General features: G+C 65.2%; 52 protein-coding genes, 1 tRNA gene and 1 pseudogene (1 of these 54 running past the window's edge). 37 read left to right on the top strand and 17 right to left on the bottom strand.

What is annotated here, in order from left to right; translation table 11 throughout:
- Both DNK34_RS11950 and yjeH read right to left on the bottom strand, forming a co-directional pair.
- Positions 1-918 (bottom strand): annotated as a pseudogene (locus DNK34_RS11950) (TAXI family TRAP transporter solute-binding subunit); it reaches 419 nt to the left of the window's first position.
- 55 nt (positions 919-973) lie between these two features.
- Positions 974-2,236, bottom strand: a complete 1,263-nt coding sequence (gene yjeH / locus DNK34_RS11945) for an L-methionine/branched-chain amino acid transporter (RefSeq protein ID WP_131175116.1) — start codon at positions 2,234-2,236, stop codon at positions 974-976.
- A 183-nt stretch (positions 2,237-2,419) separates the two neighbouring features.
- Between yjeH and DNK34_RS11940 the strand changes: the two genes are divergently transcribed.
- The gene (locus DNK34_RS11940; RefSeq protein WP_131175115.1) at positions 2,420-2,839 is read left to right on the top strand and encodes an Lrp/AsnC family transcriptional regulator; all 420 of its coding nucleotides are present in this window, start codon (positions 2,420-2,422) and stop codon (positions 2,837-2,839) included.
- A gap of 1 nt (position 2,840) precedes the next feature.
- Here the strand turns inward: DNK34_RS11940 and DNK34_RS11935 are convergent, their stop codons facing one another.
- From DNK34_RS11935 to DNK34_RS11925, 3 genes are read right to left on the bottom strand one after another with little or no spacing between them, the layout of a single operon-like run.
- Complete coding sequence (locus DNK34_RS11935; RefSeq protein ID WP_131175114.1) at positions 2,841-3,545, bottom strand: HAD family hydrolase; 705 nt, start codon at positions 3,543-3,545, stop codon at positions 2,841-2,843.
- Between the two features lie 50 nt (positions 3,546-3,595).
- A complete protein-coding gene (locus DNK34_RS11930) occupies positions 3,596-4,948 on the bottom strand; it encodes an APC family permease (RefSeq protein WP_131175113.1) in 1,353 nt (450 codons plus the stop codon).
- Between the two features lie 2 nt (positions 4,949-4,950).
- Positions 4,951-5,745: a methyltransferase domain-containing protein gene (locus DNK34_RS11925; RefSeq protein WP_131175112.1), complete on the bottom strand. Its 795-nt coding sequence runs from the start codon at positions 5,743-5,745 to the stop codon at positions 4,951-4,953.
- A 525-nt stretch (positions 5,746-6,270) separates the two neighbouring features.
- Between DNK34_RS11925 and sbcD the strand changes: the two genes are divergently transcribed.
- A complete protein-coding gene (sbcD, locus tag DNK34_RS11920) occupies positions 6,271-7,491 on the top strand; it encodes an exonuclease subunit SbcD (protein WP_131175111.1) in 1,221 nt (406 codons plus the stop codon).
- A 372-nt stretch (positions 7,492-7,863) separates the two neighbouring features.
- The gene (locus tag DNK34_RS11915; protein ID WP_207390766.1) at positions 7,864-8,316 is read left to right on the top strand and encodes a YybH family protein; all 453 of its coding nucleotides are present in this window, start codon (positions 7,864-7,866) and stop codon (positions 8,314-8,316) included.
- Between the two features lie 47 nt (positions 8,317-8,363).
- On the opposite strand, the gene DNK34_RS11910 is transcribed toward DNK34_RS11915, so the two are convergent.
- Entirely contained in the window at positions 8,364-9,500 is a 1,137-nt protein-coding gene (locus DNK34_RS11910) for a PQQ-dependent sugar dehydrogenase (RefSeq protein ID WP_131175110.1), read from the bottom strand.
- 230 nt (positions 9,501-9,730) lie between these two features.
- Here DNK34_RS11910 and DNK34_RS11905 point away from each other — a divergent pair, with 230 nt between their 5' ends.
- The 5 genes from DNK34_RS11905 (at position 9,731) to DNK34_RS11885 (ending at position 17,215) form a co-directional block, all read left to right on the top strand.
- The gene (locus tag DNK34_RS11905; RefSeq protein WP_131175109.1) at positions 9,731-13,144 is read left to right on the top strand and encodes an AAA family ATPase; all 3,414 of its coding nucleotides are present in this window, start codon (positions 9,731-9,733) and stop codon (positions 13,142-13,144) included.
- Positions 13,134-13,595: an ankyrin repeat domain-containing protein gene (locus tag DNK34_RS11900; RefSeq protein ID WP_131175108.1), complete on the top strand. Its 462-nt coding sequence runs from the start codon at positions 13,134-13,136 to the stop codon at positions 13,593-13,595. Before DNK34_RS11905 ends, DNK34_RS11900 begins: the two co-directional genes overlap by 11 nt.
- 212 nt (positions 13,596-13,807) lie before the next feature.
- Positions 13,808-15,445 (top strand): OpgD/OpgG family glucan biosynthesis protein, encoded by a 1,638-nt coding sequence (locus DNK34_RS11895; RefSeq protein ID WP_131175107.1) that lies wholly within the window; start codon positions 13,808-13,810, stop codon positions 15,443-15,445.
- Between the two features lie 138 nt (positions 15,446-15,583).
- The gene (locus DNK34_RS11890; protein WP_131175106.1) at positions 15,584-16,213 is read left to right on the top strand and encodes a DUF998 domain-containing protein; all 630 of its coding nucleotides are present in this window, start codon (positions 15,584-15,586) and stop codon (positions 16,211-16,213) included.
- Between the two features lie 111 nt (positions 16,214-16,324).
- Positions 16,325-17,215, top strand: a complete 891-nt coding sequence (locus tag DNK34_RS11885; RefSeq protein ID WP_131175105.1) for a universal stress protein — start codon at positions 16,325-16,327, stop codon at positions 17,213-17,215.
- A 267-nt stretch (positions 17,216-17,482) separates the two neighbouring features.
- Here the strand turns inward: DNK34_RS11885 and rlmF are convergent, their stop codons facing one another.
- Positions 17,483-18,481, bottom strand: a complete 999-nt coding sequence (gene rlmF, locus DNK34_RS11880; RefSeq protein ID WP_131175104.1) for a 23S rRNA (adenine(1618)-N(6))-methyltransferase RlmF — start codon at positions 18,479-18,481, stop codon at positions 17,483-17,485.
- A gap of 286 nt (positions 18,482-18,767) precedes the next feature.
- Between rlmF and DNK34_RS11875 the strand changes: the two genes are divergently transcribed.
- Positions 18,768-19,235: a bacteriohemerythrin gene (locus DNK34_RS11875; protein ID WP_131175103.1), complete on the top strand. Its 468-nt coding sequence runs from the start codon at positions 18,768-18,770 to the stop codon at positions 19,233-19,235.
- Between the two features lie 204 nt (positions 19,236-19,439).
- Here the strand turns inward: DNK34_RS11875 and DNK34_RS11870 are convergent, their stop codons facing one another.
- The 6 genes from DNK34_RS11870 to DNK34_RS11845 all read right to left on the bottom strand — a co-directional run bounded on the left by DNK34_RS11870 (position 19,440) and on the right by DNK34_RS11845 (position 27,452).
- Positions 19,440-21,269: an SLC13 family permease gene (locus DNK34_RS11870; RefSeq protein ID WP_131175102.1), complete on the bottom strand. Its 1,830-nt coding sequence runs from the start codon at positions 21,267-21,269 to the stop codon at positions 19,440-19,442.
- Between the two features lie 22 nt (positions 21,270-21,291).
- Positions 21,292-21,588 carry a winged helix-turn-helix domain-containing protein gene (locus DNK34_RS11865; RefSeq protein WP_131175101.1) on the bottom strand — a complete coding sequence of 99 codons (297 nt, stop codon included), beginning with the start codon at positions 21,586-21,588 and terminating at the stop codon, positions 21,292-21,294.
- A gap of 230 nt (positions 21,589-21,818) precedes the next feature.
- The gene (locus tag DNK34_RS11860; protein ID WP_131175100.1) at positions 21,819-24,650 is read right to left on the bottom strand and encodes a valine--tRNA ligase; all 2,832 of its coding nucleotides are present in this window, start codon (positions 24,648-24,650) and stop codon (positions 21,819-21,821) included.
- A gap of 382 nt (positions 24,651-25,032) precedes the next feature.
- Positions 25,033-25,449, bottom strand: coding sequence for a DNA polymerase III subunit chi (locus tag DNK34_RS11855; RefSeq protein ID WP_131175099.1), 417 nt, complete (start codon positions 25,447-25,449; stop codon positions 25,033-25,035).
- A gap of 8 nt (positions 25,450-25,457) precedes the next feature.
- A complete protein-coding gene (locus DNK34_RS11850) occupies positions 25,458-25,877 on the bottom strand; it encodes a DNA polymerase III subunit chi (protein WP_131175098.1) in 420 nt (139 codons plus the stop codon).
- Positions 25,878-25,952: 75 nt separating this feature from the next.
- Positions 25,953-27,452: a leucyl aminopeptidase gene (locus tag DNK34_RS11845; RefSeq protein WP_131175097.1), complete on the bottom strand. Its 1,500-nt coding sequence runs from the start codon at positions 27,450-27,452 to the stop codon at positions 25,953-25,955.
- A 144-nt stretch (positions 27,453-27,596) separates the two neighbouring features.
- On the opposite strand from DNK34_RS11845, the gene lptF reads away from it, so the two are divergent.
- Both lptF and lptG read left to right on the top strand, forming a co-directional pair.
- Complete coding sequence (gene lptF / locus DNK34_RS11840) at positions 27,597-28,718, top strand: LPS export ABC transporter permease LptF (protein ID WP_131175096.1); 1,122 nt, start codon at positions 27,597-27,599, stop codon at positions 28,716-28,718.
- Positions 28,711-29,772: an LPS export ABC transporter permease LptG gene (gene lptG / locus DNK34_RS11835; protein ID WP_131175095.1), complete on the top strand. Its 1,062-nt coding sequence runs from the start codon at positions 28,711-28,713 to the stop codon at positions 29,770-29,772. The genes lptF and lptG overlap by 8 nt, the downstream gene beginning before the upstream one ends.
- Before the next feature lie 34 nt (positions 29,773-29,806).
- Here the strand turns inward: lptG and DNK34_RS11830 are convergent, their stop codons facing one another.
- The 3 genes from DNK34_RS11830 to DNK34_RS11820 all read right to left on the bottom strand — a co-directional run bounded on the left by DNK34_RS11830 (position 29,807) and on the right by DNK34_RS11820 (position 31,040).
- The gene (locus tag DNK34_RS11830; RefSeq protein WP_131175094.1) at positions 29,807-30,301 is read right to left on the bottom strand and encodes an RDD family protein; all 495 of its coding nucleotides are present in this window, start codon (positions 30,299-30,301) and stop codon (positions 29,807-29,809) included.
- Positions 30,302-30,395: 94 nt separating this feature from the next.
- On the bottom strand, positions 30,396-30,608 hold the full coding sequence (locus tag DNK34_RS11825; protein WP_003284681.1) for a cold-shock protein: 213 nt from the start codon (positions 30,606-30,608) through the stop codon (positions 30,396-30,398).
- A 347-nt stretch (positions 30,609-30,955) separates the two neighbouring features.
- Positions 30,956-31,040: transfer RNA gene (locus DNK34_RS11820), tRNA-Leu, on the bottom strand.
- 112 nt (positions 31,041-31,152) lie between these two features.
- Here DNK34_RS11820 and queA point away from each other — a divergent pair.
- The 6 genes from queA to DNK34_RS11790 all read left to right on the top strand — a co-directional run bounded on the left by queA (position 31,153) and on the right by DNK34_RS11790 (position 37,238).
- Complete coding sequence (queA, locus tag DNK34_RS11815) at positions 31,153-32,202, top strand: tRNA preQ1(34) S-adenosylmethionine ribosyltransferase-isomerase QueA (RefSeq protein ID WP_131175093.1); 1,050 nt, start codon at positions 31,153-31,155, stop codon at positions 32,200-32,202.
- 14 nt (positions 32,203-32,216) lie between these two features.
- Positions 32,217-33,332 (top strand): tRNA guanosine(34) transglycosylase Tgt, encoded by a 1,116-nt coding sequence (gene tgt / locus DNK34_RS11810; protein ID WP_207390764.1) that lies wholly within the window; start codon positions 32,217-32,219, stop codon positions 33,330-33,332.
- Between the two features lie 39 nt (positions 33,333-33,371).
- Complete coding sequence (gene yajC / locus DNK34_RS11805; RefSeq protein ID WP_131175091.1) at positions 33,372-33,704, top strand: preprotein translocase subunit YajC; 333 nt, start codon at positions 33,372-33,374, stop codon at positions 33,702-33,704.
- Between the two features lie 73 nt (positions 33,705-33,777).
- Positions 33,778-35,646, top strand: a complete 1,869-nt coding sequence (gene secD, locus DNK34_RS11800; protein ID WP_131175090.1) for a protein translocase subunit SecD — start codon at positions 33,778-33,780, stop codon at positions 35,644-35,646.
- Between the two features lie 9 nt (positions 35,647-35,655).
- A complete protein-coding gene (gene secF, locus DNK34_RS11795; RefSeq protein ID WP_131175089.1) occupies positions 35,656-36,576 on the top strand; it encodes a protein translocase subunit SecF in 921 nt (306 codons plus the stop codon).
- A gap of 122 nt (positions 36,577-36,698) precedes the next feature.
- Positions 36,699-37,238: a glycine zipper 2TM domain-containing protein gene (locus DNK34_RS11790; protein ID WP_131175088.1), complete on the top strand. Its 540-nt coding sequence runs from the start codon at positions 36,699-36,701 to the stop codon at positions 37,236-37,238.
- A 123-nt stretch (positions 37,239-37,361) separates the two neighbouring features.
- Here the strand turns inward: DNK34_RS11790 and suhB are convergent, their stop codons facing one another.
- Complete coding sequence (suhB, locus tag DNK34_RS11785) at positions 37,362-38,177, bottom strand: type III secretion system regulator SuhB (protein WP_131175087.1); 816 nt, start codon at positions 38,175-38,177, stop codon at positions 37,362-37,364.
- Between the two features lie 373 nt (positions 38,178-38,550).
- On the opposite strand from suhB, the gene trmJ reads away from it, so the two are divergent.
- From trmJ to DNK34_RS11685, 20 genes are all read left to right on the top strand, one after another.
- Entirely contained in the window at positions 38,551-39,324 is a 774-nt protein-coding gene (gene trmJ / locus DNK34_RS11780) for a tRNA (cytosine(32)/uridine(32)-2'-O)-methyltransferase TrmJ (RefSeq protein ID WP_131175086.1), read from the top strand.
- Positions 39,324-40,109, top strand: coding sequence for a serine O-acetyltransferase (gene cysE / locus DNK34_RS11775; RefSeq protein WP_131175085.1), 786 nt, complete (start codon positions 39,324-39,326; stop codon positions 40,107-40,109). Before trmJ ends, cysE begins: the two co-directional genes overlap by 1 nt.
- A 150-nt stretch (positions 40,110-40,259) precedes the next feature.
- Positions 40,260-40,751: a Fe-S cluster assembly transcriptional regulator IscR gene (gene iscR, locus DNK34_RS11770; RefSeq protein WP_131175084.1), complete on the top strand. Its 492-nt coding sequence runs from the start codon at positions 40,260-40,262 to the stop codon at positions 40,749-40,751.
- A gap of 42 nt (positions 40,752-40,793) precedes the next feature.
- Positions 40,794-42,008, top strand: coding sequence for an IscS subfamily cysteine desulfurase (locus DNK34_RS11765; RefSeq protein ID WP_131175083.1), 1,215 nt, complete (start codon positions 40,794-40,796; stop codon positions 42,006-42,008).
- Positions 42,009-42,050: 42 nt separating this feature from the next.
- Complete coding sequence (iscU, locus tag DNK34_RS11760; protein ID WP_131175082.1) at positions 42,051-42,437, top strand: Fe-S cluster assembly scaffold IscU; 387 nt, start codon at positions 42,051-42,053, stop codon at positions 42,435-42,437.
- 12 nt (positions 42,438-42,449) lie between these two features.
- A complete protein-coding gene (gene iscA, locus DNK34_RS11755) occupies positions 42,450-42,773 on the top strand; it encodes an iron-sulfur cluster assembly protein IscA (RefSeq protein WP_131175081.1) in 324 nt (107 codons plus the stop codon).
- Positions 42,773-43,300, top strand: coding sequence for a co-chaperone HscB (gene hscB, locus DNK34_RS11750; protein ID WP_131175080.1), 528 nt, complete (start codon positions 42,773-42,775; stop codon positions 43,298-43,300). Before iscA ends, hscB begins: the two co-directional genes overlap by 1 nt.
- Positions 43,301-43,354: 54 nt before the next feature.
- On the top strand, positions 43,355-45,220 hold the full coding sequence (gene hscA, locus DNK34_RS11745) for a Fe-S protein assembly chaperone HscA (protein WP_131175079.1): 1,866 nt from the start codon (positions 43,355-43,357) through the stop codon (positions 45,218-45,220).
- 3 nt (positions 45,221-45,223) lie between these two features.
- Complete coding sequence (gene fdx, locus DNK34_RS11740; protein ID WP_131175078.1) at positions 45,224-45,565, top strand: ISC system 2Fe-2S type ferredoxin; 342 nt, start codon at positions 45,224-45,226, stop codon at positions 45,563-45,565.
- A gap of 20 nt (positions 45,566-45,585) precedes the next feature.
- Entirely contained in the window at positions 45,586-45,786 is a 201-nt protein-coding gene (gene iscX, locus DNK34_RS11735; protein ID WP_131175077.1) for a Fe-S cluster assembly protein IscX, read from the top strand.
- 124 nt (positions 45,787-45,910) lie between these two features.
- Entirely contained in the window at positions 45,911-46,342 is a 432-nt protein-coding gene (gene ndk / locus DNK34_RS11730) for a nucleoside-diphosphate kinase (RefSeq protein ID WP_131175076.1), read from the top strand.
- 24 nt (positions 46,343-46,366) lie between these two features.
- Positions 46,367-47,518, top strand: a complete 1,152-nt coding sequence (rlmN, locus tag DNK34_RS11725) for a dual-specificity RNA methyltransferase RlmN (protein ID WP_131175075.1) — start codon at positions 46,367-46,369, stop codon at positions 47,516-47,518.
- A 13-nt stretch (positions 47,519-47,531) separates the two neighbouring features.
- Positions 47,532-48,290, top strand: a complete 759-nt coding sequence (gene pilW / locus DNK34_RS11720) for a type IV pilus biogenesis/stability protein PilW (protein WP_131175221.1) — start codon at positions 47,532-47,534, stop codon at positions 48,288-48,290.
- Positions 48,290-49,303: a RodZ domain-containing protein gene (locus DNK34_RS11715; protein ID WP_131175074.1), complete on the top strand. Its 1,014-nt coding sequence runs from the start codon at positions 48,290-48,292 to the stop codon at positions 49,301-49,303. Before pilW ends, DNK34_RS11715 begins: the two co-directional genes overlap by 1 nt.
- A 1-nt stretch (position 49,304) precedes the next feature.
- Positions 49,305-50,417, top strand: a complete 1,113-nt coding sequence (gene ispG / locus DNK34_RS11710; RefSeq protein ID WP_131175073.1) for a flavodoxin-dependent (E)-4-hydroxy-3-methylbut-2-enyl-diphosphate synthase — start codon at positions 49,305-49,307, stop codon at positions 50,415-50,417.
- Positions 50,418-50,437: 20 nt separating this feature from the next.
- Positions 50,438-51,736, top strand: coding sequence for a histidine--tRNA ligase (gene hisS, locus DNK34_RS11705; RefSeq protein WP_131175072.1), 1,299 nt, complete (start codon positions 50,438-50,440; stop codon positions 51,734-51,736).
- 18 nt (positions 51,737-51,754) lie between these two features.
- Positions 51,755-52,399: a tetratricopeptide repeat protein gene (locus DNK34_RS11700; RefSeq protein WP_131175071.1), complete on the top strand. Its 645-nt coding sequence runs from the start codon at positions 51,755-51,757 to the stop codon at positions 52,397-52,399.
- A complete protein-coding gene (gene bamB, locus DNK34_RS11695; protein ID WP_131175070.1) occupies positions 52,392-53,543 on the top strand; it encodes an outer membrane protein assembly factor BamB in 1,152 nt (383 codons plus the stop codon). Before DNK34_RS11700 ends, bamB begins: the two co-directional genes overlap by 8 nt.
- 116 nt (positions 53,544-53,659) lie before the next feature.
- A complete protein-coding gene (der, locus tag DNK34_RS11690; RefSeq protein WP_131175069.1) occupies positions 53,660-55,135 on the top strand; it encodes a ribosome biogenesis GTPase Der in 1,476 nt (491 codons plus the stop codon).
- Between the two features lie 126 nt (positions 55,136-55,261).
- Positions 55,262-56,410: a pyridoxal phosphate-dependent aminotransferase gene (locus DNK34_RS11685; RefSeq protein WP_131175068.1), complete on the top strand. Its 1,149-nt coding sequence runs from the start codon at positions 55,262-55,264 to the stop codon at positions 56,408-56,410.
- Positions 56,411-56,567 lie beyond the last annotated feature (157 nt).

Here is a 56,567-nt window from a genome sequence, read left to right as displayed (position 1 = left end):
GGTTTGCAGCGTGCGCGGTGGCGCAGCCGGGTAGTGGTCGGCCGCGTCGAGCAGGTTGCCGTCCTTCAGGACCTCGCGGGCGGCGGCGAGAATCAGTGGGGTCAGCGAGGGGTGGAAGGCCTCGTTGGCCATCAGGGTCGCGACCGGGCCGAGGGTGACGATATCCTGCGCCGGCGTGTTGTTGGCCAGGTCGAGCAGGCCTTCGCCGACGTCGAGGCGGCTCAGGTAGGGCAGGCGCGCCTGGTAGGCGCTGCTGCGACCGAGCCCGACCAGGCGCAGCTGCGGCTGGCTGGCCAGCTGCTGGATCAGGGCATTCTCTGCCGGGCCGAGGAAGAAGCCGGCATCCAGCTCGCCGGCGATCAGCGCCTCGGCGGCGCGTTTGCCACCGATGGCCTGCCAGGACGCCGGGTAATGCTGCGCGGTGATGCGATTGGCGTCGAGGAGCGCGCCGACCACGGCGCCGGAACCGCTGTTGCGGGTGCCGATGGCCACGCGCAGATCGAGCAGATCCTTGACCTGGGTGAACGGTCGCTCGGCACGGATGAACAGCCACAGGGGCTCCTGATACATCACCCCGAGGCCGAGCAGCTCGTCACGCTCGGCGGCGGACAGGGCCAGTTCCTGTCCGCTTTGCACCAGGGCCAGTTGCACCTCGTTGGCGCGCAGTTTGCCCAGGTTGTCCAGGGAACCGCCGCTGGGGACCAGCTCGAGGGTGAAGCCCTCCTTGGCCAGCTCGTCGCGCAGCTTTTCGCCGAAGGCGTGGTAACCGCCCCCGGCGGCGCCAGTGGCCAGGCTGGCGTGCATGGGCGGTGGTGGCGCCACGAAATAGAACAGGGCCGCGACCAGTACGGCGAGCACCGGCACGATCCACAGGTTGGCCAGCAGAATGATCCTCAGGTCTTTGAGTACGCGCGGCATGCGGGCTTCCTTTCAGCGAGTCCTGCCCAAGGATAGAGGCAGAGGGCGCCGGCGGTCACCCCACGGGCGCATTCTGCCTGCGCTGCTCACGTCGGTGCTCGAGCAGCATCAGCAGGCCGAGCAGCCCCAGAGCGTACAGCGCATCGACCCCCAGCATCAGCAGGATGGCGGCGCAGAGCAGGGCGCTCAGGCCGGCCAGCCAGCGCCACAGCCCTTCGAGCAGCACCCAGCCGGCCGCCATGCTGAGCAGGTAGATGAGGATGAAGTTGCCGTTGGCGTAGCGGATCAACTGATCCAGCGACAGCGACAGGCTCCAGGCCAGCAGCGCACACAGGGCGCAACTGGCGACCACCAGCAGCAGGGCGCGGCCGGGTACGCCCTGGGCATTGCGCACGGCCAGGCGCCGCGGCAGCTTGCCCTCGTCGGCCAGGCTCCAGATCAGTCGCGAGAACCCCTGGATGTAGACGTTCATCGAGGCGAAACAGGCCAGGTAGCCGATGCTCGCGCTGAGCCAGCGGGCCTTCTCGCCCAGCAACAGGTCGAGCATGCGCGGCAACGACGCGGCATCGCTGCGCGCATCGCCATAGGCGTGGAAGCTCAGTACCGCGACCGAACAGGCCCAGTACACCAGCCCGGCCAGCAGCACGCCGAGCAGCAACGCCAGGGGGAAATCGCGGCGCGGATTGCGGAACTCCTCGCCCAGGTGGGTGAAGGCCTCGATCCCGACGAAGCACCAGAACATCACGCCCAGGGCAACCGGCAGCAGGTGCCAGGCGCCTTGCAGAGGTGGCAGCAGCGGTTGTCCGGCATGGGGCAGGTCGCCCAGCCACCAGATCAGCGCGATGGTGGCGATGATGACCAGGGCGATGGCGACCTGCACGCCGCCCGAGGTGCGTGCCGGACGCTGGCCGAGGAGCAGGATGGCGCCCAGGGTGAGCAACTGGATGGCCAGGGTGGCGGGGCCGCCGAGGTCGAACAGGGCCTGCCAGAAACCACTGGCGATGTTCAGCGCGGCCGGCAGGCCCACGGGCAGCACCGCCAGAAACAGGAAGGCGCTCAGCCGCTCCATGCGCTCGCCAAAGGCGCGGCCGATCAGGTGCGGGGCGCCGCCGGCATGGGGGTAGCGACGTCCCAGCTGGGCGAAGGTGAAGGCCACCGGCAGCACCAGCAGGATCAGGACCAGCCAGGCCCACAGCGACACGTCGCCGGCGGCGCTGGCGGCCAGGGCGGGGACCACGAAGATGCCGGTCCCCAGCAGCGAGGTGCACAGCAGGCCAATGCCTTGCAGTAGCCCCAATTCCTGATTCAGTCGACTCATGTTGTATGCTCTGGCTGCTCGGCCGCGCCCATTCACGGCGTGTTGACGACGCTGACCCGCTGGTCGGCCGCCAAGGGACTCATGGTAAATCCAGGTCCTGGCAAAGGCTGCTGGCGAAGCGTCGGCGATGACCGACGAAATGGCGGAACTGCCCGTCACCCTGTTTCCTGCACGAGAGCCCGAGTGGATAAGTTCGATCAACGCCTCATCGCCCTGCTGCGCAGCGACGCGCGCCTGACCGTCACCGCGATCGCCCAGCGGATCAATCTATCGCGCTCCGCGGTCAGCGAGCGCATCCGCCAGCTGGAAGCGTCTGGCGTCATCCAGGGCTATCACGCGCGTATCGCCGAGCCCTCCACGGTGGCGGTGCGCGCCTACCTGGAACTGTTCTATCAGGGTGGGCGTTGCGAGCAGTACGTCGAGCGCATGCGGGCATTCGCGGAAGTACGCCGCTGCTCGGGCATCAGCGGCGAAACCGACATGCTGATCTACCTCGAGGCAGGGTCCATGGAGCGCCTGGCCGAGGTGCGCGGCGAGATCGAGAATTTCCCCGGCGTGACCAAGGTGAAGACGCACATGGTGGTGAAGGACTGGGTGATGTGATTCAGGCTTTGGCGCCCGAACTCGCCGCCTCTGCCTGCAGTCGCGCGACCAGGTCCGGCAGTTCATCCATGCGCCCGATCAGGTGCTCGACGCCCAGTTGGCGCAATGTCTCGCCGTGCTCCGGGGGAATGTGGCTGGCGCCGAGAAAACCGACCACCTGCATGCCGGCCGTGAGCGCGGCGGTCGCCCCCGTGACGCTGTCTTCCACCACCAGACAGTGGCGCGGGTCGACGCCAGCGGTGCGTGCGGCCAGCAGGTAGAGGTCCGGCGCGGGCTTGGGACGCTCGACCTGGTCGGCACTGAAGACGCCGCGGTTGACGCGTTCGGTCAGATCGCAGCGTTGCAGGGCGAAGGTCACCGCGTCGAAGTGGCTGTTGGAGGCCACGGCCAGGGGCAGGTCGATCTTCAGGAGGGCGTCGTGCACGCCGGCGATCGGCTGTACTTCACTGCGGATCAGTGCCTTGATGATGGCGCGGTTTTCTTCGAGAAACCCCTCGGGCAGCAGTGTGCCGAAATGCGCTTCCGCCCGGGCCACGATGTCGCGGCTCTGCAACCCGAACGTGCCGGCAAGCACCACGTCCAGCTCATGAACGGGATAGTGCTCGGCCAGCGCCTTGTGCAAATGCCGTTCGGCGATGATCTCGCTGTCGATCAGGACGCCGTCGCAATCGCAGATCAGCAGGTCGATGGGGCGGGGAGGTTGCATGCGTGGGGATCTCCTGAAGGCTGGAGCCCCTGTGTAACACAGATTCCCGCTCAACTCGAAGAACCCGACACGGCCTGCTCGGCCGGGCGTTGCAGCAATAACAGCGGCAGGCCGGCGGCCAGCACCAGCAGGCCGAGCAGGGCGCCGACCCCGGCATACAGGGTGCTGGCCCAGAACAGGCCCAGGCAACTGCCGGCGAACAGCAGTGGCGTGAGCGGGTACAGGGGCACGCTGAACGGCCGTTCGCGGTTTCCCTGCAGGCGCCGCAGGCGCAGCAACGACAGGGCTGTCAGGCACATGAACAACCAGAATACCGGGGCCGTGTAGGCGACCATGGTCTGTACGCCGTTCTCGCTCAGGGCGCCGAACAGGATCAGCGGCAGGGTGATGGCGCACTGCACCAGCAGCGCCCGCACCGGGGTCGCCGCGCGGTCGTTCCAGGCGCCGAGCAGGGACAGCTGCGGCACATCGCGGCCGAGCGCGTAGTACACCCGCGAGCCGGTGAGGATGGTGGCATTGAGCGTGCTCAGGGCGCTGAGGCAGATCAGCAGGCTCAGCAGCACCGCGGCCCAGGGCCCGGCGACTATGGCCATCAGGTCGGCGCCCACGGCATTGGACTGGCGCAGGCCCTCGAGGCCGAAGATGTTGATGAACACCAGATTGGCCAGCAGGTAGACCGCGGTGACCACCAGGGTGCCGAGCAGCAGCACGCGGCTCATGTTGCGCCCCGGATTGCGCAGTTCGCCGGACAGGTAGGCGGCTTCGTTCCAGCCGCCGTAGGTGAGCAGCACGAAGACCATGCCCATGCCGAGCATGCCGGCCAGGTTGACGTCGCCGCTCTGCGCGGTCGGCGTGCTGGCCGCGGCGGGCTCGGCGAGCAGCAGGCCGGCGACGATCACCAGCAGCAGGGCGCCCACCGTGAGGCTGGTGAACAGCACCTGCAGGCGCTTGGATTCGTGGGTGCCGAGGATATTCAGGCCGGTCAGGGCCAGTACCACCAGCGTGGCGTGCCAGGCATTGCCGTGCTCGCCCAGTGGCAACAGACGTTGCGCATAGTCGCCGTAGATGAAGGCCACCGCGGCGATGGCGCCGGTCTGGATCACCGTGCCCCGGGCCCAGGCGAACAGCAGGCTGATCTGCCGCCCCCAGGCCAGGTTGAGGTAGTGGTATTCGCCACCGCGGTCCGGGTAGCCGGCACCGAGTTCGGCATAGCACAGCGCGCCGATCAGCATCACCAGGCCGCCGGCCAGCCACAGGCCGATATAGGCGCCAGGGCTGGCCGCGTGCTGGGCCACCAGGGGCGGGAAGCCGAAGATGCCGACGCCGATCACCACACCGACCAGCATGGCCACACCGTCGGTGACCGAGAGGCCGGGTTGTCGTGCCGCTGGGGAGGTATTCATGCTCAGCTCCGTTGTGCGCTCCAGCCGGCGACCGCGCCTTCCGCGGACACGGCGTTGATGCGGTCGCCTTCGATCTGGCCGACATACAGCTTGTCGTTGACCGTGAAGCGCAGTTCGTTGCCGTTCAGGCGTCCGCGCACGGCTTGCTGGCTTTCGGTACTGCCGGCCACTTCCTGGAAGCGCTGGGTCAGTTCGACATTGAAGGATTCGCCGTCCGCCTCGACCCGCCAGGAGCCGGCGACCTTGGCCGGTACTATCCACAGGTAGACGCGCGCACCCCCGACGATGTCGCTGCGGTCGGGTTCCCAGTCCTCCATGCTGAAGGCATGGGAGACCACCCGGGTACCGGGCTCGAGGGTGTCGAGAATGACCGGGCGCAGGCGCATGTTGACCGTCGACAACAGGTACATGGTCAGCACGTTGGCCTCGGAGATGTCTTTCTTGAACAGGTCGCCCTGCTCGAAACTGACCTTGTCGCTGACGCCCGCCTGCTCGGCATTGCGTTCGGCTTCCTCGATACGCTCGGGATTGAGGTCGATACCGTAGGCCGACTTGGCGCCGCGATCGCGTACCGCGGAGATGGCGATGCGGCCGTCGCCGGAGCCGAGGTCGATGACATAGTCATCCGGGCCGACATCGGCCATCTCCAGCATGCGCGCCACCACCGGTTCCGGCGTCGGTACGTAGGGGACGTCCAGGGCGGGTGTCTGGGCCAGAGCCCCGGGAAGCTGCAGCAGGCTCAGCATGCCGAGCGACAGGGCGAACAACGAGAAGGGGCGAGCGGAGGCGGGTTTCATCGGCGGATACTCCTCAGCAAGGGCGGTAGGGGGGTGAAATTTCCGACCGAAGGCCTTGGCCCAAGGTTCTCCTCAATAACGTCGGGGGCTCGGCGAATGGCGCCGAAATTGCTCCAAGCGCAGGTTTTACGGCGCCTGCGAGTATGTAACCTGATGTGAACCGGGTGCCGTGCGATTGCCTTGAACGGGGCGAAAGGGCATGGTTGGCAGGATTTTCCCGCCTGGCGACACGGCTTGCGCCGAAACGGCAACAGAACTAGTGTCGCGACACCGATCAAATGTCGGCCGCGCGGTATCTACACGGGCTTCAGCAATGAGCGTGCAACATTAGGAGCCGCGCCCTCGCGGCGAATCGTGGCCATCGCGCGTTTTTGCAGCATGGCCGCCAGCGCATCGCGCCGAGGTCGACGCGCCTACAGGCGAACCCTGATTGCGAACGGGCTCTTGCGGGCCAGGGCTCAAGACGCTATCCACGGAAGTCCGACATTTCATGGTTGACACGACACTAGGAACTCACCCTTCACGATGCGTCTTCTGCACACTTCCGACTGGCACCTGGGCCAGCATTTCATGGGCAAGACGCGCCAGGCCGAGCACCAGGCCTTCTGTGCCTGGCTGATCGAGCAGGTGCGCCAGCAGCAGGTCGACCTGGTGCTGATCGCCGGCGATGTGTTCGACACCGGGTCGCCGCCCAGCTATGCCCGTGAGCAGTACAACCACTTCGTCGTGGCGCTGCGTGACAGCGGCTGCCAGCTGGTGGTGCTGGGCGGCAACCATGACTCGGTGGCGATGCTCGGCGAGAGCCGCACCCTGCTGGCGCAGCTCGGCACCCGGGTGGTTCCGGGCGTCCGCGAGCGTCTGGACGAGCAGTTGCTGGTGCTCGCGGACGCCGCTGGCCAGCCCGCCGCGCTGCTCTGCGCCATTCCGTTCATCCGTCCGCGCGACGTGTTGCGCAGCGAGGCCGGGCAGAGCGCCGCGGACAAGCAGCTGTCGCTGCAGCAGGCGATCCACGGGCATTACCAGGCTCTCTTTGAGCTGGCCCTGGCGCGCCGTGACGAACTGGGCGGTGATTTGCCGGTCATCGCCAGCGGCCACCTGACCACCGTCGGCGCCAGTGCCAGCGAGTCGGTGCGGGAAATCTACGTCGGCGCGCTGGAAGCCTTCCCGACGTCGTCCTTTCCCGCCGCCGATTACATCGCTCTTGGGCATATACACCGGCCGCAGAAGGTCGGCGGCCTGGAGCATATCCGCTACAGCGGCTCGCCGATCCCGTTGAGTTTCGACGAGGCCCGCCAGCAGAAGGAAGTGCTGCTGGTGGACGTGGACGCCAGCGGCCTGCGCCAGGTGCGCGCCTTGCCGGTGCCGAATTTCCAGCCTCTGCAATCGCTGCGTGGCTCACTGCAGAGCCTGCCGCCGATACTCGCCGAAGCCGCCCGGGCAGGCACACCGCAGCGCCCTGTGTGGCTGGAGGTGCAGGTCGAAGGCGACGATTACCTCAGTGACCTGCAGGTGCGCATCGCCGCCTTGTGCGAGGACCTGCCGGTGGAGGTGCTGCGCATCCGCCGGGCGCGCGGCAATGCGCTCGCCAGCTGGCATGGCGAGCAGCGCGAAACCCTCGACGAACTCGATCCCGAACAGGTGTTCGACCAGCGCCTCGCCGCCGAGACGCTGGCGCCGGAGCAGGAGCAGCGTTTGCGTGGGTTGTACCGGCAGATAGCGAGCGAACTGCGGGAAGGCCAGGACTGAGGCCAGGCGGTGGCGCATGCGCAGCGGCGGGCTTGCCAGCAGAGCCTCCCGGGCCGCGCCTGGCAGGCTGGCTGAAACCTTGAAACAATTGAACGGTGAAACGCGCGTTGAAGGGTGCGCCAATCGGCACTAGGGTCTTCTGGTGACGTCTCAGCGCCCGCCCGAAGGGGGCGTGCTGAAACCTCGACAGACCCTCTTGTACGGACAACCAGCGGGCGCAAACGGGACTGGGGCGCGTGGCCAAGGCGCAAGCAGGCATTCGCTTGCGACGCGGCCTATCGACGCCTGGGACAGAAGGGAATCCGCGGGGGGCGCCACCGGTTCCCCTTCGACCGAGCGCCAGCAGTCTTCCACCTCCAAGGAAGTTCGACGATGAAAACACTCATCTGCTTCATGCTCCTGAGCGCCTTGCCCGGCATCGCCTTCAGCCAACCGGCGACCACTTCCACCGCCGATATCCAGGCCATCACCGCCTTGGTGGATCGCTACCAGCAGGCCCGTGTAGAGCAGGACGCCACGGCCATTCGCGCGCTGCTCACCGATGACATCGACCAACTGGTGTCTTCCGGCGAATGGCGCCATGGCATCGAGGGCGCCCTCAGCGGCATGCAGCGCAGCTCCGCGCAAAACCCCGGCGGACGCACCCTCACGGTGGAAACCGTGCGTCTGGTCGACGCCGACAGTGCGATTGCCGACGCCCGCTACGAACTGCCCAATTCCGACGGCACGCCGCGCCGTATGTGGAGCACCTTCGTGGTGGTGCGCGACGGCGGCGAGTGGAAGATCACGGCGATTCGCAATATGCAGCCCAGCGGCTATCAGTAGCGGGGGGCCGCCAAGGCGATCGACTCTCCCCCCGCTTGGCTTGCCGCTTAAGGCTGCTTCTTGGGTAGCAGTTCCAGCAGACGGCCGCCGCTGCCATCCTCCAGCAGCCAGAGGCTGCCTTCGGGGCCTTGCTCCACTTCGCGGATGCGTGCGCCCATGGCGTAGCGCTCCACTTCGCGGGCGTTGTCGCCATCGAAGGCGACGCGCACCAGCGACTGCGAAGACAGCCCGCCGATCAGGCCGCTGCCGTCCCAGCCGGGAAAGCGCTGGCCCTGGTAGATGACGAAACCGGCCGGGGAGATCACCGGGTTCCAGGTGATCTTCGGCGCTTCGAATTCAGGGCGGGTGTCGTGGTCGGGGATCGGCTTGCCGCCGTAGTGGTTGCCGTTGGAAACCTCGGGGTAGCCGTAGTTCTCGCCGCGCTTGATCAGGTTCAGCTCGTCGCCGCCGGCCGGGCCCATCTCGTGAACCCAGAGTCTGTCCTGGGCGTCGAAGGCGATGCCGAGCATGTTGCGATGACCCAGCGACCAGACCTGGGCGGCCACCTCGCCCTGGTCGGCGAAGGGGTTGTCGCCGGGCAGGCTGCCGTCGTCGTCGAGGCGGACGATCTTGCCCAGGTTGCCTTGCATGTCCTGGGCGGGGGTGAATTTCTGCCGCTCGCTGGAGGTGATCCACAGCTTGCCATCCGGGCCGAAGGCGAGGCGATGGCCGTAGTGGCCGCCGCCGCTGACCTTGGGCGTCTGTCGCCAGATCACGCTCAGCTCGGTCAGCGCGCCGCTGCCGTCCTGGTTGAGCTGCAGCTTGGCGCGGGCCACCGCCGCGCCGCGGGTATCGCCATCACCGGCTTCGGCGTAACTGATGTAGACCCAGCCATTGCTGGCGTAGTCGGGGTGCACCAGCACATCGCCGAAACCGCCCTGGCCGCCGTAGGCGACTTCGGGTACGCCGGCGATATCACCGGCCTTGCCGCTCTTCGGGTCGAAGTGCTTGAGAGCGCCGCGCTTTTCGGTCACCAGCAGCGTGCCGTCGGGCAGGAAGGACATGGCCCAGGGCTCGTCGAAGCTGGCCCGGGGTTCGGCGGTGAATGGCCACTGCGCCTGGGGCAGGGCGTCGGCGGCCTGGGCGCCGAGAGCGGCGAGACTGAGGGCGATACCACCCAGGAGGTGGTGGACGGGACGGGCCATGGCGAATCTCTCTCCTTGTGAACGAACGATCACGTTACCTGCCGCCCTGCCAGTGGCGCAGGGCGTTTTTGTTACGATGCGCGTCAGGCCGGTTGGTTCGCGCCCATCGAGACCATGACGGGCGCAGGCGGGCCGTAGCAAGGTCAAGGCCGGCGCTACGGCATGGGCGATCCCGGCGCAACGGTGCCACAATAGCCATTCTGCCGTGACCCGAGCCCAGTCCCGCTTTCATGAAAATCCTCAGCCTGCGCCTGAAGAACCTCAACTCGCTCAAGGGCGAGTGGAAGATCGATTTCACCGCCGAGCCCTTCGCCAGCAACGGCCTGTTCGCCATCACCGGGCCGACCGGGGCAGGCAAGACCACGCTGCTCGACGCCATCTGCCTGGCGCTGTATCACCGCACGCCGCGTATGGAGCGGGTCGGTGGCGAGAACGAACTGATGACCCGGCATACCGCCGAATGCCTGGCCGAGGTCGAGTTCGAGGTGCGCGGCCAGGGCTACCGGGCGTTCTGGAGCCAGCGCCGGGCGCGGGACCGGGCCGACGGTGCATTGCAAGGCGCCAAGGCCGAGCTGGCGCAGCTGGATGGGCAGATCATCACCGACAAGCTCAGCGAAAAACCCCGTGAGGTGGAGCGCCTGACCGGCCTCGATTTCGGCCGCTTCACCAAGTCGATGCTGCTGGCCCAGGGCGGCTTCGCGGCCTTTCTCGAAGCCTCGGCCAACCAGCGCGCCGAATTGCTGGAAGAACTCACCGGCACGGAAATCTACGGCCTGATCTCGCAACGGGTGTTCGAACAGACCCGTGAGGTCAAGGCCAGCCTGGATCAACTGCGGGCACGGGCCGAGGGCGTCGAGTTGCTCGGCACCGAGCAGCGCCAGGCGCTCGCCGACGAGGTCCGGCAGTTGGCCAGCGAGGAAAGCGCAACGCAGGCGCAACTGGCTGAGGCGGGTCGACAACGCCAGTGGCTGGTCGATCTGGGCCGGGCCGAGCAGCAGGTGAGCGGCGCTGCGACACAGGTCGAGGCGGCTGCCCAGGCCGAACGTGAGGCTGCGGGCGAGTTGGCGCGTTTGCACAACAGCGAGCCGGCGCAGCGCCTGCAGCCGGTGTACCGGACTCACTGCGAGGCGGCCCGCGCCCTGGCCGCCAGCCAGGACGAGCAACAGAACCACCAACGCGAACAGGCAGCGCTGAACGCGCGGCTGCAGCAGGCCCTGGGCGAGGCGGCACGGACCAGTGCCGCCCTGGCCCTGGTCAGGCAGCAGGCATTGCAGGCACTGGGGGATGAATGCCAGGCACTGGATGGCCAGTTGCAGGCCTCGGCCAGCCTGGGCCAGCTGGAGCCGCAACTGAGCGGCTGGCAACACGCCTTCGAGCTGCGCCAGCAGTTGCGGCAGAGTAGCCAGGAACTGCGGCAGCGGGAACACGCCGGGGCCGCTCAGCTCGAGCAGTTGCAGGCCGCTCTGGACGGATATGCCCAGGCCCTGGCGGCGTCTGCGCAGAGCAAGGCCCAGGCCGAGAAACTGGCCGCCGAGGTCGAGGCGCGTTGGCATACGGCGCTCGACGGGCGCAGCGACGCGGACTGGCGCGCGACCTGGCAGGCGGTGCATGGCCGGGGCGTCGCCCTGGAGCAACTGGCGCAGCTGGACGAGCGGCGCAGTCAGTTGTTGCAGCAACAGCAGCGGGTCGCCGCCGCCCTGGCACAGCAGCGCCAGGCCCTCGGCGAACGCGAGGCCGAGCGTGCGAGCCTGCGCGAGCGCTATCGGCAGATGAAACAGCGCCTGAACGACCAGGAGAAACTGCTGGAACAGGAGCAGCGCATCCAGGCCCTGGAGGCCTACCGCGCCCAGCTGCAGCCCGGCGACGCCTGCCCGTTGTGCGGCGCCCACGAGCACCCGGCGGTGGCGGCCTACCAGGCGCTGGACGTCCCGCAAACCCGCCGTGAGCGCGATGCCGCCCGGCAAAGCCTGGACGCGCTGGCCGAGCAGGGGCAGAACCTGGGCAATCAGGTGGCGGCCTTGCAGACCCAGGTGGCGCAGGGCGAGGAGCAGGCACAGGAGCTGCAACGGCAGCTGGATGCGCTGGCGAGTGCCTGGCAGCGCCAGGGCGAGCGACTCGACCCGTTGCCCGAGGACGAGCGGGCCCTGGCCGCGGCCAAGACCCGGCAGATCGCCGAACTGGTCGAGGTGCAACGTACCCTGAGCCTGCTCGATGGCCTCAAGCAGGAGCTGGAGCAGGCGCGTCAGGCGGCGCAGATCGCCGGCCACAAGCATGCCGCCGCGCTGCAGCAGCAGGCGGCGCTGGAGCACGAACGCGACCTGCTGCAGGCGGCGCAACAGGCTCTACAGGAACAGTTCGCCGCCCAGCATGAGCGCCTGCGGCAGGCCGAAAGCGGCCTGGCGGCGGAACTGGCCGCGTTCGGCCACGGCCTGCCGGAAGACGGTGCGGCCTGGCTGGCTGCGCGCCAGCAGGAGGTCGACCAGTGGCAACAGGCACAGCAGCGTCGGCAACAGCTGGCGCAGCGCCAGCCGGGCCTGGAACTGCAGGCGGCCGAGGCGCACAAGCAGGCGCAACACTGGCTATCGCGCTGGCAGCAGGCCGGTGGCGCGCCATTCGTGGCGACGCGACAGACGCAGGCCGAAGAGCGCTTGGAACAGGCCCAGGCCGACTGCCGGGCCGCCGAGCACCGGGCGCTGGAACTGCAGGGCACGCTGGCGGCCATTGCCCAGCGCCTGGCCGCTCAGCAGCAGGCGGCACAGGCCGCGGCCGGGCAATGGCAGGCGGCGCTGGGCGACAGCCCGTTCGCCGACGAGGCCGAGTTTCTCGCGGCGCTGCTCGACGATCGCCAGCGTGAGCAGCTACAGGCGCTCAGGCAGCGCCTGGAAAAGGCCCGGACCGAAGCCCAGGCGCTGCATGCCGCGGCGCAAGGGCAACTGGCCGCGCTGCGTGCCGAACCGCAGACCGGGCACAGCGCCGAGGACCTCGACGAGCGCCTGCAGGCCTTGCAGGCGACGCTGAAACAGCTCGGCCAGCGCCAGGGCGAAATCCACGGCCAACTGCAGGGCGACGACAAGCGTCGGCTCGATCAGCAGGCGCTGTTCGAGGCCATCGCCACGCAGCAGGGTGAGTACGACAGCTGGCAGCAGCTCAACAGCCTGATCGGTTCGGCCGATGGCGCCAAGTACCGGCGCTTCGCCCAGGGCCTGACCCTCGGCCATCTGGTGCACCTGGCCAACGGGCAGTTGCGGCGTCTGCATGGTCGCTATCAGCTGGCGCGCAAATCCCTGGGCGAACTGGAGCTGGAGGTGATCGACACCTGGCAGGGCGACGTGGCCCGCGACACCCGCACGCTGTCCGGCGGCGAGAGCTTCCTGGTCAGCCTGGCCCTGGCCCTGGCGCTGTCCGACCTGGTCAGCCACAAGACCCGGATCGACTCGCTGTTTCTCGACGAAGGCTTCGGCACCCTGGATGGCGAAACCCTGGAAGTGGCTCTGGATGCTCTGGACAACCTCAATGCCAGCGGCAAGATGATCGGCGTGATCAGCCATGTCGAGGCGCTCAAGGAACGGGTGGCGGTGCAGCTCAAGGTGAGCAAGGGCGTGGGCATGGGCTACAGCCATCTGGAGAAACGCTATGCGCTATAAAGTTGTTGGCCTTTGCATGCTGGCTGGGCTCGCCCACGGCGATGAACTGCAGCGCGATTTCGATCTGCAAGCCATGGACGAGCAGGGTTGCATGCTCGGCAACGCGACCGCGCAGGCGCCGACCCTGACCTTGATGGCGGCCGCCTATGGAGAGTCCGAAGAGCGCAAGGGAATGGCGCTGGCGCAGATGAAAAAAGCGCTCGAGGCTGGCTGCCCGGTCGATGAGCCCGACCAGATGGGACTCTCCGCCCTCAACGGCGCCATCCTTTATGGCGAGCCGGAGTTGGTAAAGCTGCTGCTCGAGCGCGGCGCCGACCCGCGCCGCAGGATCGTCAGCCCGAAGACCACGCTCGATGGTCTCGACTCCTTCGCCTTTCTTGAACTGCTCGGCGAGCGGGACGACAAGCGCGACCGCAAGACCATCAGGAAATTGCTCGACGACAAACGCTAGGAACTTCTTCACCATCCTTCAAGCTTCAAGCCAGAAACCAAGCGTGGATGTTACGCCTGACCCGCTTTTAACTTGCCGCTTGAAGCTTCAAGCTTATGGCTATGAATAATTCCGAGCGGAACCATCCGCACGTCAGGGCCATCTGTTGTAGGTATTTTTTTATCGCCCTTGGTGGGCGGCGTGCAGATTCCTCCATTACTCCAGGGACGCCCATGCATAGACGAAACCTCCTGAAAGCTTCCATGATGATGGCCGCTTGTGCCGGTCTTCCTGCCGGGCTGTTCAGCCTGCGCAGCTTCGCCGAAACCGCCGACGGCAAGGCCGAGCCTTTCGACTTCAAGCAGTTGCAGAGCCGGGCCAAGCGCATGGCTGGCAGCGCCTACAAGAGCACCGTCGAGGTGCTGCCCAAGACCCTCGCCGAGCTGACCCCGCAGCAGTTCAACGCCATCCAGTACGACCCCGAGCACTCCCTGTGGAACGAGCTGGGCGGTCAACTGGACGTGCAGTTCTTCCACGTCGGCATGGGCTTTCGCCAGCCGGTGCGCATGCACGCCGTCGACCCCGAGAGCCGGGTCGCCCGGGAAGTGCATTTCCGTCCGGAACTGTTCGAGTACGGCAAGAGCGGCGTGGACGTCTCGCAGCTCGAGGGCGACCTGGGCTTCGCCGGGCTCAAGGTGTTCAAGCAGCCGAACATCGCCAAGTACGACATCGTCTCCTTCCTCGGCGCCAGCTACTTCCGCGCGGTGGACAATACCGGCCAGTACGGCCTGTCGGCGCGGGGGCTGGCCATCGATACCTTCACCGACACGCCGGAGGAGTTTCCCGACTTCACCGAGTTCTGGTTCGAGACGCCGGCCAAGGACGCCACCCGTTTCGTGCTCTATGCGCTGCTCGATTCGCCGAGCGCCACTGGTGCCTTCCGCTTCGACATCGACTGCCAGGACACTCAGGTGGTGATGGACATCGACGCCCATATCAACGCGCGCAAGGCGATCAAGCAGCTCGGCATCACGCCGATGACCAGCATGTTCGCCTGCGGCGGCCACGAGCGGCGCATGTGCGATTTCATCGCCACCGCCATCCACGACAGCGACCGGCTGTCCATGTGGCGCGGCAACGGCGAGTGGCTCTGCCGGCCGCTGAACAACCCGGAGAAGCTGCAGTTCAACGCCTTCGCCGACACCAACCCCAAGGGCTTCGGCCTGGTGCAGAGCGACCACGACTTCAAGTCCTACCAGGACACCGTGGTCTGGTACAGCCGCCGCCCGAGCCTGTGGGTCGAGCCGACCACGCCGTGGGGCGAGGGCAGCATCGACCTGCTGGAGATCCCCACCACCGGCGAGACCATGGACAACATCGTCTGCTTCTGGAACCCCAAGCAGGCCATCGAGCCCGGCACCTCGCTGAACTTCGGCTACAAGCTGTACTGGGCCGCCTTGCCGCCGGTCAAGCCGAGCCTGGCCCAGGTCCTGGCCACCCGTTCCGGCATGGGCGGCTTCACCCTGGGCTGGGCGCCGGGCGAACACTGGCCCGAGGTCTGGGCACGGCGCTTCGCCATCGACTTCACCGGCGGCCCGCTGGAGAAAATGGACTGGAAGGAACGCATCGAAGTGGTGGTCGAGGCCTCCCACGGCGAGGTCAAGGATTTCAATATCCTCGCCTTGCACCCGGAGATCACCGGCTTCCGCGCCCAGTTCGACTGGTTCCCGACCAGCGACAGCGTCGAGCCGGTGAACATGCGCGCCTACCTGCGCCGGGTCGACAACAAGGAAGTGCTCAGCGAAACCTGGCTCTACCAGTACTTCCCGCCGGCGCCCGAAGAGCGCCGCTATCCTGATACGCCGAGCTGAGGTCGTTGGGTGGATAGCGCTTCATGAGTCCAGGTGATGGCGTGCCGGAATATGCACCTTGCCGTGAGGCAAGGTGTGCCCTCCGAGGTATGTCCTGCGTCAGTGAGTGAAACTCATCGGCATAAAAGGATCTACCCCATGCAGTCGCACCGGACGCTCTCGCTCGGCTATCTGGCCGGTCTCCTCGCTCCCTTCTGGCTGGTTCTTGGCGTCACCCTCGCAGGGGCGCTGTATCCCGGCTACAACCATCTCGATCAAGCCATGAGTTTGCTCGGCGCCGAAGGCGCACCCACCCAGTTCATCTCGCCGCTGATCAACAATTATCCGCTGGGTGCGCTGTTCATGATGTTCGGTGTCGCCGTGCTGCTGAGTTTCGATAGCCTGTGTTCGCGACTCAGTGGGTTGCTGATCATGATCCATGGTCTTGGCAGTTTTGCCACGGGCTTCTTCTCGTGCGATGTCGGCTGTGCTTTGGAAGCCCCCTCCACCAGCCAGACGCTGCATAACCTGGCGGGGCTGATCATGGCGCTTAGCCTGCTGCTCGCCAGTGCCCTGTGGGTCTTTCTGGGCAGGCGTGTGTTAGGTTCACGCGGGTTCGCATTGTTCTCGCTGCTCTGTACTCTGGGCGCATTGGGCAGCTTGCCCTTGATGGCTGTTGCGCTGGAGAACGGCCAGGGTTTCGGTCTCTACCAGCGCCTGAACTACGGTATATCGCTGTTGTGGCTGGCGGGGCTGGCCTTGATGCTGTTGCGCCGCTTTCGAGCGTGACTCGCTTTTGCTTACGATTTTCCGATGTTCCTGATGCCGTTCAGTTGCTAGGGTGGTTGACGCGTTTTTCGTAAGGATATGCGCGTCCTCGGTCGCGTAAAAGGAGGCGAGATGAACGAGCAACCCTGGATGAATGCGCTGCCGGCCAGTGTGCTGCTGGCCACTGACCTGAGCGTGCGTTGCGACCGTGCCCTCGATCGCGCCGCGCAACTGGCCGGCGAGTGGCAGGCCATGCTGGTCGGTCTCAATGTCCTGGAGACCCGCCAGGCGCCCGACCTGGTGCTGGGCTGGGTCGCCACCGGCGATGATGCCGAACTGGAACGCTTCGCCGAGCAGCAACTGCGGGACGATCTGGCCGGGCTCGAGGTGCGCGTACGCATGCGCATCGCCCGCGGCGATCCGGTGCAGGCGATCGTGCAGGCGGCCCGCGAGAGCGGCAGCGGCCTGGTGGTGACCGGCGTCGCCAGCAACGAGTTCTGGGGGCGCCTGCTGCTCGGCTCCACCGTCGAGGCCCTCACGCGGCGCCTGCCGCAGCCTCTGCTGGTGGTGCGCCAGCGGCCGCGCGGGCGCTACGAGCGGATCGTCATCGCCACCGATTTCTCCGATTCCTCACGCCACGCCCTGCACGCCGCCGCGCGTTACTTTCCGGGGCGCGAACTGGTGCTCTATCACGCCACCGACGTGCCCATGTCCGATCGCCTGGAGCGGGTGATCGACGGTGAAACACGGCGCCATATCGAAGAGGGCGACTACGCGGCCTTCCTCGCCGCCAGCGATCTGCCGGCGGACTTGCGCAAGCGCACGCGGATCGTCATCGAGCAGGGTTCGCTGGGCGCTTCGCTGAGCCGCTACGTGCGCGAGCACGGCGTGGATCTGCTGGTCATGGGCAGCCACGGCCGCAGTGGCCTGATGAACGTGCTGCTCGGCAGCTCGGCCCGGGAGCTGCTGCAGTGGGTGCCGTGCGACAGCCTGATCGTGCGCGAGCCACGCGCCGCCGGCTAGTGTCGTGTCAACCGTGAAATGTCGGACTCCCGTGGATACCGTCTTGATCCCTGGCCAGCAAGAGCCCGTTCGGAATCAGGGTTCGTCTGTAGGCGCGTCGACCCCGGCGCGATGCGCTGGCAGCCATGCTGCAAGAACGCGCTATGGCCACGATTCGCCGCGAGGTCGCGGCTCCCACACGAATGTGGCAGTGCTGCACGCTCATTGCTGAAGCCCGTATAGATACCGCGCGACCGACATTTGATCTGTGTCGCGACACTAGTACGCTTAGCGGCGGCCTTGCGACCACCGCTGGCGCTGGGCTGCCTCGAGGAAGGTCCAGGCGACGAAGCGGCTCTGTTTCTGCCCCTGGCTCATCTCCACGGTACGGATGTCCAGGGCGCCGGCCCGCTTCAGGGCGGCATACACGCCGGGCAGGTTGCCCGACTTGGATATCAGCGTGCTGAACCACAGCACCTGTTGTCCATGGCCTGCGCTTTCGCCAATCAGGCGCGCGACGAAAGCCGCTTCGCCACCCGGGCACCAGAGCTCGGCCGCCTGTCCGCCGAAGTTCAGCAGCGGCAGTTTGCGCGTGGGGTCGAGCTTGCCGAGGTTGCGCCACTTGCGTTTGCTGCCGCTGGCCGCTTCCTCGGCCGAGGCGTGGAAGGGCGGGTTGCACAGGGTCAGGTCGAAGCGCTCGTCGGGCTGCAGCAGGCCGTCGAAGATATGCCCGGGGTCCTGCTGCAGGCGCAGTTCGATGTGCTCGCCCAGGCCGGCATTGGCCTGCACGATGGTGCGCGCCGAGGCGATGGCCCGGGCGGCGATATCCGCCCCGACGAAGCGCCAGCCATATTCGCGATGGCCCAGCAGCGGGTAGATGCAGTTGGCGCCGACACCGATATCCAGCACGCGCACGGCGGCCCCGCGCGGCACTGCGCCGGCATTGTCAGTGGCCAGCAGGTCGGCCAGGTAATGCAGGTAGTCGGCGCGCCCCGGAATCGGCGGGCACAGATAGTCCGCTGGAATGTCCCAGTGTTCGATGGCGTAGAAGCGCTTGAGCAGGGCGCGGTTGAACACCCTGACCGCCGCCGGGTTGGCGAAGTCGATGCTCTGCTTGCCGTACGGGTTGAGAATGACGAACGCCGCCAGCTCCGGGCTGGCCTCGATCAGCGCGGGAAAGTCGTAGCGGCCCTGATGACGGTTGCGCGGATGCAGGCGACCCCTGTCGGGCGCCTGGCCGGCTGTGCTGCTGCGCTGTTTCGGCGGACGTTTGGCGGATGCGCACATGCTGGCTGATCGTTGGACGAAGAAGCCGCGCATTTTCCCACAGGCGCGGCCGCTTTGCAGGGAAACCACGATGGCACCGCTAGGCAGGCGCTTCAGCGCCTCGGGCTCGCTGATGATCGGCCGTTGTCGGGTCCTCGGCTCGGCGTGTTCCCCCCCCCCTGTGGCCGCCCCACGAACCCGCGTTCGCCGGGTTCATCCGTCGTGCCGCGTACTGATTCAGATCAAGAGGCGCCGCTGTTGCCGCGCCTAGACTGGCTGTGCTTATTTGCAGCCGCGGGAGGCAGCCATGGCTTATCTCAGTTGGAGCGCCGACCTCGACACCGGCATCGCCGTGATCGACGGCCAGCACCGGCAAATCGTCGAGATGATCAATCAGCTTCACCTGGCTCAGCAGAAGGGCGCGCGTGACGGCGTGGCGCTGGTGATCGAGGAACTGGTGGACTACACCACCTCGCATTTCGCCTTCGAGGAGGCGATGCTCGAGGAAGCGGGCTACGTATTCAGCAAGGCGCACAAGCGGGTTCACGATGTGTTCATCAAGCGGGTCGGCGACTACCGCGCGCGCTTCGCGCAGGGCGAGGACATCGCCGACGAACTCATGAGCCTGCTCGGTCGCTGGCTGTTCGGGCATATCCGCAACGATGACCAGAACTATGTGCCGGCGGTGACCGCGAATCTGCGGCGCCTGGCCGCCGACAAGACCGAAGACGGTTGGCTGGTGCGGGCGAAACGGCGCTTCTTTCACGCGGCGTAGCGGGCTGTTTCAAGGCGATAGCGGACGTTCGTAGGGTGGACGACGCTTCACCTACGCGGCCCGACCCGTCCACCGCTCCGCAATCGCAATGGTGGACAAAAAGAGCGTTGTCCATCCTATGCGCTAGAAGCGGTTCAGCCCGTAGGATGGGTGAAACCCATCGGCATATTGATGGGTTTCACCCATCCTACGGCCGCTATCGCCTTAAAGCGGAAATATCCAGGGCACCATCACCACGCTGACGATCATCACCAGCAGGGTGAAGGGGACGCCGATACGTACGAAATCACCGAAGCGGTATTGCCCCGGGCCGAGTACCAGGGTGTTCACCGGCGAGGAGATCGGCGTCATGAACGCGGCCGAGGCGGCCAGGGCGACGATCATGGCGAAGGGCACGGGCGAGGCGTCCAGGGCCTGTGCGGTGGCGATGGCCACGGGGGCCATCAGTACCGCCGTGGCGGTGTTGGAAATGAACAGGCCGATCAGCGCGGTGACGGCGAACAGGCTGGCGAGGATCACCCGTGGCCCGGCTTCGCCGAGGGCGCCGACCAGGCCGTTCACCGCCAGGTCGATGCCACCGGTTTTCTGCAGCGCCAGGGCGAAGGGCAGCATGCCGACGATGAGGATCAGGCTCGGCCAGTGAATGGCGCGGTAGGCGCTGGCCATGTCGATACAGCGGAAGGCGCCCATCAGCAGGCAGCCGATCAGCGCGGCCATGACGTTGGGCAGCAGGCCGCTGATCATCAGCGCGACCATTACCGCCAGGCTGAACAGGGCGTAGGGCGCCTTGCGCGCCGCCGGCGCCACTTCGTCGACCTCGGCCGGCAGGCTGAGTACCAGGAAGTCGCGGTTGAGCCCTTGCAGATGATGGATCTGCTTCCAGCTGCCGGCCACCAGCAGGGTATCGGCGTGGCTCAGCTTCTCGTCGACCAGCAGGCCTTCGAGGGCCTTGCCATGGCGGCGCAGGCCGACCACGTTGAGCTTGTAGCGGCTGCGCAGGCCCAGTTCCTGGATGCTTTTGCCCGGCAGTTGCGAGTCCGGCGGCAACGCCACTTCGGCCAGCCCCAGTTCGTGGGAATGCACGCTGTAGTAGGAACTGGGCAGCGGCAGGGCTTCCAGGCCGAGTTCCTGGTAGGCGCCGAGCAGGGCGATGGCCGGGCTGGCCAGGTCGACCAGCAGGATATCGTCGGCCTGCAGCTGGGTGTTGCCGGTGGCCATCAGCAGCAGGGTGCGGAACTGGCGCTGGCGCTCCACGGCGATGACATTGATGCCGTACTGCGAGCGCAGTTGCAACTCGTCCAGCGCCTGGTCGGCGAGGGGCGAGTCGGCGCGTACGCGCAGCCGTCGCTCGCGTTCGCTGAGGCGGTAGGTACGCGCCAGATCGGTCAGGGCCAGGCGCGGCGGCGCGGCCTCGGTGCCCGCCTCATCGCGTTGCAGCCAGCGCCGGGTGGCCAGCATGTACAGCACGCCGAGCACCAGCACGGTCAGGCCGATGGGGGTGAAACTGAAGAAGTCGAAACCGTCCAGGCCGGCGCGGCGCAGCTCGCTGTGCACCACCATGTTCGGCGGCGTCGCCACCAGGGTCAGCATGCCGCTGATCAGCCCGGCGAAGGCCAGGGGCATCATCAGGCGTCCGGGGGCGATCTTCAGGCGCGCGGCGACGCCGAGCACCACGGGGATGAAGATCGCCACCACCCCGGTCGAACTCATCACCGAGCCGAGGCCGGCCACTGCCACCATCAGCAGCACCAGCAGGCGTGTTTCGCTGCTGCCGGCCCTGGCTACCAGCCAGTCACCCAGGCGGTAGGCGATGCCGGTACGTACCAACCCCTCGCCGATGACGAACATTGCCGCGATCAGGATCACGCTGGGATCGCTGAAGCCGGCCAGGGTCTGCTGGATGTCGAGCACCCCGGTCAGCGGCAGGGCGACGATGATCAGCAGGGCGACCACGTCCATGCGCGGCTTGTCGAGCACGAACAGCACCACGGCCGCCAGCAGCAGGCCGAGCACCATGAGGAGATCGAGGGTCATTGCGAATCCTTGTCGGCGGCTCTCAGGGGTAGCCCAGCACGGTCTTGATCCGTTGCAGGTTCCCGGCGATCCAGCGTTTGTCGATGGCGCCCCAGTCGCGAATGACGTAGCGCCCGGCGTTGTTGCGTTCGCCGTCCCGTTGCTGGAAGTCGCAGCGGATATCCAGCTCGTCCAGCGCCGCCAGGGTGTCCTGGGCGGTGCGCCGGGGCATGCCGGTAGCGGCCATCAGCGCCGGGACGTTGTCGGCGGCGCCGCTGTCGATCAGCCAGGCGACGTAGAGGCGGCGGTAGAAGCTGGTCTTGGTCTTGCTCACATCCATTCGGGAAAGCGCCGGGTCGATGAGTGAGCCGTGAGGATACTGTGTGGCTGGCATCCGTGCCACGCCGGCGCCTGTCGAGTACCGTCCGCAGCCTGTCGAGCAGGCCGGCGCGTCAGCGCTGCACCGGCGAAGAGCGGGGACGAATTTGGCCGGCTGGGCGCAAGGTGCTGGAACGAAAACGGCCTGCCGGGTTTTCACCACGGCAGGCCGTTTCCCTCCGCGCGGGCGGATCAGAGGCTGGCGATCTTCTCGCGCTGTTCCAGCAGCTTGCCGAGGGCCTGTTCGGCTTCGGCCAGCTTGGCGCGTTCCTTGTCCAGTACCTCGGCGGGGGCCTTGGCGACGAAGCCCGGGTTGGCCAGCTTGCCGCCGACCCGTGCCACTTCGCCTTGCAGGCGCTGGATTTCCTTGTCCAGGCGCGCCAGTTCGGCTTCCTTGTCGATCAGCCCGGCCATGGGCACCAGTACCTGCATCTCGCCGACCAGGGCGGTGGCGGACATCGGCGCTTCCTCGGAAGCCTCCAGCACGCGCACCGACTCCAGCTTGGCCAGCTTGTTCAGCAGCGGCGCGTTGTCGTCGAGGCGGCGCAGATCCTCGGCACTGGCGTTGGCGACGATGATGTCGATGCGCTTGGCCATGGAGATCTTCATCTCGCCACGGATCTGCCGCACGCCGAGCATCAACTGCTTGACCCACTCGATATCGCCTTCGGCCGCCGCGTCGATACGGCTCTCGTTGGCCACCGGCCAGGGTTGCAGCATCAGGGTGTCGCCGCTGACGCCGGCCTGGGCCTTGATGCGCTGCCAGATCTCTTCGCTGATGAAGGGCATGAACGGGTGCGCCAGGCGCAGGATCACTTCCAGCACGCGCACCAGGGTGCGGCGGGTGCCGCGCTGGCGCTCGATGGGGGCGCTCTCGTCCCACAGCACCGGCTTGACCAGCTCCAGGTACCAGGCGCAGTACTCGTCCCAGACGAATTCGTAGAGGGCCTGGGTGGCCAGGTCGAAGCGGAAGGCGTCGAGGTGGCGGGTCACGTCCTGCTCGCAACGCTGCAGGGCGGAGATGATCCAGCGATCGACCGGTGACAGGTCAACTTCTTCACCATTGATGCCAGTGTCCTGGCCATCGGTGTTCTCGATGACGAAATTGGCGGCGTTCCACAGCTTGTTGCAGAAGTTGCGGTAGCCCTCGACGCGGCCCATGTCGAACTTCACGTCGCGACCGGTGGTGGCCAGCGAGCAGAAGGTGAAGCGCAGGGCGTCGGTGCCGTAGCTGGCAATGCCTTCCGGGAACTCGGCCCGGGTCTGCTTGGCGATCTTCTCGGCCAGCTTGGGTTGCATCAGGCCGGTGGTGCGCTTGGCCAGCAGGCTGTCGAGGTCGATGCCATCGACGATGTCCAGCGGGTCGAGCACGTTGCCCTTGGACTTGGACATCTTCTGGCCCTGGCCATCGCGCACCAGGCCGTGGACGTAGACGGTCTTGAACGGGATCTGCCCGGTCAGGTGGGTGGACAGCATGATCATCCGGGCGACCCAGAAGAAGATGATATCGAAGCCCGTTACCAGCACGTCGGTGGGGTGGAAGGTCTTCAGGGCTTCGGTCTGCTCGGGCCAGCCGAGGGTGGAGAAGGTCCACAGGCCGGAGCTGAACCAGGTGTCGAGGACGTCGTCGTCCTGGCGCAGCGGCAGGTCGCCCAGGTTGTGCCTGGCGCGCACTTCGGCTTCATCGCGGCCGACAAAGACGTTGCCGGCCTGGTCGTACCAGGCCGGAATACGGTGGCCCCACCACAGCTGGCGGCTGATGCACCAGTCCTGGATGTCGCGCATCCAGCTGAAGTACATGTTCTCGTACTGCTTGGGCACGAACTGGATCTCGCCACTTTCCACGGCGGCGATGGCCTTCTCGGCCAGCGGCTGGGTGGAGACGTACCACTGGTCGGTCAGCCAGGGTTCGATGATGGTGCCGGAGCGATCGCCTTTCGGCACTTTCAGGGCGTGGTCTTCGATCTTTTCCAGCAGGCCGAGGGCCTCGAAGGCGGCAACGATGCGCTTGCGCGCCTCGAAGCGGTCGAGGCCGGCATATTCGGCGGGCAGGCTGGCATCGAGCAGGGCGTTGACGCTGCCGTCGATGTTGAAGATCTGCGCCCCGGGGAGAACCGCGGCATCCTTGTCGAAGATGTTGATCAGCGGCAGGTTGTGGCGCTTGCCGACTTCATAGTCGTTGAAGTCGTGGGCCGGGGTGATCTTCACGCAGCCGGTGCCGAATTCGGGATCGCAATAGTCGTCGGCGACGATGGGGATGCGTCGGCCCACCAGCGGCAGTTCGACGTACTGGCCGATCAGCGCCTTGTAGCGTTCGTCGTCGGGATGCACGGCGACCGCGGCGTCACCGAGCATGGTTTCCGGGCGGGTGGTGGCGACGATCAGGTGATCCGCGCCTTCTGCCGTCCTGGCGCCATCGGCCAGCGGGTAGCGCAGGTTCCACAGGCTGCCTTTCTCGTCGTGGTTTTCCACTTCCAGGTCGGAGATCGCGGTGTGCAGCTTGGTGTCCCAGTTGACCAGGCGCTTGCCGCGGTAGATCAGGCCATCCTCGTGCAGGCGCACGAAGGCTTCCTTGACCGCTTCGGAGAGGCCGTCGTCCATGGTGAAGCGCTCGCGCGTCCAGTCCACCGAGGAGCCGAGACGGCGGATCTGCCGGGTGATGTTGCCGCCCGATTCGGCTTTCCATTCCCAGACCTTGTCGAGGAATTTTTCGCGGCCGATGTCGTGGCGGCTGATGCCCTGTGCGCCCAACTGACGTTCCACCACCATCTGCGTGGCGATACCGGCGTGGTCGGTACCCGGTTGCCACAGGGTGTTGCGTCCCTGCATGCGGCGGAAACGGATCAGCGCATCCATGATCGCATTGTTGAAACCGTGACCCATGTGCAGGCTGCCGGTGACGTTCGGCGGCGGGATCATGATGGTGTAGGGCTCGCCCGAGCCCTGCGGGGCGAAGTAGCCCTTCGCCTCCCAGTTCTCGTACAGGGCGGTTTCGATGGCGTGGGGCTGGTAGGTCTTGTCCATGCGCGGGGGGACCCTTCTGGCGTCTGATCGGAAAAGCCGGCAAGTATAACTTGTCTGAGCGACAAGCCATAAGCGGCAAGCTACAAGTCAGGGCAATCGCGCTATGCGCTCGAAGAGCCGGCGACTGCATGGATGCAGGAGGTAGAGCGAAGCAGGAGCCCGAGCCGAAAACAGCGCTGGAAAGCTGGAGGCTGAACGAAAAGCGGCTCGAGTACGACGCGAAGCAGCGGTTTCTCGTCCAGCTTTCCAGCCTCCAGCGCTTTTCATCGAGTGCGGGCGATACCCTAACGCCATCGCGTGATTACCCTGCTACAAGTTAACAGCCTCTTGCTTTGGCTTTTCTCTTGCGGCTTGAAGCTTGCAGCTTGTGGCTGCTGTAAGGCTATTTGCGTGGCGGCAGCAGGCGAGCCAGGCGCGCCTGCAGGCGCCGCTTGAGTTCGGCTTCGATCTGCGGCACGAAGTCGTCGATGACATCCTGCAGCAGCAACTGCGCGGCGGCGCGCAATTCGCTGTCGAGGCGGTTGATCTCGTTGTCGCGCCCGATGGCCCGTTGCACGGTGCTGCGCAGCTCATCCGTGGAGGCCATGCCGGCGGGCGGCTCGGCGAAATCGGTCAGCGTCGGCTGTCGCGGTAGCGGCGGTTCGCTTGCCGGCACGATATCCGACAACAGCGGGATATCGTCCGGATCGAGCTGCTCGGTCAGCAGCGGCGGATCGAGGTCGTCATCCAGCAACTCGCGGATCGACTCCAGGTCGTTGAGCAGGTTACCGGGGGTGTGGGGCGGTTTCGGGTTGTCCATGGCGCGGGCTACAGTTCGACTCGTTTGGGATCATAACCACGTTGCCGGTAGCTGCGGAAATTCTCCCGGCAGGCGGTCAGCAGGTCGGGCTCCTGGTTGACGATCTCGATCACCCGGCTGAAGCGATCGACATGGGCGCTGAGCGTGCTGCCGAGGTTGATCAGCACCCCTTGCGCCGCGGCGGGCGCCTCGTCCAGGCCGATCACCACCGGCGCCTGCGGATCATCCTGGTGCAGGCCGTGGGGGATGAAGCTTTCCTGGCGGAACTGCCACAGCAACTGGTCGAGCTCGGCGCACTGGTCGGCATCGCGGCCGCGCAGGAAGACCGGCAAGCCATGCCGCCAGGCCTTGCCCGCCAGTTGGCAGGCCGCGCGCAGACGTTCGGCCGTGGTGGCCGAAGACAATACATAGAATTCTATTCGGGGCATATCGGGCATCAGCGACTCAGACGAACCGCCACCCCAGGAGTACAAGCGCTCCCGGCGCGGCGGCCCGTGATTATGTCAGCGCTGCTCCTGAGTGGTGCGGTCGAGCAGGTACTGGGTCAGCAGGGGCACCGGCCGGCCGGTGGCGCCCTTGTCCTTGCCGCCGCTGATCCAGGCGGTGCCGGCGATATCCAGGTGCGCCCACTTGTAGGACTTGGCGAAGCGCGAGAGGAAGCAGCCGGCGGTGATGGTGCCGGCCTTGGGCCCGCCGATGTTGGCGATGTCGGCGAAGGGACTGTCGAGTTGCTCCTGGTACTCGTCGTACAGCGGCAGTTGCCAGGCGCGGTCGTCGGCGTGGCGGCCGGCGGCGAGGATGTCCTGCACCAGGCCGTCGTCATTGCCCATCAGGCCGGAGACGTTGCTGCCCAGGGCGACGATGCAGGCGCCGGTGAGGGTGGCGATATCGATCACCGATTGCGGTTTGAAGCGCTCGGCGTAGGTCAGGGTGTCGCACAGCACCAGGCGGCCTTCGGCGTCGGTGTTGAGGATCTCCACGGTCTGCCCGCTCAGGGTGGTGACGATGTCGCCCGGACGCGTGGCGCTGCCGCTGGGCATGTTCTCGGCACAGGCCAGCAGGCACACCAGGTTGATCGGCAGCTGCATTTCCAGCACGGCGCGCAGGGTGCCGAACACGCTGGCGGCGCCGCACATGTCGTATTTCATTTCATCCATGCTGGCGGCCGGCTTGATGCTGATGCCGCCGGTGTCGAAGGTGATGCCCTTGCCGACCAGGGCGTGCGGTTTCTCGCCTTTCCTGCCGCCGTTGTACTGCATCACGATCAGACGTGGCGGCTGTTCGCTGCCCTGGGCCACGGCGAGGAAGGCGCCGGCGCCGAGGGCCTGCAGTTTCTTCTCGTCGAGGATCTCGACCTTGAGGTTCTTGTGCGCCTTGGCCAGTTCCTTGGCCTGTTCGGCCAGGTAGCTGGGGTGGCAGAGGTTCGGCGGCAGGTTGCCCAGGTCCTTGGTCAGCGCCATGCCGATGGCGATCGCCCGGGCCTGGCTGCTGGCGAGCTCGACCGTGGCGGCGCTGGCCTTGTCGGTGAGCAGGGTGATCTTCTTCAGTGCGGCGGGCGTGGCTTTCTGACTCTTGAAGCGGTCGAACTGGTAACCTGCGTCGGCCAGGCTTTCCACCAGCAGGCGGGCCTTGCCATAGGCATCGCGATCCTTGACCTGCACGTCGTGCAGGGCGAGCAGGGCGTCACTGCCGCCCAGGTTCTTGAGTACGCTGTAAATGGCGGCGATCAATTTGCGCAGTTGGCGGTCTGACAGTTCTGCGTCCTTGCCGGTGCCGACCAGCAGCACGCGTTCGGCCTTGAGTCCGGGCAGGCCGTGGGTCAGCAGGGTCTGGCCGAGCTTGCCGGCCAGGTCGCCGCGCTTGAGCAGCGCCGCGATGGCGCCGCCGCTGGCGCTGTCCACCGCCTTGGCCGTGGCGCCGAGCGCCTGCCCTTCGCCGACCGGGATGACCAGGGTGGCGGTTTTCAGAGTTTCCGGGCGGGCGCTTTTGACAATAAATTCCATGCGTGGTGTCCCCAAGACAACGAGTCGGTATTGCAGGATAATGATGGCAATTTTTTCGGTGGTTCGCTCCCGCGGGGCGAACCGGCAAGCCGTTCGGCTAGTTTGAGCATAGCCGCTCGAGCCTGACAACCCTGGAGTGTCTGTTTGATCGTCTTCCGTTATTTGTCCCGTGAGGTGCTGGTTACGTTGAGTGCGGTGAGCGCCGTGCTGCTGGTGATCATCATGAGTGGCCGTTTCATCAAGTACCTGGCCCAGGCGGCCCAGGGGATCCTGGATCCGGGCGTGCTGTTTCTGATCATGGGCTTTCGTCTGCCCGGCTTCCTGCAACTGATCCTGCCGCTGGGGCTGTTCCTCGGTTTCCTGTTGGCCTATGGCCGCCTGTACCTCGACAGCGAAATGACCGTGCTCTCGGCCACCGGCATGAGCCAGCAGCGCCTGCTGGTCTACAGCCTGGCGCCGGCCACCGTGGTGGCCCTGCTGGTCGCCTGGCTGAGCATGGGCCTGGCGCCCCAGGGCGTATCCCAGGTGGCGCGCATCTTCAACGAGCAGGATGCCCTGACCGAGTTCGATACCCTGGTGCCGGGACGTTTCCAGTCCATGCGAAACGGTTCGCGGGTCACCTATACGCAGGAGTTGTCGGAGGATCGCGCCGAGCTGGGCGGGATCTTCATTTCCGACAAGCGCCTGTCCCGTGAGGGCGACAAGGAGCGCGGCATTACCGTGCTGGTGGCCGAGAGCGGGCGCCAGGAAGTGCAGGCCGACGGCAGTCGCTACCTGATCCTGGAAAACGGTTTCCGCTACGACGGCAACCCCGGCCAGGCCGACTACCGCGCCATCCAGTACGACACCTACGGTGTCTTGTTGCCCAAGCCGTCGGTGAGTGCCGATATCAGCGAGCGGGAGGCCATTCCCACCTTGCAGCTGTTCGGCAGCGATCAGCCGCGCCTGCAGTCCGAATTGCAGTGGCGCCTGTCCATTCCGTTGCTGGTGTTCATCGTCACGCTGCTGGCGGTGCCGTTGTCACGGGTCAACCCGCGCCAGGGGCGTTTCCTCAAGCTGCTGCCGGCGATCCTGCTGTACATGACCTACCTGGGCCTGCTGGTGGCGGCGCGCAGTGCGCTGGACAAGGGGCGCATTCCGCCGGCGCTGGGTCTGTGGGGGGTGCATGGGCTGTTCCTGCTGATCGGTCTGGCGCTGCTGTATTGGGAGCCGTTGCGCTTGAAGCTGGCAAGCCGTCGTGTGGTGCGGGAGATCGCTCGTGGGTAGGTTGGATCGTTACATCGGCACGCAGGTGCTGTTCGCCATACTGTCGGTACTGGGCATCATCGTCGGCCTGGCGCTGCTGTTCGCCTTCATCGACGAGCTGGGCGATATCGAAGGCAGCTATAGCCTGGGCGATGCCCTGTGGTACGTGTTCCTCACCGCGCCGCGGCGCATCTACGACATGTTGCCGATGGCGGCCCTGGTCGGTTGCCTGATCGGCCTCGGCAGCCTGGCCAGCAACAGCGAGCTGACCATCATGCGCGCCGCGGGCATCTCCATTGGACGGATCGTCTGGGGCGTGATGAAGCCGATGCTGGCCCTGATGCTGGTGGGCATCCTGATTGGCGAATACCTGGCGCCGTGGAGCGAGAACATGGCCCAGGCCAACCGTTCCATGGCCCAGGGCGGCGGCGAGGCGCAGAGCGCCAAGCGCGGTCTGTGGCATCGCCAGGGGCAGGAGTTCGTGCACATCAACGCGGTGCAGCCCAATGGCGTGCTGTTCGGTGTGACCCGTTACCGCTTCGATGACGAACGCAAGCTGCTGTCGGCCAGCTTTGCCCGGCGCGCCACCTATGAAGGGGACTACTGGCAGTTGCAGGACGTCGCCACGACCCAGTTCAAGGAGCGCGGCACCGAGGTGGTCGAGGTGCCGAGCGAGCGCTGGGAGATCGAGTTGAATCCGCAGCTGCTCGGTACCGTGGTGCTCGAGCCCGAAGCGTTGTCGGTCAGTGGCCTGTGGCGCTACATCCACTATCTCAAGGAGCAGGGCCTGAACAATGGCCAGTACTGGCTGGCGTTCTGGACCAAGGTGCTGCAGCCGCTGGTGACCGCGGCGCTGGTGCTGATGGCCATTTCCTTCATCTTCGGACCGTTGCGCTCGGTGACGCTGGGGCAGCGCGTGTTCACCGGCGTGCTGGTGGGCTTCGTGTTCCGCATCGCCCAGGATCTGCTCGGGCCGTCGAGCCTGGTGTTCGGCTTTTCGCCCTTGTTCGCGGTGCTGATCCCGGCGGGCGTCTGCGCCATCGCCGGGCTGTTGCTGCTGCGCCGGGCGGGTTAGCGGCCGTTATCGCCGGGAGCGCCCGGTCCGGGCGCTACTTCCTGTGGGCATCTTTCGGCAGTCGCACGACGCGGCTGTCCGAATAGATGTCGTGCCAACTGCGCCTGTCCCTGTCCCAGATGATCCACAGGTAACCCAGGCCCAGCACGGCCCAGGAGCCGATGGCGACGATAAAGCGCAACAGCGCCTGCCACAGGCTGATCGCCGTGCCGTCGGCATTCTCCACGCGGATGCCCCATACCTGCATGCCCAGGGTCTGACCGGCGTGCGTCCAGAACTTGGCGAAGAAGCCGAACAGACTGAATATCAGCAGCGTGGAAAGCAGCGGGTCGCCGTCCAGGGCGCCGGCATCCGATAGCTGCCGGAGTCGCTCTTCGCCATAAATGCCCATCAGTGCCAGCTTGTAGAGGAAGGTCACCACGATCAACAGCGCTATGCACAGGAAGCTGTCATAGAGCAGGGCGGCAAGGCGGCGGCCCAGACCGGCGGCGGGGAAGTCGCCCTGCGGGCGCAGTGCGTGTTTCGGCATGGTTGGCTCGGTAGGTATCGACTGGCGTCGGGATGCTAATTCGAAGACATAAAAAAACCCCTGATATGCATCAGGGGTTTTTCAGACAGCGGCATTATTCCTGGATTTGAACCTGGTCAGCCTGCATGCCTTTTTGACCTTGTACAGCGACGAAGCTAACTTTCTGGCCTTCTTTCAGGCTCTTGAAGCCGTTACCTTCGATAGCGCGGAAGTGTACGAACAGATCCGGACCGCTTTCTGGAGTGATAAAACCAAAACCTTTCTCGTCGTTAAACCACTTGACGGTACCGTTCTGACGATTCGACATGTCTCATTTCCTTGGAACTAGAGTTGATGACAGCCTCCATACGTAGAGGACTGAAGACTGGTTGCAAGGAGTAATGAAAGTCGAGCGGGATGTAGCGGATCTTGGACGATCTACTGCATCAGGTCACGATTCACGGCGACCCATGCAAACACAGTGAATGAACTCTACGCTAACTTTGGCGCAAATGCCAACCCCTCGGGCACGCATAATCCCACGCAGGATTCGTGAGGCTTTTCCGCGGCTTCCAAGTTGGTTTTTTATAATGGCTAACTGATTGCGCAGTGGGGGAGCGCGCAGTGCAGCTTTGGTGCGAGCCGTCACCAAAGGGTAACGGTTGAATGGATACATGGTGCCCCGGGGGAGACTCGAACTCCCACTTCTTTCGAAAACGGATTTTGAATCCGCCGCGTCTACCGGTTCCGCCACCGGGGCACAATGGCGGCGCAGTATAGGGAGCGAGGTGTCGTTGGTCAATGCGCTTGCGTGGTCAGCGTGAATGAATTCCGGTAAGCTTCTCCGCCCTGCAAGATGACCCCCTTCCACCATGCGCGTTGCCGACTTTCATTTCGAGCTGCCCGATGCTCTGATCGCCCGTCATCCCCTCGCCGAGCGCCGAGCCAGCCGCCTGCTGATCCTGGATGGCCCCAGCGGGGCGCTCGCCCATCGGCAATTCGCCGATCTGCTCGATTATCTGCGCCCTGGCGATCTGATGGTGTTCAACAACACCCGGGTGATCCCCGCGCGCCTGTTCGGCCGCAAGGCCTCCGGCGGCAAGCTGGAGGTGCTGGTCGAGCGGGTGCTCGACCAGCACCGGGTGCTGGCCCATGTGCGCTCGAGCAAGTCGCCCAAGCCGGGTTCGACGATCCTGCTCGAGGGCGGCGCCGAAGCGCAGATGCTGGCGCGGCATGACGCCTTGTTCGAGCTGCGTTTCGACGAGCCGGTGCTGCCGTTGCTCGAACGCGTCGGGCACATGCCGTTGCCTCCTTATATAGACCGTGCCGATGAAGCCGCCGACCGCGAGCGCTATCAGACCGTCTATGCCCGGCATGCCGGCGCGGTGGCCGCGCCCACGGCGGGGTTGCATTTCGACCGCGCGTTGCTCGACGCCATTGCCGCAAAGGGCGTGGAGTCCGCCTTCGTCACCTTGCACGTGGGGGCCGGCACCTTCCAGCCGGTACGGGTCGAGCGCCTCGAAGACCATGTGATGCACAGCGAATGGCTGGAGGTCGACGCCGCCGTGGTCGAAGCGGTCGCCGCCTGCCGCGCGCGGGGCGGGCGTGTGGTCGCCGTGGGCACCACCAGCGTGCGCGCCCTGGAAAGTGCGGCGCGCGATGGCCAGTTGCGGCCGTTCAGCGGCGATACCGATATCTTCATCTTCCCCGGCCGTCCCTTGCACGTGGTCGACGCGCTGGTCACCAATTTCCATTTGCCGGAGTCGACGCTGCTGATGCTGGTGTCGGCGTTCGCCGGATACCCGGAGACCATGGCCGCCTATGGCCAGGCCGTCGCCGAGGGGTATCGCTTCTTCAGTTACGGTGATGCCATGTTCATCACCCGCAATCCCGCCCCGCGCGGGCCCGAGGATCATCTATGACGCGCAGTTGCCGCATGTCTTTCGAACTGCTGGCCAGCGATGGCAAGGCCCGGCGCGGACGGCTGACTTTCCCCCGTGGTGTGGTCGAGACGCCGGCGTTCATGCCGGTCGGCACCTACGGCACGGTAAAAGGCATGCTGCCGCGCGACATCGAAGCCATCGGAGCGCAGATCATCCTGGGCAATACCTTTCACCTGTGGCTGCGGCCGGGGACCGAGGTGATCAAGCGCCATGGCGATCTGCATGACTTCATGCAATGGCAGGGGCCGATCCTCACCGACTCCGGTGGCTTCCAGGTGTTCAGCCTGGGGGCGATGCGCAAGATCAGGGAGGAGGGCGTGACCTTCGCCTCGCCGGTCGATGGCGCCAAGGTGTTCATGGGACCGGAGGAGTCGATGCAGGTGCAGCGCGACCTGGGCTCGGACATCGTGATGATCTTCGACGAATGCACGCCCTATCCGGCCGAGTTCGACGTGGCCAAGACATCGATGGAACTGTCGCTGCGTTGGGCCAAGCGATCCAAGGAGGCCCATGGCGATAATTCGGCGGCGCTGTTCGGCATCGTCCAGGGCGGCATGCACGAGTCGCTGCGCATGCGTTCGCTGGAGGGCTTGAGCGAACTGGACTTCGACGGCCTGGCGATCGGCGGCCTGTCGGTCGGCGAACCGAAGGAAGAGATGATCCGCGTGCTGGATTACCTGCCCGGGCAGATGCCGGCCGACAAGCCGCGCTACCTGATGGGCGTGGGCAAGCCCGAAGACCTGGTCGAGGGTGTGCGCCGTGGCGTGGACATGTTCGACTGCGTGATGCCGACGCGCAACGCGCGCAACGGCCACCTGTTCATCGATACCGGCGTGCTGAAGATCCGCAACGCCTTCCACCGTCACGACGATTCGCCGCTCGATCCGACCTGCGACTGTTACACCTGTAAACACTTCTCGCGCGCCTATCTGCACCATTTGGACAAGTGCGGCGAAATGCTCGGCAGTATGTTGAATACAATCCACAACTTGCGCCACTACCAGCGCTTGATGGCTGGTTTGCGCGAGGCAATTCAACAGGGTACATTGGCCGCCTTTGTCGATGCCTTCTATACCCGGCGCGGTCTGCCAACACCGCCGCTGGACTGATGAACCGATGGCTTAAAGAACTTTCAACAGGAGTGTCAAATGAGCTTTTTTATTCCCGCTGCCTACGCTGATGCCGCTGGTGCTGCCGGCCCGGCTGGTACCGGTTTCGAGTGGATTTTCCTGGTCGGCTTCCTGGTCATCTTCTACCTGATGATCTGGCGTCCCCAGGCCAAGCGCGCCAAGGAGCACAAGAGCCTGCTGGGCAACCTGCAGAAGGGCGACGAAGTGGTGACTTCCGGCGGCATCGCCGGCAGGGTCTCCAAGGTGGTCGATGACTTCGTGGTGCTCGAAGTTTCCGACACCGTCGAGCTGAAGATCCAGAAAGTGGCCATCGCGGCAACCCTGCCCAAGGGCACTCTGAAAGCCATCTGAATCCATCGGTTCCAGTTTCTCCACTCGACGGGGCGCTCAATGCGCCCCGCGTCTTAAGCGGGCGGCGTCATTCATGCTCAACAAATACCCTTTGTGGAAGTACCTGCTGATCGTGGCCGTGCTGGCGATCAGCCTGATCTATTCCGCACCCAATCTCTATCCGGACGACCCGGCCATTCAGATCAGTGGCGCCAGCTCGGCGCAGACCATCGCCCAGGCCGATCTGGATCGAGTCAGCCAGGCGCTGGTCGATGCCGGTATCGAGGTCAAGGCATCGAGCGTTGGCGAGCAGGGCCGCAGTGGTCTGCTGCGTCTGGTGCGGCAGAGCGATCAGTTGCCGGCCAAGGATGTCGTGCGCAAGGCCCTCGGCGACAACTTCGTGGTCGCCCTGAACCTGGCGCAGACCACGCCCGACTGGTTGCGCAACCTCGGGGCGAGCCCGATGAAGCTCGGCCTCGATCTGTCGGGTGGTGTGCACTTCCTGCTCGAAGTCGACATGGACAAGGCCCTGGACGTGCGTCGCCAGGTCTATGAAGGTGAGCTCAAGAGCCTGCTGCGCAAGGAACGTGTGCGTTATCGCAGCATGCCGCAGCAGGGCGGCGCCATCCAGTTGGGCTTCGCTGATAGCGCGACCCTGGAAAAAGCCCAGCAACTGATCCGCAAGGATTTCAACGATTTCGAACTGAATGCCCAGGAACGTGGCGGCCAGCAAGTGCTGCGCGTGACCATGACGGCAGCCAAGATCGCCGAAATTCGCGAGTACTCGATCCGCCAGAACCTGACTACCGTGCGTAACCGGGTCAACGAGCTGGGTGTCGCCGAGCCGCTGGTGCAGCGTCAGGGCGCCAACCGCATCGTGGTCGAGCTGCCGGGCGTGCAGGACACCGCCGAAGCCAAGCGCATTCTCGGCAAGACCGCCAACCTCGAATTCCGCCTGGCCGCCGACGCCAATGCGCCGCGTGGCACCACCGAGGCGTTCGGCTTCCGCGAGGAAGGCCGTCCGCCGGTGCAGCTCGAGCGCGAGCTGATCATTACCGGCGACCAGGTCACCGATGCCCAGGCCAGCTTCGACGAGAACGGCCGGCCGCAGGTGAACATCCGCCTCGACGGCCATGGCGGCGAGCTGATGAACCGCTCGACCCGCAATAACGTCGGTCGCAGCATGGCGGTGATCTTCATCGAGCAGAAGCCGCTGACCCGCTACGTGCGTCAGGTGGTCGACGGTGTCGAGCAGGAAGTGCAGGTCGATTCGTTCAAGGAAGAGAAGCAGATCATCAGCCTGGCGACCATCCAGTCGCCGCTCGGCAGCCAGTTCCGCATCACCGGCCTGAACGGCCAGGGCGAGTCTTCCGAACTGGCCCTGCTGCTGCGTGCCGGCGGCCTGGCCGCGCCGATGTACTTCGCCGAAGAGCGCACCATCGGCCCGAGCCTGGGCGCCGAGAACATCACCAAGGGTATCGAGTCCACCGAGTGGGCGATGATCCTGGTGTCGCTGTTCATGATCGCCATCTACCGTTTCTTCGGCGTGCTGGCGACCGTGGCGCTGGGGTTCAACCTGATCCTGCTGGTGGGGCTGATGTCGGTGATCGGCGCGACCCTGACCCTGCCGGGTATCGCCGGTATCGTGCTGACCCTGGGCATGGCGGTGGACGCCAACGTGCTCATCTACTCGCGGATTCGCGAGGAGCTGAAGAACGGCCTGTCGGTGCAGCGGGCAATCCACGAAGGTTTCGACCGCGCCTATACGGCGATCATCGACAGTAACCTGACCACGCTGCTGGTGGGGGCCATCCTGTTCGCCCTGGGCACCGGGCCGATCAAGGGCTTCGCGGTGACCCTGTCGCTGGGCATCATCACCTCGATGTTCACCGCGATCATGTTCACCCGGGGGATGGTCAACCTGATCTTCGGTGGCCGTAACTTCAAGAAACTGTGGATCTGAGGTGAGGCTATGAGATTTCCATCGCGCATTCCGTTCATGGCGATACGCAATATCGCGTTCGCCATTACCGTGGTTATCAGCCTTATCGGCCTGGGTAGCCTGTTCAAGCATGGCCTCAACTACGGCCTGGATTTCACTGGCGGTACGCTGATCGAGCTGACCTACGAGCAGCCGGCCGATCTCGAGCTGATCAAGCGCGAGCTGGGCCAGGCCGGCTACCTGGACGCCGTGGTGCAGAGCTTCGGCTCCACCACCGATGTGCTGGTGCGTCTGGCGGGCGATTCGCCCGACCTGGGGGCGCAGGTGGCCGATGCGCTGCGCAAGATCGACGTGGACACCCGCTTCGAGGTCAAGCGCGTCGAGTTCGTCGGGCCTCAGGTGGGCGAAGAGCTGCGCGATCAGGGTGGCCTGGCCATGCTGCTGGCGCTGGGCGGTATCCTGCTCTATCTGGCCTTCCGCTTTCAGTGGAAATTCGGTGTCGGCGCCGTGGCTTCGCTGGCGCACGACGTGATCGTCACCCTGGGCATCCTGGCGTTCTTCAAGGTGCCCTTCGACCTGACGGTGCTGGCCGCGGTGCTGGCGATGGTGGGCTACTCGCTCAACGACACCATCATCATCTACGACCGTATCCGCGAGAACTTCCGCGTGCTGCGCAAGGCCGAGATCATCGAGAACATCGATGTGTCGGTGACCCAGACGCTGCTGCGTACCATCGCCACCTCGGCCTCCACCGCCATGGCGCTGGTCGCGTTGCTGGTGTTCGGTGGCGACAGCCTCGGTGGCTTCGCGCTGACGCTGCTGATCGGTGTGGTGGTCGGTACCTACTCCTCGGTCTATATCAGCGCGCCGGTGCTGATCTGGCTGAAGCTGACGTCCGAGGATCTGATTCCGCCGGCCGTCACCGCGGAAGGGGTGGACGACCGCCCGTGAGGGTGTGACGCACTGCACACGGGGTGAATAGGGCGGGCGACAAGGGAACTTGTCGCCCGCTTTGCCTTTCCAAGGCAGGGAGTCAGGCGCACAGGCGCCGTTTGAGTGGTCAGGAGGTTCACATGAACAAGTCGCTGTTGGTTGGAGCTGTTTTGGGTGCTGTCGGCGTCACTGCGGGTGGCGCTGTCGCCACCTACAGTTTGGTCGGCGGTGGCCCTCAATATGCCGAGGTTCTGGCGGTCAAGCCGGTGACCGAAACCATCAAGACGCCCCGTGAGGAGTGCAAGGACGTGACCGTCACCCGTCAGCGTCCGGTCCAGGATCAGCATCAGTTGGCGGGCACCGCCATTGGCGCGGTGGTCGGCGGTCTGCTGGGTAACCAGGTCGGTGGTGGCAACGGCAAGAAGATCGCGACCGTGGCCGGTGCGGTGGGCGGTGGCTATGCCGGTAACAAGGTGCAGGAAGGCATGCAGAACCGCGATACCTACACCACCACCGAAACGCGCTGCAACACCGTGACCGATACCAGTGAGAAGATCGTCGGCTACGACGTGAAGTACGACCTCGATGGCCAGGTCGGCCAAGTGCGTATGGAGCACGAACCGGGTCGTCAGATCCCGGTGCGCGAAGGCAAGCTGGTGCTGGCCGATTCCGCTGAGTAAACAAACAGCCATCGCTGGCTGGATGATGGAAAAAGGCGCTCTTCGGAGCGCCTTTTTAATGGATTACAGCTTCAGACGGGGCGGGGCAGTGCCTTGCTTGAAGCTTGTAGCTTACAGCTGCTCCTAGCGTTTGAGCGACGCCGAAAGGTGCGGCTGGATCGCGGTCAGGACGGCCTTGAAGCACTTGGTGTTGCCGGCGACGATCTGGCCTTTCTCGAGGAATTCGTGGCCGCCGCTGAAGTCGCTGACCAGGCCGCCCGCTTCCTGGATCAGCAGGGCGCCGGCTGCCATGTCCCACTCGGACAGGCCGAATTCCCAGAAGGCATCGAAGCGGCCGGCGGCGACATAGGCCAGATCCAGGCTGGCGGCGCCGGCGCGGCGTACGCCGGCGGTCTGGCCGACCAGGCTGCGGAACATGCCCAGGTAGTTCTCCAGGTTGTCCAGCTGGCTGTCGCGGAACGGGAAGCCGGTGCCGAGCAGGGCGCCGTCCAGGCTCTTGCGGGTGCTGACGCGCAGGCGGCGGCCGTTGAGCGCGGCGCCACGACCACGGCTGGCGGTGAATTCTTCCTGGCGCACCGGGTCGATGATCACCGCGTGCTCCAGGCGGCCGCGGTATTTGCAGGCCAGGCTGACGGCGAAGTGCGGTACGCCGCGCACGAAGTTGGTGGTGCCGTCGAGCGGATCGATGATCCACTGGTAATCATTGCCGTCGCCGCTGCCTTCGATCAGGCCGCCTTCCTCGCCGAGGAAGCTGTGGGTCGGGTAGGCCTTGCGCAGCGCCTGGATGATCAGTTGCTCGGCAGAGCGGTCGATCTCGGTGACGTAGTCCTTGGCGTCTTTTTCATCCACCGAGATGACGTCCAGGCGTTCGATTGAGCGGAAGATCATTTCACCGGCGCTACGGGCTGCGCGCAGAGCGATATTCAGCATGGGCTGCATGGATGTTCACCTGGGTCGTAATAAAGCCGGCCATTCTAGCAGAAAAGCGCATCGTTTGAAGTGTCGCCTGTGTCTTGCATCAGGGCAATCGCGCTATGGCGTTAGGGCATGGCCCGCACTCGATGAAAAGCGCTGGAGGCTGGAAAGCCGGACGAGAAACCGCTGTTTCGCGTCGTGCTCGAGCCGCTTTTCGTTCAGCCTCCAGCTTTCCAGCGCTGTTTTCGGCTCGGGCTCCTGCTTCGCTCTACCTCCTGCATCCATGCAGTCGCCGGCTCTTCGAGCGCATAGTGCGGTGGCCCTGTGTCTTGCATGGCATAAGGCGGGGGGCTTCTGTAAGATTTGTCACCTCATTTATCCGTCGTGAGCGTTTCCGTTGCTGCAGAGCATTCGTGTGGTTCTGGTCAACACCAGCCATCCCGGCAATATCGGCGGGGCGGCCCGGGCCATGAAGAACATGGGGCTGTCGCGCCTGGTGTTGGTCGATCCCCAGGACTTCCCCAGTAGCGAGGCGGTGGCGCGGGCCTCGGGGGCGACCGATGTGCTCGAGGGCGCCGAGGTCGTCGCGACCCTGGAACAGGCGCTGGTCGGTTGCGCGCTGGTGTTCGGCACCAGTGCCCGCGAGCGGCGCATTCCCTGGCCGCTGCTCGACCCCCGCGAATGCGGCCTGGCGGCGACGCGCAAGGCCGCCGAGGGGGGCGAGGTGGCGCTGGTGTTCGGCCGCGAGTATGCCGGGCTGACCAACGAGGAGCTGCAGCGTTGCCACTTCCATGTGCATATCCCATCCGACCCGCAGTTCAGCTCGTTGAACCTGGCCGCGGCGGTTCAGGTGCTGACCTACGAAGTGCGCATGGCGGCGCTGGCGGCCGAGGGCTTGCCGAGCAAGACGCCGAAGCAGGAAGGTATCGCGGCCGAGGATGCGCAGCCGGTGACGGCCGACGAGCTGGAATCCTTCTACGGCCATCTGGAACGCTCGCTGGTGGAGATCGGCTTTCTCGACCCGGACAGCCCGCGGCACCTGATGAGCCGCCTGCGCCGCCTGTACGGGCGCAGTGCGATCAGCAAGCTGGAAATGAATATCTTGCGCGGCATCTTGACCGAAACCATCAAGGCAGCGCGCGGCGAGCACCATAGGCAGGGGAAGAACTGATGTTTGAGCGCATGCGGGAAGATATCCAGGGGGGTTTCCACCGTGATCCGGCGGCGCGCAACGCGTTCGAGGTGGTCACCTGCTACCCGGGGTTGCATGCGGTCTGGCTGCATCGGCTGGCGCATGGGCTGTGGCGCTCGGGCTGGAAGTGGCTGGCGCGGGTGGTGTCGAACTTCAGCCGCTGGATGACCGGTATCGAGATCCATCCGGGAGCGGTCATCGGTCGGCGTTTCTTCATCGATCACGGCATGGGCATCGTCATCGGCGAAACCGCCGAGATCGGCGACGACGTGACGCTGTATCAGGGCGTGACCCTCGGCGGCACCAGCTGGAACAAGGGCAAGCGCCACCCGACCCTGGAAGATGGCGTGGTGGTCGGCGCCGGGGCCAAGGTGCTCGGTCCGTTCACCGTGGGCGCGGGGGCCAAGATCGGTTCCAATGCGGTGGTGACCAAGGCGGTGCCGGCCGGCGCCACGGCGGTGGGGATTCCCGGCAAGATCATCGTCAAGAGCGATGCCGACGATGAGCGCGAGGCCAAGCGTCAGGCCATGGCGGACAAGCTCGGTTTCGATGCCTATGGCGTGGGGCAGGACATGCCGGACCCGGTCGCCCGGGCCATCGCCCAGTTGCTCGACCACCTGCATGCGGTCGATAGCCGTCTGGAGGGGATGTGCGATGCACTTGGCGCGTTGGGTAGCGACTATCGCGCCAAGGAGTTGCCGGCGCTGCGCGACGAGGACTTCGACGGCGTCTGCAAGGGCCAGGACGACAAGCCGGCTGCCTGATGCGCGGCAGGCGCGGCTTTGCTATGCTTTGCGCCCTCCCGGTGGGCTGGCGGCGTCTATACCCGAGTATTTCGATAGGTCTTATAGTTGACTTAAATACTCGGGAATAGGATAATCGCGCTACATTCTGTGATTCCTTGGTAACCCTTCATGCGACTGACTACCAAAGGCCGTTATGCCGTCACCGCCATGCTCGATCTGGCGCTGCATGCGCAGAATGGGCCGGTATCCCTCGCCGATATTTCCGAGCGTCAGGGTATTTCCCTCTCTTACCTCGAGCAACTGTTCGCCAAATTGCGCCGTGGCAGCCTGGTGTCCAGCGTGCGTGGCCCGGGTGGCGGTTATCAGTTGTCGCGCAGCATGCAGGGTATCCAGGTCGCCGAGGTGATCGACGCGGTCAACGAGTCCGTCGACGCCACGCGCTGCCAGGGGCAGGGTGATTGCCATTCCGGCGACATCTGTCTGACCCATCATCTGTGGTGCGACCTGAGCCAGCAGATTCACGAGTTCCTCAGTGGCATCAGCCTGGCCGATCTGGTCACGCGCCGCGAGGTGCAGGAAGTCGCCCAGCGCCAGGATCAGCGCCGCTGCAATGGGCGGGCGACCCAACTGGATAAGATTGAAGCGTCCACCGTCGATTGAGCACGCAAGGCGCCGGCCTGATACCTGATTAGGAGAACCGTTATGAGATTGCCGATTTACCTCGATTACTCTGCGACAACGCCGGTCGATCCGCGCGTTGCGCAGAAAATGATGGATTGCCTGCTGGTTGACGGCAACTTCGGCAATCCGGCGTCGCGTTCCCACGTGTTCGGCTGGAAAGCCGAAGAAGCGGTGGAAAACGCCCGTCGCCAGGTGGCCGAGCTGGTCAACGCCGATCCGCGCGAGATCGTCTGGACGTCCGGCGCCACCGAATCCGACAACCTGGCCATCAAGGGCATTGCCGGCTTCTACGCAAGCAAGGGCAAGCACCTGATCACCTCGAAGATCGAGCACAAGGCGGTGCTGGACACCATGCGCCAGCTCGAGCGCGAAGGCTTCGAAGTCACCTACATCGAGCCCGGCAGCGACGGCCTGATCACCCCGGCCATGGTCGAGGCGGCGCTGCGCGAAGACACCATTCTGGTGTCGATCATGCACGTCAACAACGAAATCGGCACGATCAACGACATCGCCGCCATCGGCGAGCTGGCGCGTTCGCGCGGCGTGTTCTTCCACGTCGATGCCGCCCAGTCCACCGGCAAGGTCGCCATCGACCTGCAGGCGCTGAAGGTCGACCTGATGTCCTTCTCCGCGCACAAGACCTATGGCCCCAAGGGTGTGGGTGCGCTGTACGTACGGCGCAAGCCGCGTGTGCGCCTGGAAGCCCAGACCCACGGTGGCGGCCACGAGCGTGGCATGCGTTCCGGTACCCTGGCGACCCACCAGATCGTCGGCATGGGCGAGGCCTTCCGTATCGCCAAGGAAGAAATGGCCGAAGAGAACCAGAAGATCCTGGCCCTGCGCGACCGTTTCTTCAAGCAGGTCGACGGCCTGGAAGAGCTGTACATCAACGGCAGCATGACCGCCCGCGTGCCGCACAACCTGAACCTGAGCTTCAACTATGTCGAAGGCGAGTCGCTGATCATGGCGCTCAAGGATCTGGCGGTTTCCTCGGGCTCGGCCTGTACCTCAGCCTCGCTGGAGCCGTCCTACGTGCTGCGTGCCCTGGGCCGCAACGACGAGTTGGCGCACAGCTCCATCCGTTTCACCTTCGGTCGCTTCACCACCGAGGAAGAAGTCGACTACGCCGCGCAGAAGGTACGCGAGGCGGTCACCAAGCTGCGCGAACTGTCGCCGCTCTGGGATATGTTCAAAGAAGGTGTCGACATTTCCAAGGTGGAATGGGCAGCACACTAAAAGCTGCCGGTGAGCGGCGCCTGATGAAAGAGGATTGATAACATGGCTTACAGCGAAAAGGTCATCGACCACTACGAGAACCCGCGCAACGTCGGCAAGATGAACGCGGAAGATCCCGATGTCGGCACCGGCATGGTCGGCGCGCCGGCCTGCGGCGACGTGATGCGTCTGCAGATCAAGGTCAACGAGCAGGGCGTGATCGAAGACGCCAAGTTCAAGACCTACGGCTGTGGTTCCGCCATCGCCTCCAGTTCCCTGGCCACCGAGTGGATGAAGGGCAAGACGCTGGATGAGGCGGAGACCATCAAGAACACCCAGCTCGCCGAGGAATTGGCGCTGCCGCCGGTGAAGATCCACTGCTCGGTGCTCGCCGAGGACGCCATCAAGGCGGCCGTGCGCGACTACCGGCAGAAGAAAGGCTTGCTCTAAGGAGGTTCGTCGATGGCAATCAGCATGACTCCGGCTGCCGCCCAGCACATCCGGCGCTCCCTCGACGGGCGCGGCAAGGGCGAGGGCATCCGCCTGGGTGTTCGCACCACCGGCTGCTCGGGTCTGGCCTATGTGCTGGAGTTCGTCGACGAGACTGCCAGCGAGGATCAGGTGTTCGAGAGCCATGGCGTCAAGGTGATCATCGATCCCAAGAGCCTGGTCTATCTCGACGGCACCGAGCTCGATTTCGTCCGGGAAGGGTTGAACGAAGGCTTCAAGTTCAACAACCCCAACGTACGTGGCGAATGTGGCTGCGGCGAAAGCTTCAATATCTGATGAAGAGCGCCGGTCCCTGCCATTTCGCCCTGTTCGAGTTGCAGCCGAGTTTCAACCTGGATCTCGAGCAGTTGGCGACGCGCTACCGCGAGTTGGCCCGCAGCGTACACCCCGATCGTTTCGCCGATGCTTCCGAGCGTGAGCAGCGCCTGGCGCTCGAGCGTTCGGCGAGCCTCAACGAGGCGTACCGCACCCTCAGGAGCGATTCGCAGCGTGCGCGCTACCTGTTGGCGATGCGTGGCCCCGAGTTGCCGCTGGAGGTCACCGTTCAGGACCCCGAGTTCCTGATGCAGCAGATGCAGTGGCGCGAAGAGCTCGAAGAGCTGCAGGACGATGCCGACCTGGCCGGCGTGGCCGCTTTCAAGCGGCGCCTGAAGGTGGCGCAGCAGGCCTTGAACGAACGCTTCGCCGTTTGTTGGGATGATGTCGAGCGCCGAGAAGAGGCCGAACGCCTGATGCGCCGCATGCAGTTTCTCGACAAGCTTTCCCACGAGGTGCGCCAATTGGAAGAGCGCCTCGACGATTAACGCTCGTGCAGCTACCGTGGCTGCGCCTGATATCCAGACAAGCACCGACTAACCATGGCCTTATTGCAGATCGCTGAGCCCGGACAGAGCCCACAGCCACACCAGCGTCGTCTGGCTGTCGGGATCGATCTGGGTACCACCAATTCCCTGGTCGCCGCCGTGCGTAGCGGCCTGAGCGAGCCACTCCCCGATAGCCAGGGGCGCCTGATCCTGCCCTCGGCGGTGCGCTATCACGCCGATCGCGTCGAGGTGGGCGAGGCTGCCCGCCGCGATGCGGCGAGTGATCCGTTCAACAGCATTCTCTCCGTCAAGCGCCTGATGGGCCGCGGCCTGGCCGACGTCAAGCAGTTGGGCGAGCAACTGCCCTATCGTTTCGTCGCGGGCGAGTCGCACATGCCGTTCATCGACACCGTGCAGGGGCTCAAGAGCCCGGTGGAGGTCTCCGCCGACATCCTCCGCGTGCTGCGTGAGCGCGCCGAAGCCTCGCTGGGTGGCGAGCTGGTGGGGGCGGTGATCACCGTGCCGGCCTATTTCGACGATTCGCAGCGCCAGGCGACCAAGGACGCGGCGCGCCTGGCCGGCCTGAATGTGCTGCGCCTGCTCAACGAGCCCACCGCGGCGGCCGTGGCCTATGGCCTCGATCAGAAGGCCGAGGGCGTGGTGGCGATCTACGACCTGGGCGGGGGCACCTTCGATATCTCCATCCTGCGCCTGACCGGCGGCGTCTTCGAGGTGCTCGCCACCGGCGGTGACAGCGCCCTGGGCGGCGACGATTTCGACCATGCCATCGCCGGCTGGATCGTCGAGCAGGCCGGCCTGTCCGCCGATATCGAGCCGGGTGCCCAGCGCAGCCTGCTGCAGACCGCCTGCGCGGCCAAGGAAGCGTTGACCGAGGCCGAATCCGTCGAGGTCCGCTACGGCGACTGGCGTGCGCAGCTGTCCCGTGGCCAGTTCGAGGCGCTGATCGAGCCGTTGCTGGCGCGTAGCCTCAAGGCCTGCCGCCGCGCCGTGCGTGACGCGGGAATCGAGGTCGAGGATGTCGGCGCCGTGGTCATGGTCGGCGGTTCCACGCGCGTGCCGCGGGTGCGCCAGGCCGTCGGCGAGTTGTTCGCCCGGCCGCCGCTGACCGACATCGACCCCGACCAGGTGGTCGCTATCGGCGCGGCGATCCAGGCCGACGCCCTGGCCGGCAACCGCCGCGAGGATGGCGAAGAACTGCTGCTGCTGGACGTGATCCCGCTGTCCCTGGGGCTGGAAACCATGGGCGGGCTGATGGAGAAGGTGATTCCGCGCAATACCACCATCCCGGTGGCGCGGGCGCAGGACTTCACCACCTACAAGGATGGCCAGAGCGCCATGATGATCCATGTGCTGCAGGGCGAGCGCGAGCTGATCAGCGACTGCCGCTCCCTGGCGCGCTTCGAGTTGCGCGGTATTCCGCCAATGGTCGCCGGCGCGGCGAAGATCCGCGTGACCTTCCAGGTCGATGCCGATGGCCTGCTCAGCGTCGCGGCCCGGGAGCTGGCGTCGGGCGTCGAGGCGAGTATCCAGGTCAAGCCTTCCTATGGGCTGACCGATGGGGAGGTCGCGCGCATGCTACAGGACTCCTTCCAGCATGCCGGTGGCGACAAGGCCGCCCGCGTGCTGCGCGAGCAGCAGGTCGACGCGCAGCGTCTGCTCGAAGCGGTGCAGGGCGCCCTGGAGGCCGATGGCGAGCGTCTTCTGGACGCCGACGAGCGCCTGGCGATCGAGTATCAGATGCAAGAATTGCGTGATTTGATAAACGGCACCGATGGTCTGGCCATCGAGCAGCAGACCAAGCGTCTGTCGCAGGTGACCGATGCCTTTGCCGCCCGCCGCCTGGATTCGACGGTAAAAGCCGCGTTGGCCGGGCGCAACCTGAATGAGATCGAGGAATAACTGATGCCTCAGGTAATTTTCCTGCCCCACGAAAAATTCTGCCCGGATGGGCTGGTGGTGGAGGCGGAACCGGGGATTTCCATCCTGGAGCTGGCCCACGAGCACCATATCGAGATGGAAAGCGCCTGCGGCGGTGTGTGCGCCTGCACCACCTGCCACTGCATCGTGCGCGAGGGTTTCGACTCGCTGAACGAGGCCGACGAGCTGGAGGAAGACTACCTGGACAAGGCCTGGGGGCTGGAGGCGCAGTCGCGCCTGGCCTGCCAGGCGATCGTCGGGGAGCAGGACATCACCGTCGAGATTCCGAAGTATTCGCTCAACCACGCGGCCGAAGCGCCGCACTGATTGATCAGGGAGCTGCCGTCATGAGCCTGAAATGGGTTGATGTACTTGAAATTGCCATCCAGCTTGCCGAGAGCAAGCCGGAGGTCGATCCTCGTTACGTGAATTTCGTCGAGTTGCAGCGCTGGGTGCTGGCGCTGCCGGAATTTTCCGACGATCCGCAACGCGGCGGCGAAAAGGTACTCGAAGCCATTCAGGCCGCCTGGATCGAAGAAGTGCAGTGAGGCGCTGAGACGGCCTTGCCAGCCAGGCGGGGCCGCGAAGGGCCGCTGTTATGTTTTTGAATGGAACCCGCGTATAATTCGCGGGTTTAATTTTTGGCTTTAATCATCGTTTCTGGAGTTTCACATGGCTGTTCAACGCACTTTCTCCATCATCAAGCCCGATGCCGTCGCTAAAAACGTCATCGGTGAGATCGTCACCCGCTTCGAGAAGGCCGGCCTGCGCGTCGTCGCTTCGAAAATGCTGCAACTGTCCGAGCGCGAGGCCGCCGGCTTCTACGCCGAGCACAGCGAGCGCGGCTTCTTCAAGGATCTGGTCGCGTTCATGACCTCCGGCCCGGTCATCGTCCAGGTGCTGGAAGGCGAGAACGCCATTGCCCAGAACCGCGAACTGATGGGCGCCACCAACCCGAAGGAAGCCGCCGCCGGCACCATCCGCGCCGACTTCGCCGTGTCCATCGACGAGAACGCCGTGCACGGCTCCGACTCCGAGGCTTCCGCCGCTCGCGAGATCGCCTACTTCTTCTCCGCTACCGAGGTATGCGCCCGCATTCGCTGAGGCGATGCGTGCGAGGGTGAAGCCATGACGACCGACAGCAACGGCAAAATCAACCTGCTGGGCCTGACCCAGCCGGAAATGGAGCAGTTCTTCGACAGCATCGGGGAAAAGCGCTTCCGTGCCGGTCAGGTCATGAAGTGGATTCACCACTTTGGCGTCGATGATTTCGACGCCATGAGCAACGTCGGCAAGGCCTTGCGCGAAAAGCTCAAGGCTTGTGCCTGCATTCGCGGCCCGGAAGTGGTCAGCGAAGATATTTCCACCGATGGCACGCGCAAGTGGGTGGTGCGTGTGGCGTCGGGCAGTTGCGTGGAAACCGTGTACATCCCCCAGGGCGGGCGTGGCACCCTGTGCGTTTCCTCGCAGGCCGGCTGTGCCCTGGACTGCAGTTTCTGCTCCACCGGCAAGCAGGGGTTCAACAGCGATCTGACCGCGGCCGAGATCATCGGCCAGGTGTGGATCGCCAACAAGTCGTTCGGCAGCGTGCCGGCGAAGATCGACCGTGCCGTGACCAACGTGGTGATGATGGGCATGGGCGAGCCCCTGCTCAACTTCGACAACGTGGTCGCCGCCATGAAGATCATGATGGACGACCTCGGCTATGGCATTTCCAAGCGCAAGGTGACCCTGTCCACCTCCGGCGTGGTGCCGATGATCGACAAGCTGGCCGAGGTCATCGACGTGTCCCTGGCGCTGTCGTTGCACGCGCCGAACGACGAGCTGCGCAGCCAGTTGGTGCCGATCAACAAGAAGTACCCGCTGGACATGCTGCTGGCGGCCTGCAAGCGCTATGTGTCGCGCCTCGGCGAGAAACGTGTGCTGACAATCGAGTACACCCTGCTCAAGGACGTGAACGATAGACTCGAGCACGCCGAGCAGATGATCGTGCTGCTGGCGGACGTGCCCTGCAAGATCAACCTGATCCCGTTCAATCCGTTCCCCCATTCGGGGTACGAGCGGCCGAGCAACAATGCGATCCGGCGTTTCCAGGATCTGTTGCACAAGGCCGGGCACAACGTCACCGTGCGTACCACCCGCGGCGAAGACATCGATGCGGCCTGCGGCCAACTGGTCGGGCAGGTGATGGATCGTACCCGTCGCAGCGAGCGCTATATCGCCGTGCGCCAGCTGAGTAGCGAGGCAGAGTCGCCGCGTTCCGCTGCCAATCGTACCTGAGAGGATCTCCATGATTGCGTTGCGTCCTGCGCTGTTCCTGCTAGTCGCCACCTTGCTGGTCGGTTGCGTGTCGACCGGCGACGTCGATCCGATGAAAACGCCGGAGGGCCGCAAGAAGGCCTACGATTCGTTCGTCCAGCTCGGCATCGGCTACCTGCAGCAGGGCGAAACCGGGCGCGCCAAGATTCCACTGAAGAATGCGCTGGATATCAATCCGTCGGGCTCCGATGCCCATGCGGCGCTGGCCCTGGTGTTCCAGCGCGAGATGGAGCCGCAGCTGGCCGACGAGCACTTTCGCAAGTCGCTGTCGGCGAATCCCAAGGATGCTCGCCTGTTGAACAACTACGGCAGTTTCCTGTTCGAACAGAAACGCTACACCGAAGCGCTCGAGCGTTATCGTCAGGCCTCCGAGGACAGCCTCTATCCCGAGCGCGCACGGATCTTCGAAAACCTCGGCATGACCGCGCTGATGCTCAAGCAGCGTGAGCAGGCCAAAGCCTATTTCGAACGTTCGCTGCGGCTGAACAGCCGTCAACCGCGGGCGTTGCTGGAGATGGCGAACATTTCCTACGAAGAGCAACAGTACGTCCCGGCGCGCAGCTATTACCAAGGTTTCAGCGCCGTGTCCGAACAGAATGCCCGCAGCCTGTTGCTGGGCGCGCGTCTGGCCAGGATCTTCGAGGATCGTGACCGGGCCGCCAGCATCGGCCTGCAGTTGAAACGTCTTTATCCCGGTACGCCGGAATATCAGCAATACCTGTCGGAGCAATGATGAAAGCGGCCCAACCCGAAGTTGCAGCAGCTCATCGCGTCAACCCTGGCGAGTCCTTGCGTGTCGCCCGTGAAAGCAAGGGCCTGTCGGTAGCGGAAGTGGCTGCTCAGCTCAATCTGACGCCCATGCGCCTGAGCCAGCTCGAGGCGGGTGAATTCGAGAAGCTGCCGGGCCACACCTTCGCCCGTGGCTATATCCGGGCCTATGCCAAGCTGCTCGGCCTGGAGCAGAGCACCCTGGTGAGCGAGTTCGACCAGTTCACCGGCAGCGATGCGGCTGGCAGCAGCGTGCATGCCCTGGGCCGGATCGAGGAGCCGGTGCGCTATTCGCAGGGCATCCTGCGTCTGGTCAGCTTCCTGCTGCTGTTGGCCCTGGGGGGCGCCTGCTTCTACTGGTGGCAGGAGCAGGGTGGCTGGCAGCTCGACGATTTCAGCAGCAGCGGCATCGGCCATGTGGAAGTCGATGGCGCCGACGGCACCACCCAGATCCATCCCCTCGACGAGCCGGAAGATCAGGCCGTCGCCGAGGCCCAGAACGGTACCGAGCTGCCCCTGCCGAGCCTGCCGGCCGACGAGGCGGCACAGGCCGAAGGCGCCGAGCCCGAAGCCACCGCCGGTGAACTGCTCGAGCAGAATCCGCCAGCCGCTGGCGCTGCTGCGCCCGCCAACCCGGCCCAGGCTCCGGCCGCGGCGGAAACACCCGCTGCGCCGGCTGCCAGTGCGCCTGCAGCACCCGCGGCAACCCCGCCTGCAGCGCCCGCGGTCGCCGGCGAAGGGCTGGTCAGCATCAGGTTCACGGCCGATTGCTGGATCCAGATCACCGATGCCACGGGCAAGATCGTTTCCAGTGGCCTGAAGCGTTCCGGCGACAGCCTCGATGTACGCGCCAGGGCGCCGCTGGAGCTGCGTCTCGGCTTCGCCCGCGGGGCCCAGGTTTCCTATAACGGCAACGCCGTGGACGTGACCCCGTTCATTTCCGGCGAAACCGCACGTTTGCAGTTGGGTGGGCAGTAATATGCACGGTGAATCGCCGATCAAGCGTCGGCCGTCACGCAAGATCTGGGTCGGCTCGGTGCCGGTGGGTGGCGATGCGCCCATCGCCGTGCAGAGTATGACCAATACCGATACCAACGATGTCGCCGCCACGGTCGAGCAGATCCGTCGCCTCGAAATGGCCGGTGCCGATATCGTCCGGGTTTCCGTGCCCGACATGGACGCCGCCGAAGCCTTCGGCAGGATCAGGCAACAGGTCAACCTGCCGCTGGTGGCCGACATCCACTTCGATTATCAGATCGCCCTGCGCGTTGCCGAGCTGGGTGTCGATTGCCTGCGCATCAACCCCGGCAACATCGGTCGTGAAGACCGGGTCAGGGCGGTGGTCGAAGCCGCCCGCGACAAGGGCATCCCGATCCGTATCGGGGTCAATGCCGGTTCGCTGGAGAAGGATCTGCAGAAGAAATACGGCGAGCCGACGCCCGAGGCGCTGGTCGAGTCGGCCCTGCGCCATGTCGAGCACCTGGATCGCCTGAACTTCCCGGACTTCAAGGTCAGCGTCAAGGCCTCCGACGTGTTCATGGCCGTCGAGGCCTACCGATTGCTGGCCAAGCAGATCGAACAACCGTTGCACCTGGGCATCACCGAAGCGGGCGGCCTGCGCTCCGGTACGGTAAAGTCCTCCGTCGGCCTGGGCATGCTGCTGGCCGACGGTATCGGCGACACCATCCGCATCTCCCTGGCCGCCGACCCGGTGGAGGAGATCAAGGTCGGCTTCGATATCCTCAAGTCGCTGCGTCTGCGCTCGCGGGGCATCAACTTCATCGCCTGTCCGAGCTGTTCGCGGCAGAACTTCGACGTGGTCAAGACCATGAACGAGCTGGAGACCCGGGTCGAGGACCTGCTGGTGCCGATGGACGTCGCGGTGATCGGTTGCGTGGTCAACGGGCCGGGCGAAGCCAAGGAGGCCCATATCGGCCTCACCGGCGGCACGCCGAACAACCTGATCTACATCGACGGCAAGCCGGCGCAGAAAATGAACAACGAAAACCTGGTGGATCAGCTGGAAAAGCTGATCCGCGAGAAAGCCGCCGAGAAGGTCGCCGCCGATGCGGCGGTGATCGTGCGCGGCTGATGCGTATCTAAGGAATCGAATTGAGCAAGTCCCTGCAAGCCATTCGTGGCATGAACGATATCCTGCCGGAGCAGACCCCGGCCTGGCGTTACCTGGAAACCACCCTGGCGCGCTTGCTCGATGGCTACGGTTATCAGGAAATCCGCCTGCCGATCCTCGAGTTCACCGAACTGTTCGCCCGGGGCATCGGCGAGGGTACCGACGTGGTCGACAAGGAGATGTACACCTTCCTCGACCGCAACAACGAATCCCTGACCCTGCGCCCCGAAGGCACCGCCGGCTGCGTGCGCGCCGTGCTAGAGCACGGCATGAGCGGCGGCGGCCAGGTGCAGAAGCTGTGGTACGCCGGCCCCATGTTCCGCTACGAGAAGCCGCAGAAGGGCCGCTACCGGCAGTTCCATCAGATCGGCGTGGAGGTCTTCAACCTGCCCGGGCCGGACATCGATGCCGAGCTGATCACCCTGACCTGGCGCCTGTGGAAGCAGCTCGGCCTCAGCGATGCGGTGACCCTGCAGCTCAACAGCCTGGGCTCCAGCGAGGCGCGCGCGGTCTATCGCGATGCCCTGGTGGACTATCTGCAGGCGCGTTTCGATCAGCTCGACGAGGACAGCCAGCGCCGTCTGACCACCAATCCGCTGCGTATCCTCGACAGCAAGGTGGCCAGCACCCAGGCGCTGCTCGCCGATGCGCCGACCCTGCACGACTACCTCGACGAGGCGTCGCGCGTGCACTTCGAGGGGCTCAAGGCGCGTCTGGACGCCGTGGGCATCGCCTACCAGATCAATCCCAAGCTGGTGCGTGGCCTGGATTACTACGGACGTACCGTATTCGAATGGGTCACCGACAAGCTCGGCGCCCAGGGCACCGTGTGCGCCGGCGGCCGTTACGACGGCCTGATCACCCAGTTCGGCGGCAAGCCGACCCCGGGTGTCGGTTTCGCCATGGGCGTCGAGCGTCTGGTGCTGCTGCTGGAAACCCTGCAGCGGGTGCCGGCCGAGTTGAATCGCCCGGCCGATGCCTTCATCTGCGCATTCGGCGAGCCGGCCGAGCTGGCGGCCCTGGCCCTGGCCGAGGAACTGCGCGAGGCGCTGCCCGGGTTGCGCCTGCTGGTCAACGCCGGTGGCGGCAGTTTCAAGAGCCAGTTCAAGAAGGCCGACAAGAGCGGCGCCCGGTATGCGCTGATTCTGGGTGAGGACGAACTGGCCAGGCGCGTGGTAGGTTGCAAGCCTTTGCGCGACGACAGCGAACAACAAAGCATTGCCTGGTCGGCTCTTGCCGACCACCTGGCGTCCTGCACCAAGCAGGCTCAAGCGATTTAGCGATTAAGGAGTATTGGGGTGGTTTCGCGTACCGATGATGATGAACTGGCCGTATTCAAGGACTGGTGGCAGCGCAACGGCAAGCCGTTGCTGGCCGGCGGCGCCCTGGCGCTGATCGTGGTGCTGGGTTGGCAGGGCTGGCAGAAGCACCAGGCCAATCAGGCCCAGGGCGCCTCCATGCTCTACCAGCAGTTGCTGGAAAGCGCGCTGACTCCGAGCGGCCAGCCGGATGCGGCCAAGGTCGCAGCGCTGGCCGGTCAGCTCAAGAGCGATTTCGGCGGCACCCAGTACGCCCAGTACGGCAGTCTGTTCGTCGCCAAGGTGGCGGTGGAATCGGGCAAGCTCGAGGATGCCGCCAGCGAACTGCGCAGCGTCCTCGACAAGCCGGCCAACGAAACCCTCGGCGAGCTGGCGCGTCAGCGTCTGGCCCGGGTGCTCTCGGCCCAGGACAAGGCCGATGAGGCGCTGAAGCTGCTCGAAGGCGATGCCGACCAGGCTTATCTGGCCAGCCGCGAAGAACTCAAGGGCGACCTGCTGGTGAAGCTGGGCCGCACCGATGACGCCCATGCCGCCTACCTGAAGGCCAAGGGCGCGCTTGCCGAAGAGGCTGCCGTGGGCGGTCTGCAAATGAAGATCGACGATCTGGCCAAAGGGGATGCATGACGTGATGCGCTGGAAGAACGCCGCACTGCTGGCCCTGGCCGTACTGGTCGTGGGTTGCAGCAGCAACAGCAAGAAGGAACTGCCGCCCGCCGAGCTGCCCGACTTCAAGGCAGAAGTGCAACTGCAGAAAGAGTGGAGCCGTTCGATCGGCGAGGGGCAGGGCGAGACCTACAACATTCTCGAACCGGCCGTCGATGGCGAGCAGATCTACGCGGCGGACGTCGAGGGCCTGATCATGTCGATCGAGCGCACGACCGGCAAAGTGACCTGGAAGAAGGATCTCGACGTGCCGGTATCCGGCGCGGTGGGCGCCGGTTACGGCATGGTCGTGCTCGGCACCCTCAAGGGCGACGTGATCGCCCTGGACGCCTCCACCGGCGAAGAAAGATGGCGTGCCAAGGCCACCAGCGAAGTGCTGTCGGCCCCGGCGATCAACGGCGACACCGTGCTGGTGCAGACCCAGGACGATACCCTGATCGCCCTGGACGCCTACAACGGCGAGCGGCGCTGGATCTTCGAAAACACGCCGGCGGTACTGACCCTGCGCGGCACCGGCAGCCCGGTGCTGACCAACCAGTTGGCCATCGCCGGCCTGTCCAGCGGCAAGGTCATCGCCCTCGACGTCCAGCGCGGCATCCCGGTGTGGGAGCAGCGCGTCGCCATTCCCCAGGGCCGTTCCGAGTTGGATCGCATCGTCGATATCGATGGCGGTCTGCTGTTGTCCGGTGGCCAGCTGTACGTGGTGACCTACCAGGGCCGTGTCGCCGCGCTGGATCTGGAGAGCGGCCGTGTGCTGTGGCAGCGCGAGGCTTCCAGCTCCATGGGCGTGGCCCAGGGCTTCGGCAACGTCTACGTCACCCTGGCCAGCGGCACCGTGGAAAGCATCGACGAGCGCTCGGCTTCGGCGCTGTGGACCAACGACGCCCTGGCCCGCCGCCAGCTGTCCGCTCCGCAGGTGTTCTCCAGCTATGTGGCCTTTGGCGATTTCGAGGGCTATCTGCACCTGATCAGTCAGGTCGACGGTCGCTTCGTCGGTCGTATCCGGATCGACAGCGACGGCCTGCGTGCCCGTCCGCTGGTGGTCGGTGACTGGCTGTACGCCTTCGGCAACGGCGGCAAGCTGGTGGCCCTGACCATCAAGTGAGCCCGCGACCGGGTTGCATGGCCTGGCCATGCAACCCGGTCGGAACGTGCGTGAATTGCGGCCGCTGCCTGTGCAGCGGCTTTTGTATTTTTTGAAATAACGAAGTGGAGAGCCGAATGGTTCCCGTAATTGCCCTGGTGGGCCGGCCGAACGTCGGTAAATCCACCCTGTTCAACCGCCTGACCCGAACCCGCGACGCGATCGTCGGCGACCTTTCGGGTCTGACCCGCGACCGCCAGTACGGCGAGGCCAAGTGGCAGGGGCGCACCTACATCGTGATCGACACCGGCGGTATTTCCGGTGACGAGGAGGGCATCGACGCGAAGATGGCCGAGCAGTCCCTGCAGGCCATCGAGGAAGCCGATGCCGTGCTGTTCCTGGTGGATGCCCGTGCCGGGCTGTCCGCTTCCGACCAGATGATCGGCGAGCACCTGCGCAAGCGCAACAAGCGCAGCTTCCTGGTGGTCAACAAGGTCGACAACCTCGACCCGGATCTGGCCCGCGCCGAGTTCGCCCCGCTGGGCATGGGCGAAGCCCTGGCCATCGCCGGCGCCCACGGGCGTGGCATCACCCAGATGCTCGAAGCCGCCCTGGGCGAGTTTCCCAAGGATGCCGGCGAGCTGGCCGACGGCGAAGAGCCCGAAGAGGTCGCCGAAGGCGAGGAAGCCAAGCGCATTCCCGGCCCGAGCGAGAAGGACGGCATCAAGCTGGCGATCATCGGCCGTCCCAACGTCGGCAAGTCGACCCTGGTCAACCGCATGCTCGGCGAGGACCGGGTCATCGTCTACGACCAGGCCGGCACCACCCGCGACAGCATCTACATCCCCTTCGAGCGGGATGACGAGAAGTACACCCTGATCGATACCGCCGGCGTGCGCCGGCGTGGCAAGATCTTCGAGGCGGTCGAGAAGTTCTCGGTGGTCAAGACGCTGCAGGCGATCCAGGATTCCAACGTCGTGGTGTTCGTCATGGACGCCCGCGAGGGCGTGGTCGATCACGACCTCAACCTGCTCGGTTTCGTGCTCGAGAGCGGTCGTGCCCTGGTCATCGCCCTCAACAAGTGGGACGGCATGGAGCCCAGCGAGCGCGACTACGTGAAGACCGAGTTGCAACGCCGGCTGTTCTTCGTCGATTTCGCCGATATCCATTTCATTTCGGCGCTGCACGGCACCGGCGTCGGCCATCTGTACAAGTCGGTGCAGGCCTCGTTCCAGTCGGCCATTACCCGCTGGCCGACCAGCCGCCTGACGCAGATCCTCGAGGACGCGGTGCGCGAGCACCAGCCGCCCCTGGTCAACGGACGCCGCATCAAGCTGCGCTATGCCCACCTGGGCGGCGCCAACCCGCCGCTGATCGTGATCCACGGCAACCAGGTCGATGCCGTCCCGCGGGCCTACTCGCGCTACCTGGAAAACACCTACCGGCGCGTGCTCAAACTGGTCGGCACGCCGATCCGCATCGAGTACAAGGGCGGCGAAAACCCCTACGAGGACAAGAAGAACACCCTGACCGACCGCCAGGTGAACAAGAAGCGCCGGCTGATGAGCCACCACAAGAAAGCCGAGAAGAAGCGCAAGGACAAGAAACGGTAAAGCCGATAGGAGCGCTGGAAGGCTGAAGGCTGGACGAGGTGCAGGCCGCCAGCTAGCTTTTCGTTCAGCCTCAAGCCTTCCGGCGCTTTTATCGGCTTTAACCCTGTCGTCCATCAGGAGCACGTCATGCTCGCCAGCAAGCTGCCCAACGTCGGCACCACCATCTTCACCACCATGTCCCAGCTCGCCACCGATGTCGGCGCGATCAACCTGTCCCAGGGGTTTCCCGATTTCGACGGGCCGCAGGCCCTGCGTGAGGCCGTCGCGCGGCATGTGCTGGAAGGGCGCAACCAGTATTCGCCGATGACCGGGCTGCCGAGCCTGCGCCAGCAGGTGGCGGCCAAGCTGGCGCGCAGCTACGGCGTGCAGCGCGATGCCGATAGCGAGATCACCATCACCCCCGGCGCCACCGAGGCGATCTTCTGCGCGGTGCAGGCGCTGATCCACCCGGGTGACGAGGCCATCGTCCTCGACCCCTGCTACGACAGTTACGAGCCTTCTGTGGAACTGGCCGGTGGCCGCTGTATACACGTGCCGCTGGCGCTGCCGGATTTCGCCGTGGACTGGCAGCGCCTGAGCGACGCCATCGGCCCGCGCACCCGGCTGATCTTCCTCAACTCGCCGCACAACCCCAGCGGCGCGCTGCTGACTCGCGCCGACCTGGACAGGCTGGCCGAGCTGATCCGTGGCCGCGACATCCATGTGATCAGCGACGAGGTCTACGAGCACCTGATCTACGACGGTGTCCAGCATGCCAGCTTGCTGGCCCACGAGGAGCTTTACCAGCGGGCCTTCGTGGTCAGCTCGTTCGGCAAGACCTATCACGTCACCGGCTGGAAGACCGGCTACGTGGTGGCGCCGCCTGCGCTGTCCGCCGAACTGCGCAAGATCCACCAGTACGTGAATTTCTGCGGCGTGATGCCGTTGCAGCATGGTCTGGCCGAGTTCATGGCGGCCCATCCCGGGCATGTCGAAGAGCTGCCTGCCTTCTACCAGGCCAAGCGCGACCTGTTCTGCGACCTGCTGGCCGCTTCGCGCTTCGCCTTCACCCGGTCGCCGGGCACCTACTTCCAGTTGGTCGACTATTCGGCGATTCGCCCGGATCTGGACGATGTGGCGATGGCCCAGTGGTTGACCCGGGAGCATGGCGTGGCGGCGATCCCGGTGTCGGTGTTCTGCCAGGCACCTGATCCGGCGCAGCGTCTGGTGCGCTTCTGTTTCGCCAAGCGTGAAGAGACTCTGCGCCAGGCAGCGGAAAAACTACGGCAGATATAAGTGCGCCGTAATCCTTGCAGGGAAGACGAACTGTAGATACTCTGTTAGTGGTCAAGCGTTTTTCAGGTGTTCATTGCTGAATAGCTCGGATGAATCGAAAGGCACACCGAGCTTCAGGCAAGCCCAGACGCCAGTCAGGTATTTACGCATGACTGCA

This window comes from Phytopseudomonas dryadis, assembly GCF_004327355.1.
Taxonomy (GTDB): domain Bacteria; phylum Pseudomonadota; class Gammaproteobacteria; order Pseudomonadales; family Pseudomonadaceae; genus Aquipseudomonas; species Aquipseudomonas dryadis.
Note: the sequence above shows the minus strand (reverse complement) of the source record. Positions and strands in the feature narration are given on the sequence as shown.

Coding starts and splice junctions, on each gene's coding strand:
- bamB (WP_131175070.1), top strand. CDS start 52,392: ATGCATGACGTGATGCGCTGGAAGAACGCCGCACTGCTGGCCCTGGCC.
- secF (WP_131175089.1), top strand. CDS start 35,656: ATGAGATTTCCATCGCGCATTCCGTTCATGGCGATACGCAATATCGCG.
- DNK34_RS11875 (WP_131175103.1), top strand. CDS start 18,768: ATGGCTTATCTCAGTTGGAGCGCCGACCTCGACACCGGCATCGCCGTG.
- ispG (WP_131175073.1), top strand. CDS start 49,305: ATGCACGGTGAATCGCCGATCAAGCGTCGGCCGTCACGCAAGATCTGG.
- DNK34_RS11930 (WP_131175113.1), bottom strand. CDS start 4,948: ATGAATACCTCCCCAGCGGCACGACAACCCGGCCTCTCGGTCACCGAC.
- iscX (WP_131175077.1), top strand. CDS start 45,586: ATGAGCCTGAAATGGGTTGATGTACTTGAAATTGCCATCCAGCTTGCC.
- DNK34_RS11870 (WP_131175102.1), bottom strand. CDS start 21,269: ATGACCCTCGATCTCCTCATGGTGCTCGGCCTGCTGCTGGCGGCCGTG.
- DNK34_RS11855 (WP_131175099.1), bottom strand. CDS start 25,449: ATGGACAACCCGAAACCGCCCCACACCCCCGGTAACCTGCTCAACGAC.
- DNK34_RS11925 (WP_131175112.1), bottom strand. CDS start 5,745: ATGAAACCCGCCTCCGCTCGCCCCTTCTCGTTGTTCGCCCTGTCGCTC.
- DNK34_RS11790 (WP_131175088.1), top strand. CDS start 36,699: ATGAACAAGTCGCTGTTGGTTGGAGCTGTTTTGGGTGCTGTCGGCGTC.
- DNK34_RS11910 (WP_131175110.1), bottom strand. CDS start 9,500: ATGGCCCGTCCCGTCCACCACCTCCTGGGTGGTATCGCCCTCAGTCTC.
- DNK34_RS11935 (WP_131175114.1), bottom strand. CDS start 3,545: ATGCAACCTCCCCGCCCCATCGACCTGCTGATCTGCGATTGCGACGGC.
- DNK34_RS11885 (WP_131175105.1), top strand. CDS start 16,325: ATGAACGAGCAACCCTGGATGAATGCGCTGCCGGCCAGTGTGCTGCTG.
- DNK34_RS11685 (WP_131175068.1), top strand. CDS start 55,262: ATGCTCGCCAGCAAGCTGCCCAACGTCGGCACCACCATCTTCACCACC.
- DNK34_RS11900 (WP_131175108.1), top strand. CDS start 13,134: ATGCGCTATAAAGTTGTTGGCCTTTGCATGCTGGCTGGGCTCGCCCAC.
- DNK34_RS11895 (WP_131175107.1), top strand. CDS start 13,808: ATGCATAGACGAAACCTCCTGAAAGCTTCCATGATGATGGCCGCTTGT.
- der (WP_131175069.1), top strand. CDS start 53,660: ATGGTTCCCGTAATTGCCCTGGTGGGCCGGCCGAACGTCGGTAAATCC.
- DNK34_RS11915 (WP_207390766.1), top strand. CDS start 7,864: ATGAAAACACTCATCTGCTTCATGCTCCTGAGCGCCTTGCCCGGCATC.
- rlmN (WP_131175075.1), top strand. CDS start 46,367: ATGACGACCGACAGCAACGGCAAAATCAACCTGCTGGGCCTGACCCAG.
- rlmF (WP_131175104.1), bottom strand. CDS start 18,481: ATGTGCGCATCCGCCAAACGTCCGCCGAAACAGCGCAGCAGCACAGCC.
- DNK34_RS11860 (WP_131175100.1), bottom strand. CDS start 24,650: ATGGACAAGACCTACCAGCCCCACGCCATCGAAACCGCCCTGTACGAG.
- DNK34_RS11830 (WP_131175094.1), bottom strand. CDS start 30,301: ATGCCGAAACACGCACTGCGCCCGCAGGGCGACTTCCCCGCCGCCGGT.
- DNK34_RS11825 (WP_003284681.1), bottom strand. CDS start 30,608: ATGTCGAATCGTCAGAACGGTACCGTCAAGTGGTTTAACGACGAGAAA.
- DNK34_RS11905 (WP_131175109.1), top strand. CDS start 9,731: ATGAAAATCCTCAGCCTGCGCCTGAAGAACCTCAACTCGCTCAAGGGC.
- suhB (WP_131175087.1), bottom strand. CDS start 38,177: ATGCAGCCCATGCTGAATATCGCTCTGCGCGCAGCCCGTAGCGCCGGT.
- yajC (WP_131175091.1), top strand. CDS start 33,372: ATGAGCTTTTTTATTCCCGCTGCCTACGCTGATGCCGCTGGTGCTGCC.
- ndk (WP_131175076.1), top strand. CDS start 45,911: ATGGCTGTTCAACGCACTTTCTCCATCATCAAGCCCGATGCCGTCGCT.
- secD (WP_131175090.1), top strand. CDS start 33,778: ATGCTCAACAAATACCCTTTGTGGAAGTACCTGCTGATCGTGGCCGTG.
- sbcD (WP_131175111.1), top strand. CDS start 6,271: ATGCGTCTTCTGCACACTTCCGACTGGCACCTGGGCCAGCATTTCATG.
- cysE (WP_131175085.1), top strand. CDS start 39,324: ATGTTTGAGCGCATGCGGGAAGATATCCAGGGGGGTTTCCACCGTGAT.
- hscA (WP_131175079.1), top strand. CDS start 43,355: ATGGCCTTATTGCAGATCGCTGAGCCCGGACAGAGCCCACAGCCACAC.
- yjeH (WP_131175116.1), bottom strand. CDS start 2,236: ATGAGTCGACTGAATCAGGAATTGGGGCTACTGCAAGGCATTGGCCTG.
- iscA (WP_131175081.1), top strand. CDS start 42,450: ATGGCAATCAGCATGACTCCGGCTGCCGCCCAGCACATCCGGCGCTCC.
- iscU (WP_131175082.1), top strand. CDS start 42,051: ATGGCTTACAGCGAAAAGGTCATCGACCACTACGAGAACCCGCGCAAC.
- DNK34_RS11865 (WP_131175101.1), bottom strand. CDS start 21,588: ATGGATGTGAGCAAGACCAAGACCAGCTTCTACCGCCGCCTCTACGTC.
- tgt (WP_207390764.1), top strand. CDS start 32,217: ATGTCTTTCGAACTGCTGGCCAGCGATGGCAAGGCCCGGCGCGGACGG.
- fdx (WP_131175078.1), top strand. CDS start 45,224: ATGCCTCAGGTAATTTTCCTGCCCCACGAAAAATTCTGCCCGGATGGG.
- DNK34_RS11715 (WP_131175074.1), top strand. CDS start 48,290: ATGAAAGCGGCCCAACCCGAAGTTGCAGCAGCTCATCGCGTCAACCCT.
- DNK34_RS11765 (WP_131175083.1), top strand. CDS start 40,794: ATGAGATTGCCGATTTACCTCGATTACTCTGCGACAACGCCGGTCGAT.
- queA (WP_131175093.1), top strand. CDS start 31,153: ATGCGCGTTGCCGACTTTCATTTCGAGCTGCCCGATGCTCTGATCGCC.
- iscR (WP_131175084.1), top strand. CDS start 40,260: ATGCGACTGACTACCAAAGGCCGTTATGCCGTCACCGCCATGCTCGAT.
- hscB (WP_131175080.1), top strand. CDS start 42,773: ATGAAGAGCGCCGGTCCCTGCCATTTCGCCCTGTTCGAGTTGCAGCCG.
- DNK34_RS11845 (WP_131175097.1), bottom strand. CDS start 27,452: ATGGAATTTATTGTCAAAAGCGCCCGCCCGGAAACTCTGAAAACCGCC.
- DNK34_RS11850 (WP_131175098.1), bottom strand. CDS start 25,877: ATGCCCCGAATAGAATTCTATGTATTGTCTTCGGCCACCACGGCCGAA.
- DNK34_RS11890 (WP_131175106.1), top strand. CDS start 15,584: ATGCAGTCGCACCGGACGCTCTCGCTCGGCTATCTGGCCGGTCTCCTC.